Source organism: Janthinobacterium sp. TND4EL3 (assembly GCF_900156175.1).
In the GTDB taxonomy this organism is placed as follows: Bacteria; Pseudomonadota; Gammaproteobacteria; order Burkholderiales; family Burkholderiaceae_D; genus Janthinobacterium.
Genome location: NZ_FTMV01000021.1, coordinates 1 through 57,671, shown reverse-complemented (window position 1 = coordinate 57,671; position 57,671 = coordinate 1). Strand labels below are relative to the sequence as shown.

Here is a 57,671-nt window from a genome sequence, read left to right as displayed (position 1 = left end):
ATGGATGTGACGCCGGAGTTCATGGTGGCGGCCAGCCTGTTCCAGATCCGCAAGGGCCTGGAATTCAATCAGCCACTGGCTTCGGATCCAGAAGAGTATAACTTCGTGCGCAATGGCCAGGCCCAGCACCGCGGCCTGGAATTGTCGGCCCAGGGGAAAGCAACAGCCAACCTGAGCCTGGGCGCTTCCGTGACGGCCCTGAACAGCCAGCAGTCAGGCACGGGCAGTGCCGACCTCGACGGCAAGCGCGTGCCCAACGTGCCCGCCTTCAAGGCGGCCGTGCATGCGGACTATGCCGTGCAGCAAGTGGCGGGCCTGAGCGTCAATGGCAGCTGGGAATATGCGGGCAAGAAAGCGTTTGAGTACAACAACACGACCTTCGTGCCGTCCTACCACGTGTTCAACCTGGGCGCCGCTTACGCCACGCGCATCGCCGGCACGCGCGCCGTGCTGCGCGCCGCCGTCAACAACGTGGCCGACAAGTTCTACTGGCGCGACGTGACGCCGGAAGCGGGCGGCTACCTGTACCCGGGCGCCAGCCGCACCTTTAAAGTTTCCGCGCAGTTCGATTTTTAATTGAGGGAAATGGCAGGCGCAGCAGCAAGCGCCTGCTGCAGCAAGGGCGCCGCCTGTTCCAGGCGCGCGTCCAGGCTGTCGCGCAGCACGTGATAGGCGATGCCGCGCGCGTCGAGCTCGTCAAGCAGGTAGCGGTAGATCAGCTGGCGCACGGCTTCGGACTCGCGCTGCAGGCCATCGGCCACCCACGGGCTGTCGGGCGCCGTCACCAGCGTCAAGCCATAGTGATTGCCGGCGGCCAGCGCGGCCAGGCGGGCGTCCGCACCGGCAAAATAATGGCGGCTGTAGACGGCCGTCATCAAGGGCGTCGTGTCGCAAAACAGATAGTTGCGGGCTTGCGTGGCAGCGGCCGCTTCGCGCTCGACTTGCGTTCGCGCAATCCCAAACTGGTCGGCCGCTACGGGCACCCTGCCCTGCGTCTCGACGAATTCACGCAGGTATTCCGGCACCCAGACGGTGCCGTAGCGCTCGGCCAGGGCGGCCGCCAGGGTCGACTTGCCCGACGATTCCGCGCCCAGGATGGCCACGCGCACGCAGCGGGCCGTCACTTGAGGACCATCGCGTCAGGCGCGGCCGGCGCCGCTTTCTTCCAAGCCAGCAAGCCGATCGTGGCCATGACGACAAACACGGCATACAGGATGGCCGTCAGGGTCAGGTCCTTGTGCAGGTACAGCCACACGTACAGCACGTCGACGATGATCCAGACGATCCAGTTCTCCAGCTTCTTGCGCGATAACAAAAACTGCCCGACCAGGCTGCCTGCCGTCAGGAAACCGTCCGCATGGGGCACGTCCGTGTCGGTGGAGGTCAGCAGCCAGGCCAGCAGCACGAAGCCCGCCAGCCACGCCAGGGCGCTGCCCAGCCAGCCGCGCATGCCCAGCCGCGTCACGGGCAGGGTCGTGCCGCCGCTGGCCGGATGCAGCCACTGGTACCAGCCCCAGAACGAGACGCTGATGAACAGCAGCTGCAAGGCCATGTCGCCATACAGGCGCGACTCGAAAAACACGAAACCGTAGGCGGCCGAGGAAATGATGGCGAACAGCCACGCCCAGTGATTCTGGCGGATGTTCAGCGCAACGGTTGTCAGTGCCAGGACAAAGGAAATCAGTTCAAGCGGCGTGGTGGCAAAACCCAGCAGGAGAAGCGTATCGTTCATGGGAATCGTGATGAGGCTGGTGGTGCAGTATGCAATACCGGCCATGAATAAGCAAGATTGCCCTTGCCGTCCGCCGCCCTCCCCGCCTCAGGCGAAGCCTGCCCTGGCCGCGCGCGCCAGCGAATGGCGCACGATCAGCTTGTGAAACGGGCGGATCAGCATGATGTAGGCGCGCCCCACCCAGTTGTGGCAATGCACGACGCTGGAGACGGTGACGCTGCCATGCCGGCCCGCGTCGCGGTTGCGCAGCACGGACAGGCGGAAATCGAGGTGGCTGTCATCCTCGCCCAGGATGATCTCGTCGTCGCTGACGGCATAGATGCGGAAGATGCCGATGCGCTTGCCGGGCCGCGCTTCCATCTGTTTTGCCGTCCGGATGCCGAAACGCGCCACGATGGCGTCGCGCAGCACCATCAGCTTGCGCGCCCAGCCCGGCTGCTTGCCCAGCAGCTGGCGCGCCAGGATCTGCATGTCCATCTGGCGCGCCTGCGCCGTCGGCAAGTCGACGGCGTAGGCGTCGGCCAGGTTGCTGCCCGGATACAAGGGGGCGATGCTGGCGCCTGGCGGCAAGTCCACGGTGCGGACGGCAATGTTCATCTCATGCATGTGCTCTCCATGTTTTCAGTGATAACATGCCCATCATACACGACAATGTGAACAGCGATAACATCGAATGACAACAACGAGCACCTACCATCACGGCAACTTGCGCGACACCCTGGTCGCCACCGTCATCGCGCAACTGGCGCAGCAGCACGACGCCGCCCTGTCGCTGCGCGAACTGGCGCGCACGGTGGGCGTGTCGGTCGCCGCCGTGTACCGCCACTTCCCCAGCAAGGAAGCCCTGCTGGCCGAGGTGGCGGCGGCCGGCTTTGCCAGCCTGATCGCCAAATGGGAGACGCTGCTGCCGCCGCCGGGCAGCTTGCCGGCCGAACAGCGCTTTCAGCTGCTGGGCCAGCAATACATCGAATTCGCCCTGGCCGCGCCTGCCCACTACCGGCTGATGTTCGAGCACCAGGACGTGCGCCAGTTCCCCGCGCTGCAGGAAGCGGCGCAAGCGTGCTTTCAATATGTGCTGCAGACGGCGGGCGCGGCCGTGCGCGAAGCGGGCCTCGATCCCCGCTGGGACAAGGCCGCCGCCAGCGCCGGCTGGTCGCTGGGCCACGGCTACGTGATGCTGCTGCTCAGTGGCCGCCTGGCCATGGCGGACGGCGGCGACGCGCTGTCGCCGGCCATGGTGCCGCGCTTCTTCCAGTTGCCGGTGGAGGCGCTGCGCCAGGCTGCCTTGCCAGGCGGGACAAGCGCAATACCGTCAAATTGACTCGGCTACCGGCAGGCAGAAGTCAGGGCCTGGCAAGCCTTGATATAGCGCTCACGGCAGAAAGCCTTGGCGCACCTGGTCGAGCAGGCGCTCCTCTTCATCCGTATCGGCATCGATTTGCGTGACCACGGTCCAGAACGGCGCGCACGTCTTGATCTGCTCGAAAGCACGGCGCGTTTCCAGCCGCACCATGGTTTTCCTGAGGCTGTGCAGATAGCCTTCCTCGATGGCGCAGAGCAGCTCGTCATCGGCGGCGTCGATCAGCTCGCTTAAAGCACCTTCGATCCTTGCGTAGCCCTCCTCCCACAATTGCCCGATTTCCGGCACATCGGCTTCCATGCACTCGTTCGACCAGTCCGGAGGATAGTAATCGCGCGCCCTGTTACCGGGATCGGTGTCAAAACTCAGCGAAATGGACGGGAACGATACGGCATTGAAGGCAAAGGCTGAAAATGCCTGATCCTTGAAGGCGGACGCGCCCAGCAGCGCCAGCGAGGCGCTGGCCAGCCTGAACAAGGTTGCTTCGACGTCGTATGCAGTTTCAAAAGCGTGCCAATCCGGCGGCAAATCGGGAGTCTGGGGCATGGGAACCTGTCGAAAAAAAATAGCGGTGGATAGTGCGGGAAATTATACGTGGCACAGTCCATGCGGCAGGCCGTGGCGCGTGAACAGTGCGGGGCCATGCCGGGACCGCAAACCGGCGGGACGCTGCGCCTAGCCGGCGGCCAGGAAGTGCGGTTGTTGCAACAGCGCGGCGGCGCCTGGCTGCGGGGTGGCGGGCGGCGGACGGACACCCATGGCGGCGTCGAGCAGGCTCTTTCGTTGACCATCCCACGGCGGCAGATCGGCCGGTGGCAATGGCAGGATTTTATCGAGGTTGGGAAAGCGGCGATTGGGGTTGAAGCCGAGGGCATCTCCTAACACTCCATATCGTAAGGCTCGAGCCTTATCGATGTGCGGAGTAAACATATTGGATAAATCAAAGGGATGGTCAAATTCTATTTGCAATGCGTTAGCGCAATTTTCACAACCGAATTTGACACCCTCATGCAATACCTTTAGAGCGCGCGCTTTTGTTTCAGGGGTACTGTCCCCGTTTGCGGCCCCATCAGATGATCTTAAAACCACATACAAATAATGCAAATCAAATGCAGCTTGGCCATACCCTTGTGCAAGCGCGCACTCGAGCATTTTGGTTGCTACAGGGATGTTGCCCCACATATCAATACCTGGGTGATCCTCGCCAGCCGTTAATTTCTCGCCTAAAAAACCCAGCGCTTGCGGGTTACCCATCTGCGCCGCTTTTTGCCAAAAGGCATAAGCACGCGTGATGTCGCCGTTGACACCCGTGCCATTCGCATAATACGTTCCCATCCGGTCATACGCCGCCGGTATGCCCAGCCGCATCGCCTTTTCCACCAGTTGCACCGCTTCTTCCTCACCATATAAAGGATCGCGCCCTTCCACATACAGGCTGGCCAGATTGAGCATCGCCTTCCAGTGCAATCGCTCTGCCGCCTGACGCGTCAAATCGACGATTTTTTTGTAGTCGCGGTCTTCCACGGCAATTTCGGGATCTTCCAAGGCGCGCGCTTCGAGGAACCAGTCCTCGGCTTGCGCATCGATGGGCGGCACCTTGCTTGCCTCGATTTCGCAAATGAAGTCAGGAACATGCGGATTGAAGAGCGGCAGGCTCTGGTTACGTGGCAAGACTTTGTCGTTAGGCATTTTGCAGGCAAGCAGGCAGCACAAGACAATAAGCGACGCAAGGCGTCCTCTCGCGGCAGCCATGCTGGATTGATTGCTATCCATTGCCTTATCCAAGATCAGGAAGGGACGCATCCATCAAATGCCACGTCACCTCGTAGTCAGGCAAATCGAGCAGCCAGTCGCGGCGCGGTCGCGGGAACGGTGCGCCCTGGTTCAGCCACGCCTGGCGCCAGTACTGGTTGACGATGGCCTGCAGCGGATGGTCAGCAGCCACCCACGGTTGCCAGACGCCGCTGACCGGACAGACCTGGTCGCAAGCGCAGCTCAACAAAGGCTCGGGCCGCGCTACCTCGCGCAGCAAACCCTGCACCGCGCGCGGTTCCACGGCGCCATGGTTGTGCCGTATCGTCAGGCACTGCTCCCACGTCACGGGGCCATAACGACTGTTTCCATCAGCATCCAGCGTGCTGAAATGGCGGAACGCTTCGCCTTTGTGAAATAGTCGGGCCGGTTCCGTCAAGCCCTGCCCAGCGGCAGGTTGCCAGTATGCGGAAAACGGCGCAGTCGGCGCGTCGCTGTGCAAGCCGGTGGGGTGCAGCGCATAGTTAGCGGCCAGGAAATATGGTTTTTGCAACAGCGAGGCGGCGCTTGGCTGCGGGGTGGCGGGCGGTGGGCGGACGCCCATGGCGGCGTCAAGCAGGCTCTTTCGTTGACCATCCCAGGGCGGCAGATCGGCCGGTGGCAATGGCAGGATTTTATCGAGGTTGGGAAAGCGGCGATTGGGGTTGAAGCCGAGGGCACGATTAAGTACCGCATAACGTTCACCGCGAGCTTTGTCCACATATGGCGCCAGCATATCGGCAAGATCAAAAGGAGAACCAAATTCAATTGCCAGTGCGCTCGCACATTCTGCGCAGCCAAACTTGACACCCTCATGCAATACATTTAAAGCACGCTGTTTGGTTGTAGGAGTTCGATCGCCAATCTCATCGCCATTCGCAGCTCTTGGTATTGCATACAAATAGTGCAGGTTAAACGCAGCAGGCCCGTATCCCTGAGAAAGCGCACATGCCATCATTTTTATCGCTACAGGAATATTGGCCCAATATCCTGGAATCGCACCATCTGTTCCCGCTCTTAATTTCTCTCCTAAAAATGCCATCGCCTGAGGATTTCCCATGACAGCAGCCTTTTGCCAGAATGCATAGGCGCGAGTGATGTCGCCGTCAACGCCGGTGCTATTCGCATAATAAGTCCCCATCCGGTCATAGGCCGCCGGTATGCCCAGCCGCATCGCCTTTTCCACCAGTTGTATCGCCTCTTCATTACCGTATAACGGATCGCGCCCTTCCACATACAGGCTGGCCAGATTGAGCATCGCCTTCCAGTGCAATCGCTCTGCCGCCTGACGCGTCAGAGCGACGATTTTTTTGTAATCGCGGTCTTCCACGGCAATTTCGGGATCTTCCATGGCGCGCGCTTCGAGGAACCAATCCTCCGCTTGCGCATCGATGGGCGGCACCTTGCTTGCCTCGATTTCGCAAATGAAGTCAGGAACATGCGGATTGAAGAGGGGCAGGCTTTGGTTGCGTGGCAAGACTTTGTCGTCTGGCATTTTGCAGGCAAGCAGGCAGCACAAGAAAATAAGTGACGCGAAGCGTCCTCTCATGGCAGCCATGCTGGAGTGATTGCGATCCATTGCCTTATCCAAGATCAGGAAGGGAGGCATCCATCAAATGCCACGTCACGTCGCTATCTGGCAAGTCCAGTTGCCAGTCGCGGCGCGGTCGCGGGAACGGCGCGCCCTGGGTCAGCCAAGTCTGGCGCCAGTACTGGTTGACGATGGCCTGCAGCGGATGGTCGGCCGCCACCCACGGTTGCCAGACGCCGCTGACCGGACAGGCCTGGTCGCAAGCGCAGCTCAACAAAGGCTCGGGCCGCGCCACCTCGCGCAGCAAACCGCGCGCCGCGCGCGGTTCCACTGCCCCATGGTTGTGCCGTATCGTCAGGCACTGTTCCCACGTCACGGGGCCGTAACGGCCCTTGCCAGCGGTATCGAGCACGCTGAAATGGCGGAATGCTTCGCCTTCACTGAACAGCCGGGCCGCTTCCGTCAAACCCTGCCCAGCGGCCGGTTGCCAGTATGCGGAAAACGGCGCAGTCGGCGCGTCGCTGTGCAAACCGGCGGGACGCAGCGCATAGTCGGCGGCCAGGAAATATGGTGTTTGCAACAGCGCGGCGGCGCCTGGCTGCGGGGTGGCGGGCGGCGGACGGACACCCATGGCGGCGTCGAGCAGGCTTTTTCGTTGACCATCCCAGGGCGGCAGATCGGCCGGTGGCAATGGCAGGATTTTATCGAGGTTGGGAAAGCGGCGATTGGGGTTGAAGCCGAGGGCATTACTAAGCATACGATATCGCTCTCCACGAGCCTTGTCCACATATGGCGCCAGCATATCGGCAAGATTAAAAGGTGAACCAAATTCAATTGCCAATGCATTTGCACAATCCTCACAACCAAACTTAACACCTTCATGCAATACCTTTAATGCACGATTTTTTGTTTCAGCGTTACGCGAGCCATTTATTTTCCCATTGGCAGCCCGTGGAGACACATACAAATAATGCAAATCAAATGCTGCGGGACCATATCCTTGCCCGAATGCACATTCCAGCATTTTTGTCGCGATGGGAATATTGGACCAATAGCCCGCCCCTTCACTGGCGGGTCCAACATTTAATTTATCCGCCAAAAATGCCATCGCCTGAGGATTTCCCATGACAGCAGCCTTTTGCCAGAATGCATAGGCGCGAGTGATGTCGCCGTCAACGCCAGTGCTATTCGCATAATAAGTCCCCATCCGGTCATAGGCCGCCGGTATGCCCAGCCGCATCGCCTTTTCCACCAGTTGTACCGCCTCTTCATTACCGTATAACGGATCGCGCCCTTCCACATACAAGCTGGCCAGATTGAGCATCGCCTTCCAGTGCAATCGCTCTGCCGCCTGACGCGTCAGATCAACGATTTTTTTGTAATCGCGGTCTTCCACGAAAATTTCAGGATCTTCCAAAACGCGTGCTTCGAGAAACCAGTCCTCCGCTTGCGCATCGATCGGAGGCACCTTGCTCGCCTCGGTTTCACAGATAAAATCCGCGGCATGGGGATTGAAAAGCAGCAGGCTTTGGTTGCGCGGCAGGACTTCTTTCGTGTCATTTGACATTTTGCAGGCGCCTAAAGTGAGAATCAGGAAAACTGCCAAGATAAAAACAGGCAGGGGAAGGGGGAAATTTTTATACTTTTTCATGCTCACCCCAAGCGTATCGTGGAGCTGCGTTTATCTTCCAATGGCAGCAAAAAACCGGTCATTTTTTTATCTGCAGAATTTTCAGAATACGAATTTTTTTCCTACGATTATCTTTCATTAATTTCACCCAGTTCCCGAACGCCAATACAATCGCCTCCTTCGTCCCGCCCCCTCCATCGACCAATCCCCCGCTATGCATGCGCCACACCCGCTTGCGCAAATCGCGGGCCACGCGGTGGTCGTCGGTGGCGATATTGATCTCGCTGTCGACGGCCATGCTGCGCTGGTTCAGGTTGGCGCTGCCCAGCGTCATGAACACGTCGTCGACCAGCATCAATTTGGAATGGATGTAGATTTCACGGTAGCGCCAGCGGTCCTTGTCAAACGCACTGACATTGAGCATGGCCACCGATACCTTCAGCCCGAATTCGCTTTCGAGTGTCATCACGCCGGGTTTGTTGATGCCGTTGGCATGCTGCACCACGTCGGGCAACTTGACTTCCACCTCGTTGGTGATGCCGAATCCGCCTCTGACATGCCGGGTTTTCGGCTGCTTGTTGTAGTCATCGATCATCTTGTTTTGACCCGTCATGCCAGCGTGCTGCCCCAGCGCCGCCAGCGTATCGTGGGTGCGCGGCACCATCTGCGCGCGCTCCGGCACGGGGATGACGATGAATACGTGCATGACCGGCATGTCTTCAAGACTCTTGCCCGCCTTGACACTGCCGGCCTTCCACGCGGCGACCACCTTCTTGCGCTCGGCCAGCAAGTGCCGGGCCCATTCTTCATACTGGAAATACTGGTTTTCCACGTACAGGTAGCCGGCCGCCAGGCTGGCCTGGGTCACGGCGCGAAAGTAGGTTTCCTTGATCGTCTTGTCCTGCTCCTCTGGCTGCGTCAGGACGATCTGCACGGTGGAGTCATCCGGCCCGGCCTTGCGCAACAGCTGGGCCGGCGGGTTTTTACATGACGAATACCAACTCACGCATTCCCCGGCGGCCTGATGCGTGCGGTCGTCGATCGCGCGGTCCCATGCCTTCACGAAATTGTTGTACAGCTCGATCAATGCCTTGCCACCGTCGATGCGGCAGGCATAATCCTGGTACGGTTTCAGCGTGGAGAACCCGCCGTCCGCGGCCATTCCCTGCAAACACTCGCGCCGCTCGTTGACACCGCCCTGTTCGCGGCGCGTGTCGTCGAGCAGATGGGCCGTCGTGTCCCAATAATCGGTCACCGAGTTCAGGCCCATCACATAGCCGACGGCCTTGGATCCCTTTTCGTGGGAGAAATCGATCAGGACCGGCTTCTGGTGATGCGTGCCCAGGTATTGCATGCCGGGCTTTTCAATTTCTCCCATCGTCAAGCCGTGCGGCTGGTTTATTTCGGTAGAGATACTCTTGCTGATCGCGGTGCTGTCGCCGTGCCGCAAGCGAATCTCCAGGCCCTCCAACAAGCCATGGAACGCGGCCGCATACCAGCTGTGGCAATATTCTTCACGCGCCAGCATTGGGATATCCTCGGGCCGGACCCTATCCCCCCTGTAACCGCCGCTGAATTCCGGTTTCCTGGCGACCGCATCGTGCAACATCGCCAGACTGGCTTTTGCGCTGATGTCATCGGCGCGCTGTCCACCGGTTTTCCATGGCGAGGTATCGTGCGAATAGCCCGGCATAGTGCGCGCTATCGGCGAACCGATCCGGTCATACCAGACCAGCAGGCGCACCCTGACGTGACGCCGTGCGGCGGCGATCAGCAAGTCGCCAAACGTTTCGCCACGCGGCCAGGTGGCGCTGTTGCCGCGCACCAGTTCCATGCCCGGGTCGAAACCCCAGCAGCACAGGTCGATGGACTTTTTAGCCTTGGCAATCTCGCTGGCGATGTCGGCGAACCCTTCCTGTCCGCAAATGAACAGTGTCAGCTTGTTGTTATGCGTAATCGGATGAGTGGCCTTGCCCTTCAGGTTGCGGTTTTCCAGCAGCCACTGGAGCGAACTCGTCGCAGTCCGTCCGACTTCGTCGATGTGGGTGGTTTCGATGCGGCCGCTCGATTCAGGCATGGCGCTCTCCAGTCAGTGTCGTGAATCATTGAACCCCGCGGCCATCGGCCGTGTCGTCGAATGCGCGCAAACCGCGGTTCGACAGCGTCTGTTCGCCGTCCGGCGCCGCGTTCGGGTCGAAGCGCGCGCTCGCTTGCAATGAAAACTCTTCGCCATTGCCCAGGACGACACGGTAGCGCGGCGTGCCGTCCTGGTGCGCGATCAGGATGCGGCCAAATTCGTCGGTCAGGCCTTGCTCGACTTCGGCTTCCCCGTTGTACAGCGTGTACGGCACATTGGCGTACTGGCCCCCATCCGCATGGCCCTGTATCGTATGCTGCAACTGCCCCGCTGCCGGCGCGATGGGCGGCTCCAGCTCCGGTTGCGGCCGGTTCTTGGGCGCCAGCGTTTCCAGGTTTCCATGGAACAGCGTCGGCGACGTGGTAAAAAACTGTACCTTGTCGCTAATTTCAAGCATGCAATCGGCGCCATGCAGGCGCACGCCCTTACGGCCGCGAATATGCACCCAGTCGGCCTGACTGATCAATTCCAGCACCTTGTGGGCGACGATATCGACCGTATCGGTTTGCGCCGCGATCTGCACCGGGCCGGCTGCCGCGATCAGTTTCATGCCCGCCTTGTGGACGAACAGGCGCAGCGCCGCGCCGATGCTGGCGAACAGGCCGCCGCCGGCCGCCAGCGACAGGTCGTGCCCGGTCGTCAACGCCGTGTGCTCGGCGCTGGCGATGTGCGTCGATTGCGCGGTCGTCGTTTCGATACCGGCCGGACTGGCCAGCACCAGATGCGGCTTCGATAGTTCGGGAAATGCGTGTTCGCCACTGCCGGCACCGCCCTTGATCCCGGCATGCTGGGCTATCAGCACATCGGCGGCGGCCCCCTGCTGGGCGGCGCTTTCTTGCGCACCGTAATGCTGCGCCAGGGCGGCAAGCGCCTTGTGCCGTTCAGCAGCCTCGGCCAACCGGCGCAAGGTTTCATCCATGCTCTTGATATGCGAGGCGGCGCCAGGGCGTGCCTCGGTGGTCAGCAACATGCCGCGGCCCGCGCGCGCCACGCCCCAGGCGTCCGACGCCAGTTCCCAGCCTTCGCCACGCGCATCCTTGCGGCCGCGGGCATCCTCGATGCGGCTGATGCAGCCGAGCGACAATTGGCTGTGCTGATGATCGCTTTTCAGTTGCGCCTGGATGCGCTGGTGCGTGTCGTCGAGTACCAGCTGGTTGCCGCGCACGCCGTAGCCGCCGCCAGGCATCAGCTCGGCGCTGCGCCAGCCGCCCAGCACGCATTGCCCCGGCAAATTCCACGGCGGCGCATGGTTGCCGTTGTACACCGCGCCGACGATGACGGGACGGTCGATATTGCCGTCGAGAAATTGGATCAGCACTTCCTGGCCGATGCGCGGCAGCGCGATCTGGCCAAACGCCTGGCCCGCCCATGGCGTCATGACCCGGATCCAGGGCGAACTGCCCGCGTCGAACTTGCCCAGACGGTCCCAGTGGAATTGCACCTTCACCCGGCCCAGCCCATCGGTATGGATGGTTTCGCCTGCCGGACCGGTGACGATCGCCGTCTGCACGCCGGGCAACGCGCAAGGCGTGCTGTTGAACTGCCGCCCCGGATACCAGCGGATGCTCTTGCGGATGCAGCGAAAACGGTTCTCATAATGCGACTTCGCGCCCGTGCCTGCCTGGTAATTGTTGCTGGCGAGATGATCGACCGACAGGATCAGGTATTCGCGCGAGCCGATGTCCGGGCGCGCCTCCTCACCTCTGACCGGCATGGATGGCGTGCCGCTGAAGTGTCCGCCCAGCGTGAAACTGCGCCCGGCCTGGGCGCAGCGGTGATTGCCGCCAGCGTCGAAGTATTGCGCCTGGCAGTGATGCTCCTCCAGGCGGCGTTGCGCCAGCGCTTCGCCGTCACCCATGCCGGCATAGCCATAGCCGGTGTCTTGATACAGTTCATGGGCAAACACATCGCCCTGCTCGTGCAGCGCGTAGCCGCTGGCGCGGCTGGCATACGGATGCTTGTAGTTGAAGCTGGCCAGCGTGAGCGAGCCTGAAGCGATCTTGCGTATTGCCTGCCAATCGCGTATGCCGTCGCGCTCCAGCGAGCCGGCGCCGCTGCGAAACGCCATCTCGTCGGCTGCGCTGGCATGGTCGTCGCCTGGATCGATGCTGTCGCTCAGCCAGGTGTTGTCGCCCAGACACAGCGTATGGCCGTCGGCGCGATGTTCATACCAGTAATGGATCCCCTGGTCTTCCCAGCGCCGGTGCAGATGGTTGTAATCGGTTTCATTATGCTGGTTGGCGCAGCTTAATATCGCTTTTTCCTCATGCAGCCGGTTTTGCCAGTCGCGCTGCAAATAATGATCGAAGGTCGTTTCGCTGATGTCGATGACCGTGCGTTCGTGGAACGAGACGTTGTCCATGCGCAGCCTGGAAAACGCCAGCCAGGGTTGCAGCACCATCTGGTAGAACGCGAAACCGCCATCGCTGCGCAACAGGCGAAATTCGCCGACATAACCATTGAAATAGCGCAAGCTGCCGTCATCGCGCACCAGCGAAATCGTGACCATGCGCCCCATCATCGCCGTCAGGGGGACGTGGAGATTGTCCGACAGCACTTCGACGTCGAAGCGGAAGTCGCGTGACATTTCCTCGTGTGCGCGCAAGCTGTTGACCAGCAGCGCGGTATCGGGCGGACCGTCCTCGCGCGGAAAATCCATGCGCAGCAAGCGGCTGTCCTGGACTTGTCTGCCCGCCCCGAAAAGGCGCGCCAGATCGGCTGCCAGCTCGCCACCATCCATATTGCCTCCATCGCATAGTTTCCTTGGTTCATGCTAACCATGGCGGGCGCTGGCATATTGATGGAACTCAAAATAGTTGGCCATACGCAAAAAAGCCGCATCGGCCCTGGGGCGGATGCGGCTTTGCGCTGGGGCAAGCTGAAGTTAAAACTGAAGCTTACTTCTTGGCAGCTTTCGGATACTTGATCGTCATTTCCTGCAGCAGGTTATCCGCGTGGTCCACTTCCTTCATCACCCACAGCATGTAGCGGATGTCGAGGTGGATGGCGCGCGTGATGGCCGTGTCGAAGTACCAGTCCTTGGTGATCGATTCATACGTGGAATCGAAGTTCAGGCCGATCAGCTCGCCGCGCTTGTTCATCACGGCCGAGCCGGAATTGCCGCCCGTGGTGTCGGCGCTGGTGAGGAAGTTGACGGGAACCGTGCCCAGCGCCGGGTCGCGGAACTGGCCGTAGCGTTTTTGCTTGACGGCGTCGATCAAGCCTTGCGGCGCTTCGAACGGGGCCTTGCCCGTGACTTTCTCGACGATGCCTTCCACGGTTGTAAACGGTCCCTTGGTAATGCCGTCGCGCGGCGAGTACGGCGAGACCGTGCCGTAGGTGACGCGCAGGGTCGAGTTGGCGTCAGGATACACCGGCTTGCCTTGTGTTTTCTTCCAGGCAATCACGGCTTGCATGTATTGCGGAATCACGCGTTCCAGGTTGCCGTCGATTTCCTTGCGGCGCTCTTCCAGCGCCTGTTCCACCGGCTGCAGCTTGACGGCCAGTTGCATGAAGGCGTCGTCGGAGCGGGTCACGGCGGCCTGGTCCTTGTCCAGCCAGGCCAGGCGCTTGGCCGTGTCAGCCAGCTGCGTCTGCTGGTACAGGGCCGCCACGGCGCCTGGCGCCGGCAGCAGTGCGTCCAGTCCTTGCGGATGGCTCTTCGCCGCCAGCTGGGCGTAGCGCTTCAGGCCGGCTTCAAAACGCGCCTGGTCGACCTTGTTGACGTAGGACTGCTCCAGGCGAGCCAGGCGGGCCTTGATGAAGGCCAGGTCGCGCTGCTGGAAGCCCGATTCGCGCTCGGCATCGGCTTTCTGGCGCTCCAGCGACAAACGGTAGATGGTGCGCGCGCTTTTCAGCAGGTCGCTGTTGGTGGCCACCGACCAGGCGAACTCTTCTTCGCTCAAGGCCATGTCGCTGGCGATCGCCGCGTCCAGTTCGGCCAGCAGGGTCGCCGACACGTTCGGCTGCTTCGCGTACCAGGCACGGAATTCGGCGTCCTGCACGTCCTTGATGGCGGCGATGTCCTTGCGCGCGAAACCGTCGAGCAAGCCCTGGGTTTTCTTCAGCACGTTGTTGATGCTTTTCACCACGCTGGCATAGCGCACGGCGGAGGCGGCGTCGCCCTGCGTCGCGTCGGCCATCACGGCCAGGTCGGCTTGCAGTTCGGATACCTTCAGGGGGAAGGCCGTATCGCGCGCAAAGCGGATTTCCGCCGGCAGCTTGTAGCGGCTGGTGCGGCCGGGGTAGCCCGCCAGCAAGATGCCGTCGCCGGCCTTCAAGCCTTCGGCCGAGACCACCAGGAAGTCCTTCGACTTGTACGGCACGTTGTCGGGCGACGGGTCGGCCGGACGGCCATCCTTGCCCACGTAGGCGCGCAGGAACGAGTAATCGCCCGTGTGGCGCGGCCATTCATAGTTGTCGGTGTCGCCGCCGAAATTGCCGATCTTGTCCGACGGCGCGTACACGAGGCGCACGTCGCGTATCATCATCTGGCGGATGCGGTAGTACTCGAGGCCGCGGTGGAAGGCAGGCACGGAGCAGCGGTACATCTTGTCCGTCTCGCATTCGGCGATCAGGTCCTTGATGCGCTTTTCCACGGCTTCGTGGCGGGCGCGGCCGCTCATGTCGGCCGTCAAGCCCTTCAGCACGCGCTCGCTGACGTTCTCCACCTTGTCCGTCACGTACACGAGGCTGTTCGGACCGCCCGGAAGCTCGCTAGCGCGCGTCTTGGCCAGGAAGCCGTTGGTGATGTAATTGTGTTCCGGCGTGGAATTGCGCTGGATGGCGCCGTACGCGCAATGGTGGTTCGTCACCACCAGGCCCGCGTCGGAGACGAAGGCGGCCGAGCAACCGCCCAGCGACACGATGGCGCTCATCGGGTGCTTGCTCAGGTCGGCCAGTTTTTCAGCAGGAATATCGATGCCGACCCGTTTGAGTTCGGCTTTCAGCTGTGGCAGCTGGTGTGGTTGCCACTGCCCTTCGTCGGCGTGTGCGCCGGCGAACGCGCCCATCAAGGCGACTGGTAAAACGATTGTCTTGAACAAGATATGCTCCTCCATAAAAAGCAGGCGAAAGTATAGCCTGTCCAAGGGGGCCGGGTCGGCAAAAAATTAACGCATTGAAATTTCCGCATCGGGCGCCCGGCCGCCCCGCCCCTGCAGGGGAATGTGCAGGGCCAGCCGGCAACCGGCGCCAGACGCCGGCAAGCCCACCTCGAACTGCCCGCCCAGCGCCGTCACGCGTTCGGCGATGCCGATCAGGCCAAAACACTGTTTCTTGCGCTGTTGCTGCGGCGTAATGCCGACGCCGTCGTCGCTGATGGCCAGGTACACGGCGCAGGCGTCCGAACTGAGCTCGATCTCGACCTCGCTGGCCTGGGCGTGGCGCATGACATTGCTCAACGCTTCCTGCACGATGCGGAACAGCACGATCTCGACCTGGCTGGCGATGGCGGCAAACAGCGCCTCGTCGCGTATCAGCAGGCGGCAGGCGACGCCGCTGCGCTTGCGGAAGTCGCCCACCTGCCACTCGATGGCGGCCTGCAAGCCCAGGTCCAGCGCCATCGGACGCAATTCGTTCATGATGCCGCGCACGCTCTTGATGGTGGTGTCGACATTGCTGAGCACGGCACCGACCCGGCGGTGCAGGCGCGGATGCGAGCCTTCCGTGCGCGCGCTGAGCATGGAAATATCGATGCGCAGCGCCAGCAGGTTTTGCCCCAGCTCATCGTGGATATCGCGCGAAATGCGCTTGCGCTCGTCTTCCTTGGCCGTTTCCAGGTGCAGCGCCAGCTGGCGCAGCTGGGCGTGCGACTGGCGCAGCGCGCCGTCCATCAGCATGCGTTCCGTGATGTCCGTATGCGCCACCACCACGCGCAGCGGCCCTTCGCCGAGGAAGCGGCTGACCCGGGCCTGCGACCAGCGCGGGCCCGAGCGCGTGGCAAATTCGTATTCCAGCGCAAACGCATCGGCCCTGCCGGCAATGACGGCGCGGATGCCGGCGGCCAGCTCGCGTCCGGCGCCGCGCTGCCAGCGCGCGTCCGTTTCGCAAAATTCCAGGTACTGCAGCGGCTGCGCGATTTGCCCGACGAAGGCCAGGCAAGCCTGGTTGGCGTGCACGAGGCAGCCAGCCTGGTCCAGCACCAGCACCCGGTCCGTCAGCGAGTCGATGGTGGCGTGGAAGAAGCGCTCGGCGTCGCGCAGCGCTTCCTGCGCCCGCTCGCGCTGCTGCACTTCCAGCTGCAGGTGCTCGTTAGCCCGCAGCAATTCGGCCGTGCGGTCGATGACCCGCTGGTCCAGCTCGCGGTGCAGCTCGCGCAGGGCCGCCTCGGCCAGCTTGCGCTCCGTGATGTCGGAAAACACGCCGACAAAATGGCTGATGGCGCCATCCGGCGCCCGCATGGGCGTGATCGACAGCGATTCGACGAAGCGCTCGCCATTCTTGCGCCGGTTCACCAGCTCGCCATACCAGCTGCCGTCCTGGTGCAGGCTGCGCCACATGGCTTCATAAAACTGCGGCAAATGCGTGCCGCCGCCGAGGAAGGCAGGGTCGCGGCCGATGGCCTCTTCCGCCTGGTAGCCGGTGATGGCGGTAAAGGCGGGATTGACGGAAATGATGCGGTTGCCGCTGTCGGTCACCAGCACGCCTTCGCGGATGGTGTCGAGGATGACGAAGGCGCGCCGCAAGGCCGATTCGCGCGCCAGTTCGTCGCCCAGGTCCGTGACCAGCATGCGCGCCGTGGCGCTGTCCGCATCGTAGTTGGCCTCGATGCGCACCATGCCGCCCGTGCGGCCCGCCTCACCCTCGAACAGTTGCGCTTCGAGCACCTGGCGCGCGCCGCTGGCGAAGACGGCGTCGAGGAAGCGGCGGAAGCCGCCCTGCGCCTGGGGCGCGATGAACTGCTCGAAGCGCCGTCCCAGCAGGCGGCTCTTCTCGCGCCGCAGCAAGCCGCAGGCAGCCTCGTTGGCGCGCGTGATGACGCCTTCGCGCGCCAGCGAAAAATAGCTGACGGGCGCCTGTTCGTACAGCTGCGCATAACGGTCGCGGCTGCTTTCAAATTCATTTTTCAGCTGCTCCAGCTCGGCCAGCGCGGCGCTTTGCATCTCCAGCTCGATCTGGCTGACCTGCAGCTCATGCATCTGCCGCATCAGCTCTTCATTCGACAGCGGCGGCACCGGCTGACGCTGCTCCGCCGCCAATTGCTCGGCCTGCTCCCTCAGCCGGGCCGGCACGCCGCCGTCGAATGGCTCGTTCATGCCGCGCCGTCTCCGCTCGCCCCGTCATTCTGCATCTGCCGCAGCTGGGCTTCCAGCAGCTTCGACTCCGTGATGTTGATGAAGGTCACCACCACGCCGTCGATCACGTTTTCAATCGTGCGGTAGGGCATGATGCGCACGTTGTACCAGCGCCCGTTCTTGGTCGGCACCTGGCGCTCGCAAAACACGAGGCTGCGGATGACTTCCAGCGCATCGTCTTCCAGGCCCGGATAATCGAGGTCGTTGACGATGTCGCTGAGCGGGCGGCGCAAGTCCGTCTGGATCAGCTTGTAGATCTGCGTGGCCGGCGCCGTGAAGCGGCGGATGCGCAAGTCGCTGTCGAGGAAGATGGTGGCGATATCCGTACTATTGAGCAGATTCTTCATGTCGCTATTGACCAGCGACAAATCATCGACCTTCGATTGCAGCTCGGCATTGACCGTGTACAACTCTTCATTGAGCGACTGCATCTCTTCCTTCGACGTGGTCAGTTCCTCGTTCGTCGATTGCAGTTCTTCATTGGTCGACTGCAATTCTTCATTGGCCGATTTCAGTTCTTCGCGCGAGGTCTGCATCTCGTCGCGCACGGCCTGGATTTCATTGCGCGCCTGGGCCAGCTGCTGCTCCAGTTCCAGCACCTTGGGATTGGGCGAGCGGCCGCGCCGCGCCTCGGCCACCAGCGGCACGCTGGAAAACGTGACGAAGACCATGCCGCGCAGCGATTCCGGCTGGCTCAGTGCCTCGGCGCTCAAGTCCACGCCCAGCGACTGCCCCGTATGATCCTTGACCACCAGCCCCTTCAGCCGCACCACGCTTTCGCTCTGCAGCGCCTGCTTGATGAGGCCGGCCAGCTCGTAGCGCAAGCCTTCGCGCGCCATGGCGTGGATATTCCAGTTGGCCTTGCCGGCCGCCGGCTCCAGGAAGGCGCCCGTGCGGCCGTTGATATACAGGATGTCCCCATCCTGGTTCAGCAGCGCGGCGGCCGGTGAATATTTCTGGAGCAATAATTGCTCGACATGGGATTGAATCTTTCCGGTCATGCTGACTTCTCTCGTGTCGCTAGGTGTGGGGGGGGATGCCAACGAAACCTTGGTGGGAAAATACGTGGGCAGGCGCTGACGCGCCAGGTTGTCGAGGCGGCGGTACAGCCGGGTCGACGTCGTCAGCGGCGAAAACAGCTCGGAAAAGTGACCGGGCGTATCGGCGCTGCCCAGCAGTAAAATCCCATCGCGGTTCAAGGCGTAATGAAACAGGGGAATCAGGCGCTGCTGCAGCTTGGCATTGAGATAGATCAACAGGTTGCGGCAGCACAAGATGTCGAGCTTGGTAAACGGCGGGTCCGAAATGATGTTTTGCTGGGCGAAGATGATCGTGTTGCGGATCTCTTTCTTCACGTGATAGCCGTTCTTGTCATTGACAAAGAATCGCTCCAGCCGTTCGGCGGACACGTCGCTGATGATGCTGTGCGGAAAGCGCCCCTGGCGCGCGCGATCGATGGCGTCGGCCGACAGGTCGGTGGCGAAGATCTGCAGGCTGTACTTCTGCGGCGGGTTGATGCTGGCCACCACTTCATGGAACACCATGGCCAGCGAATACGCTTCCTCGCCCGTGGAGCAGGCCGGTATCCACGCCTTGAAGGCGCGCCCGTCCGGGTGGGCCGCCAGCATTTGCGGCAAGACCACCATCTTCAGGTATTCCCATACCTTCTGGTCGCGGAAAAAGCTCGTCACGCCGATCAGCAATTCCTTGAACAGCAAGTCGATTTCCGCCGGATTGTCGCGCAGGTAGGGAACGTACTCTTCCATCGACGTCATTTGGTACAAGCTCATGCGCCGCTCGATGCGGCGCAGCACCGTGTTGATCTTGTAATCGGTAAAACTGTTGCCCGTGTGCTCGGACAGCAAGGCGACGATTTCCTGCAGGGAATTGCGGCCGTTCGGTTCATGGCCCGGCAAGCTGAGGAAACTGCTGCGGAACAGATAGCTGATGATCTTGTCCGGCATCTTGTCGGGAAAATCGACGAGATCCACGACCTCGGCGGAAATCGCGCTTTGCGGCATCATGTCGAACTTGGCCGTATCCGGATGCTGGGCCAGGGTCAGCCCGCCCGCCTGCTTGATCGCCTGCAAGCCGCGCGTGCCGTCGCTGCCCATGCCGGAAAAGATCACGCCCACGGCCAGTTCGCCCAGCTCGTTCGCCAGGCTTTCGAAAAACATATTGATGGGCAGGCGGTGGCCACGCAGCTGTACCGGCTCGCTGAGCACGAAACGGCCCCTGGACAGGGTCAGGTCCGCATTCGACGGGATCACGTAGATATGGTTGGGGCGCAATTCCGCCTGGTGCGTGATTTCCGTCACGGGAATGCTGGTGGCGCGCTGCAGCAATTCCGGCAGCATGGCTTTTTGCGTGGGATCAAGGTGCTGGATCACCACAAAGGCGATGCCGCTTTCCTGCGGCACATTGGCGAGGAAGGCGACGATAGGGTCGAGTCCGCCGGCCGAGGCGCCGATGGCCACCACGGGAAAGACGATGGTGGCCACGTCGGGCACGGGCATTTTACTGTGTTTGTTGCGTGTCATCGTCTGCAAGAAAGCAGCCACGGCAAGACCGGCAGGCTGGCAATTGATAATCTTGCATTCTAGCACCCAAGATGCGCGGAAAAACGCGAATTTGAACTGCTCCGCGGGACGAAACAAGACTTGTCAAAATAGACAATAGAAATGAAAATGGCAAGCTTGATTATCTGACATACAAGGGAGTGCGGCATGCGTACGGAACAGTTACCCCTGGCGGCCGGCCGCGTGGCCGCACTGGCACTGCTGCTGTTCGGCCCGCTCGCACTGGCCGCCATGCTGGGCGCCATCGTGCCGGCAAAACCGGGCGACACGGGAGCCTTGGCCGCTGGCATTCTCGGTCTGTGCGCCATGCTGATGCTCGCCATCTTCGGCGCCATCGCCATGCGGCGCTCGGTCACGTTCGGCGACAGGGACGTCATCATCCGGCACAGCTTCTACACCATCCGCATCGATGCGCAAGCGTGGACCGGCGCAGCGCTCGACACGGTGGGGCAAAGCGGCATCACGTTCAGGAAAAACGGCATCGCCGCCTTCGGCTACTACTCGGGCTGGTTTGCCGGCGCGCGCGGCGACACCGTGTTCTGCGCCATCGGCGGCGGGACGCTGTACCGCATCGCCACGCCAGGCCATGCGCGCTGCAGCGCCATTCTCATCGGCTGCAGCGCGCCGCTGGCGCACACGCTGCGCCAGCCGGACTGTTAGCACCCCGTGCGCATGGCGGGGGAAGCTGTTCCCTACTGCCCCTGCGGCGCATGCCAGCCGCCGCCCAGCGACTGGATCAGCGCCACGGCCGTCGTCTGGCGGTCCGCCTGGGCCTGCACCAGCGAGCGGCGCGCCGACAGGGCCGTCACTTGCGCCGTCACCACGTCCGTATAGCCGACCTGGCCCGCGTTGTAGCGGTTCAGCATCTGCTGCTCGACCTGGTCGGCGGCGGCCGACGCCTGCTTGCGCAGCTCCAGCTGCTCGGCCAGCGCGCGCGTGGCCGACAGCTGGTCTTCCACGGCGCCGAAGGCACTCAGTACCGTCTGGCGGTAGCGCGCCACCGCCGCCTCATGCCCGGCTCTCGCCGCGTCCACGCTGGCCGTGGTGGCGCCCGCGTTGAACAGGGTTTGCGCGGCCGATACGCCCAGCGACCACAGGCTCGATGAGGCATTGAACAGGTCGCCCACCCTGCTGGCGCCGGAACCGTAGGAGCCCGTCAGGTTCAGGCTCGGGTAATACGCGGAGCGGGCGATGCCGATCTGCTCGTTGGCCACGGCCACCCTGCGCTCGGCGGCCGCGATGTCGGGACGGCGCTGCAGCAGCGTCGAGGGCACGCCCAGCGGCACCTCGGGCACGGTCAGGGTCCACGGCGCCACGGCCAGGCTGAAGTCGGACGGCGCCTTGCCCAGCAAAATCGCGATCGCGTGTTCGAGCTGGGCGCGCGCGCGCACCTGGCTCGACAGGTCGATCTGCGCATTGGCCAGCTGCGTCTGCGCCTGCAGCAGGTCGGACTTGGCGGCGATGCCGGAGTTGAAGCGGTTGCCGGTGATGTCGAGCACGCGCTTGTAGCCAGCTATGGTGGCGTTCAGCAGCGCGATCTGCGCATCGCTCTGGCGCAGCGAAAAGTAATTGGTGGCCAGCTCGCCCTGCGCCGACAGGCGGGCGGCGGCCAGGTCCGCCGCGCTGGCGGCTGCGCTGGCGTCCGCACCCGTCACGCCGGCGCGCAGCTTGCCCCACACGTCCGGCTCCCACGAGGCGCCGATGGCGGCCTTGAAATTGTTGTTCGTCTGCTGCTCGCCCCCGCCGCCCGAGCGGGCGCCGCTGCCCGTCAGGTTCACGGTGGGGAACAGCGAGGCGCGCTGTTCGCGCACCAGCGCGCGCGCCTGCTCGTAGGAAGCGATGGCGGCGGCCACGTTCTGGTTCGAGATGTCGATGCCTTCGGCCAGCTGGTTCAGCTGCGCGTCGCCGAACAGGGTCCACCAAGGGCCGCGTTCGAGGGTGTCGGCCGGTGCGGCCGGCTGCCAGCCGGCCGCCTCCTTGAACGCTTGCGGCGCGGCGGCAGACGGTACTTCATATGCGGGGCTGACGGCGCAACCGGCCAGCAGGACGGCAGCAGCCACGGCCAGCAGGCGGCGTGCGGGGACGGCGGAGGAAATAGGTTTTACTTGCTTCATGATTGTGTGCTCGGGTTATCTGGCCCAGGAATGCGGCTCAATTGCTGCTCGTCGGCGCTGCGCGTGCGCAGCTTGTCGAGCAGGATATAGACCACCGGGGTGGTCAGCAATGTGAGTAACTGGCTGGCAATCAGGCCGCCGATGATGGCGACCCCCAAGGGCTGGCGTAGCTCTGACCCCTCGCCGAAACCGATCGCCAGCGGCAAGGCGCCAAGCGCCGCCGCCAGGGTGGTCATCAGGATGGGGCGGAAACGCAGCAGACAAGCCTCGCGCACCGCTTCCACCGCTGTCAGGCCGCGCGAACGCTCGGCCTCCAGCGCGAAGTCGATGATCAATATAGCATTTTTCTTGACGATACCGATCAACAGGAACACGCCGATCAGGGCGATGATGGAAAACTCCATGCGGAACATCAGCAGGGCCAGCACGGCGCCCACCCCGGCCGAGGGCAGGGTCGACAGCACGGTGACGGGATGGACCAGGCTTTCGTACAGGATGCCCAGCACGATGTAGATCACGACGATGGCCGCCAGGATCAAGAGCGGCTGCTCCTTGTTGCTGTCCTGCGCGCTCTTCGCCGTGCCCTGGAAACTGCCGCGCACGTTGACGGGCATGCCGATTTCCGCTTCCGCCTGGGCCACGGCCGCCTGGCCGTCGCCCAGGGTGTAGCCGTCGGACAGGTTGAACGACACGGTCGTCGCCAGTTCGCCGCCCTGGTGGTTGATCGACGTGGCCGTCGCGCTTTCGGCAAAGCTGCTGAACGAGGACAGCGGCACCATCGTCGTCAGCGTGGTGGCCAGCGCATTGCCGCTGGACGGGTCGCGCGACGCCGTGATGTTGGCCACCGTGGCCGACGCCGTGGCGGCCGTGGCCGGCACGTACACGGAACGCAGCGCTTCCGGGCTTTGCGCGTAGCGGGGCGCCACTTCCATGATCACGTGGTACTGGTTCAGCTCATCGTAGATGGTCGCCACCTGGCGCTGGCCGAAGCTGTTGTACAGCGCATTGTCGATGTCGCGCACCTGCACGCCCAGCTGCGTGGCACGGTCCTTGTCGATGGAGACAAAGGTTTCCACGCCGTTTTCCGCCTGGTCCGTGTCCACGTCGATCAGGGCCGGCTGCGCCTTCATCTGCTCGGCCAGCCTGGCCGCCCACTTCTTCAGGTCGGCCTGGTTGTCGCTGATCAGGGTGTACTGGTAGGTGGAATTGCTGGAACGCCCGCCCATGCGCAGATCCTGCACGGGGTTGAGGAACAGCGAAATGCCCGTCACCTTGGCCAGTTGCGGGCGCAGGCGGGCGATCACGGCCTGGCCCTTGTCGGTGCGCTGCGAGGCGGGCTTCAAATCGATGAACATGAAGCCGCCCCCTGCCCTGCCGCCGCCGGTAAACCCCACGACGGTGGCGACGGCCGGATCGTCCTTGATGATGTTGACCAGCTGGCGCAGCTTGCCCTGCATGGCCTGGAACGAGATGCTCTGGTCGGCGCGCATGCCGCCGTTGATCTGGCCCGTGTCCTGCTGCGGGAAGAAGCCCTTGGGCGCGGCGGCGAACAGGTAGACGTTCAGGCCGACGACGAAGACGAGGATGGTCATCACGAGAGCGGCGCTGGACAGGGCCCAGTCCAGGCAATGCTCGTAGACCTTGAGCATGCGCTCGAATCCGCGTTCGAACCAGCGCGCCACCGCACCCGGCTTTTTATGCTGCTCGCCGCTTTTCAGCAGCCAGGCGCACATCATCGGCGTGGTGGTGAGCGAAATGACGAGCGAAATGAGCACGGCGGCCGACAGGGTCACGGCAAATTCGCGGAACAATCGCCCCACCTGCCCGCCCATGAACAGCAGCGGGATGAAGACGGCCACCAGCGACAGGCTGATCGACAGCACCGTAAAACCCACCTCGCGCGCGCCCAGCAGGGCCGCCTTGAAGCGGTCCATGCCGGCCTCGATGTGGCGCTGCGTGTTTTCCAGCACCACGATGGCATCATCGACGACAAAACCCGTGGCCACCGTGAGCGCCATCAAGGAAAGGTTATTCAGGGAAAAGCCCAGCATGTACATCACGCCGAAGGTGCCCAGCAGCGAGACGATGGTGGCCACGGCCGGGATGATGGTGGCGCGCACGCTGCGCAGGAAGGCGCTGACCACCAGCACGACGAGCACGATGGACAGGATCAGGGTGAATTCGATCTCGTGCAGCGAGGAGCGGATGGAATTGGTGCTGTCGGACGCCACCTGCAGCTTGATGTCGCCCGGCAGCTGCGCCTGCAGTTCCGGCAGCAGCGCGCGCACCCCGTCCACCGTGGCGATGACGTTGGCGCCGGGCTGGCGCGTGATCAGCACGATGACGGCCGGGTCGCCATTGAACAGGCCCAGGGTATTGTTGTTTTCCACGCCGTCGACCACTTCGGCCACGTCGTCGAGGCGGATGGCGGCGCCGTCGCGCCAGGCCACCACCAGGCTGCGGTAGTCGGCCGCGCTGCGCCCGCCCGACGCCGTGCTGGCGCCCGAATAGATCTGCAGGCTGCGCGCATCGCCGGAAATCGCCCCCTTGGGCCGGTTGGCGTTGGTCGCCTGGATGGCCGCGCGCACGTCGTCCATCGAGACGGCATAGTGATTGAGCTGGTAGGGCAGCAGTTCCACGCGCACGGCCGGCAGCGAGCCGCCGCCCAGTTCCACGTCGCCCACGCCCTTCACTTGCGCCACCTTCTGCTGCACCAGGTTCGACACGGCGTCGTAGATCTGGCCCGGCGAGCGCGTCTTCGACGTCAGCGCCAGGATGATGACGGGCGCGTCGGACGGATTGGCCTTGCGGTAGGTCGGGTTGCTGCGCAGAGTGGCCGGCAAGTCCACGCGCGCAGCGGCAATGGCGGCCTGCACTTCGCGCGCGGCCGAATCGATCTTGCGGTTCAGGTCGAACTGCAAATTGATGCGCGCCGAGCCCGTGCCCGACGACGACGTCATCTCGTTCACGCCCGAGATGACGCCCAGGCGCCGCTCCAGCGGCGTGGCCACCGAGGTGGCCATCGTTTCCGGGCTGGCGCCGGGCAGGCTGGCGCTGACGGAGATGGTCGGATAATCGACCTGCGGCAGCGGCGAGACGGGCAGCACGAAGAAGGCGCCTATGCCCGCCAGCGCGATGCCGATGGTCAGCAGCACGGTGGCGATGGGACGCTTGACGAACGGTTCGGACAGGTTCACGCGGCGCTCCCCGCGTTATCGGCCGGCTTGTCCAGGCTCACGCCCGGCGTCTTGCGCGCGAAGCGCTGGCCCAGGCGGTCGAAGCCCAGGTAAATGACGGGCGTGGTAAACAGGGTCAGCACCTGGCTGACAATCAGGCCGCCGAAGATGGCCAGGCCCAGAGGACGGCGCAGCTCGGCGCCCTCGCCCCAGCCCAGCATCAGCGGCACGGCCGCGAACAGGGCCGCCAGGGTCGTCATCAGGATCGGGCGGAAACGCAGCAGCGCCGCCTGGTGGATGGCTTCCTGCGGGCTTTTCCCTTCATCGCGCTCGGCCTCGATGGCAAAGTCGATCATCATGATGGCGTTCTTTTTCACGATGCCGATCAGCAGGATGATGCCGATGATGCCGATCACGCCCAGGTCCTGCCCGGACATCATCAGCGCCAGCAGGGCGCCCACGCCGGCCGACGGCAGGGTCGACAGGATCGTCAGCGGGTGGATATAGCTTTCGTACAGCACGCCGAGCACGATGTAGACGCAGACGACTGCGGCCAGGATCAGCCACAGCTGGTTCGACAGCGAATTTTCATACGCGCCGGCCGCGCCCAGGAACGTCAGGGTGACCGACGGCGGCAAGGCGATGTCCTTCGCCGCCTGGCGGATGGCGTCGACGGCGCTGCCCAGGGCCACGCCTTGCGTCGTATCAAAGCCGAGCGTCGTGGCCGGGTACTGCGCCACGTGCGTGATCTGCAGCGGCGCCTGCTTCTCGCTGACGCTGGCAAAGGCGGACAGCGGCGTCGACTTGCCGGAACCCGTGCGCACCTGCAGGTCCGACAGGTCGGACGGCGTGGTGACGATGCCCGGCTGCGCTTCGAGGATCACGCGGTACTGGTTGGTTTCCGTGAAAATCGTCGAAATGATGCGCTGGCCGAAAGCGTTGTACAGCGCGTCGTCGACCGTGGCCGTGGTGACCGACATGCGCGCGGCGCTGTCGCGGTCGATGGCCACCACGACGGCGGCGCCCGTGGCGCCCGCGTCCGTGACGACGTTGCGCAACTGCGATTTTTCGCGCATGCGGGCCGCCAGCTTGCCGGCCCACTCGGTGACGGTGGCCGTGTCCGCCCCTTCGAGCGAGACGCGGTACTGCGTCGGCCCCGATTCCGCGTCGATGGTCAGATCCTGCGTCGGCTGCAGGTACAGGGTCACGCCGGCCACCTGGGCCACGCGGCTGCGCAGGCGCTCCATGATCTCGTCCTGGCTGCCGCTGCGCGGACGCTTGAGATTGATCAGCATGCTACCCGTGTGCAGCATGGTATTGTTGGCTGCATCGACGCCCACGAGGGAACTGAGGGTATCGACGGCGGGGTCTTCCAGCAGCGCGCTGGCGGCGGCCTGCTGCAGGGTGGCCATGCGTTCGTACGAGACGGCTTGCGAGGTTTCGATGCGCGCCTGCAGCTGGCCCGTGTCCTGCGTGGGGAACAGGCCTTTCGGAATCGTGATGTACAAAATCACGGTCAGCAGCAAGGTGGCCAGGGCGACGAGCAGGGTCAGTCCCTGGCGTTTCAGGACCCACACGAGCGCAAGGTCGTACTGATGGATGACCTTGTCGAGGAAAGCCTGGATGCGCTGGCCCGTGGCGCTGATTTTTTCATCGGCGTGGCTTTTCAGCCAGCGCGCCGACATCATCGGCACCAGGGTCAGCGACACGACGGCGGAAATGAGGATGGTGATGGCCAGGGTCATGGCAAACTCGCGGAACAATCGGCCCACCACGTCGCCCATGAACAGCAGGGGGATGAGCACGGCGATCAGAGACACCGTCAGCGAGATGATGGTAAAGCCGATCTGCGAGGCGCCCTTCAGGGCGGCGGCCATCGGCGTTTCACCCTCCTCGATGTAGCGGGCGATGTTTTCGATCATGACGATGGCGTCATCGACGACGAAGCCCGTGGCAATCGTCAAGGCCATCAGCGACAGGTTGTTCAGGCTGTAGCCAAGCAAGTACATGACGCCGCAGGCGCCGATCAGCGAAATCGGCACGGACAGGCTGGCGATCACGGTGGCGCGCAGGCTGTGCAGGAAGGCGAAGATCACCAGCACCACCAGCAGCACCGACAGCAGCAGTTCCATTTCCACGTGCTCGACGGAGGCGCGGATGCCCGTCGTGCGGTCGCTCAGCACGTCGAGCTTCATGGCCGCCGGCAGGCTGGCCTGCAGGTCGGGCAGCAGGGCCTTGATGGCGTCCACCGTCTTGATGACGTTGGCGCCGGGCTGGCGCTGCACGTTCAAAATAATGGCCGGCTGCTTGCCCGACCAGGCGCCCAGGCGCGTATTTTCCGCGCTGTCGACGACCCTGGCCACGTCAGCCAGGCGCACGGGCGCGCCGTTTTTATACGTGATGATCAGGCGCTTGTAGTCTTCCGCCGTCACCAGCTGGTCGTTGGCGTTGATCGTGAACGAACGCGTGGGGCCGTCGAAACTGCCCTTGGCGCTGTTGACGTTGGCCGCCGCAATGGCCGTGCGCAGGCTGTCGAGGCCCAGGCCGTAGGACGCCAGCAATTTGGTGTCGCCCTGGATGCGCACGGCAGGCCGCTGGCCGCCCGACAGAGAGACCAGGCCCACGCCGTTGACCTGGCTGATCTTCAGCGCCAGGCGCGTGTTGACGATGTTCTGCACCTGCGTGAGCGGCATCGTGTCCGAGGTAATCGCCAGGGTCAGCACGGGCGCGTCGGCCGGGTTGATCTTCGCGTACACGGGCGGCGCCGGCAAGTCCGTGGGCAGCAAGGAACCGCCCGCGTTGATGGCCGCCTGCACTTCCTGCTCGGCCACGTCCAGCGTCTGCCCCAGCGTGAACTGGAGGGTGATGAGGGAGACGCCGGCCGCGCTGGTGGAACTCATGCGCTGCAAGCCCGACATCTGCCCGAACTGGCGCTCCAGCGGCGCCGTCACGGTCTGCCCCATCACTTCCGGACTGGCGCCCGGGTACAGGGTCTGCACCTGGATGGTGGGGAAATCCACCTGCGGCAAGGCGGCCAGCGGCAGGAACTTGAAGCCGACCAGCCCCGCCAGCACGATGGCCAGCATCAGCAGCGCCGTGGCGACGGGGCGCTGGATGAACGGCGTCGATGGACTCATTGCGCTGCGCCCTTCGCCGGAGCGGCCGCCGGCGCACTGGCTGGCGTGGAAGCCGATGCGCCGGGCGCGCCGCCACTGCCGTCCGCCTGCTGGCGGCGGTGGCGGCGTTCGCCGTTCGCCCCGGCAGCGCCGGCACCGCGCGCGCCAGCCGGCTTGTCACCGGCCAGCATGACTTTCGCGCCCTCCTTCAGGCGGTCGGCGCCTTCCGTGATGACCTGCTCGCCCGCTTCCAGGCCGGCGCGGATTTCCACCATGTCCGTGGTGGCCTGTCCCCGCGTGACCATGCGCACGGTGACGGTCTTGTCCGCCTTGAGCACATAGACGAAGTCGCCGTTATTGCTGTGGCGCAAGGCCGTCACGGGCACGAGCACGGCGCCCGTGATATTGCCCAGTTCCAGGCGCACGTTGACGAACTGGCTGGGGAACAGCGCCATCTTGTCGTTCGTGTAGCGGGCCTTGGCGCGCACGGTCCCCGTCTGCACGTCGACCTGGTTGTCCAGCGCCGTCAGGCTGCCCTTGTCCAGGGTATGCGTGCGCGTGCGGTCCAGCGCCAGCGCGGCCAGGGGCGTGCCGGAAGCGAGGCGCTCCTGGACGGTCTGCACCTTATCCTGCGGCACGGCAAACTCCACGTCGATGGGCGACAGCTGCGTCACCACCACCACGCCGCCCGTGTCGCTGGTGCTGACCAGGTTGCCGATATCGACCACTTTCAGGCCCGCGCGGCCGCTGATGGGCGACACCACCCTGGTGTAGCCCAGGTTCAGGCGCGCCGTGCCTTCGGCCGCGCGGTCCGTCATCACCGTGCCTTCCAGCTGCTTCACCAAGGCGGCCTGCGTGTCGACGTCCTGGCGCGCGATGGAATCCTGGCCCAGCAGGGTTTGATAGCGCTTCAGGGTCAGCCGCGCGTTTTCCAGCTGCGCCTCGTCGCGCTGGCGCTGGCCCGTGGCCTGCATCAGCGCCATTTCGAACTGGGCCGGGTCGATCTGCGCCACCACCTGGCCCGCCTTGACCATGCCGCCTTCCTTGAATTTCAGTTCTTTCAATATGCCCGATACTTGCGGGCGCACCGTCACGGTCGATGCGGCCGTTACCGTGCCCAGCGCGTCGAGCACCACGGGCAGGTCGGATTTCACTGCCGTGGCCACGCCGACGGTGGTCGAGGGCGGGCCGCGGCGTCCGCCAGGCCCGCCAGGGCCGGCGGGACCGCCTGCGCCCGCGCCGCCCTGCGCGCTGGCGCTGGAGTGGGTCAGATACCAGGCGCCGCCGCCCAGCGCGGCCATCACTGCCAGCGCGATGACCGTGCCGACGATTTTCGAACGGCGGCTGCGCCGCGGGGTATGGGGTGCTGTCTGCGAATCCATCGCTTATCCTTGTAGTGGCCGCTGGCACGGCGAGTCTGTGGCGCCGGCCGAGGTGGAACACGCTCAGGCCGGACGACCGTTTTTCGGGGTTGATCTGGCAAATCACGGGGAATCAAGAGCTGAAAATCAGCTGAAAAAACATCGTTCCCATCGTGAAACGACTCTAGCATAGTCATGTATCTGTTTCATTTCTACTTGAAACAATTACACACAGCCAGGCAGGCATGGACGGACCGGGCGCGCCGGCAGGCATGCCGCGCACCATGGCGGAGAAAGGAAAAATCAGGCTTGCGGGGCGGTATGCCCCGGCGCCGGCGTGGCGCGGGCGACTCGCAAGCAGATACAAACTCGCTACAAATCTCCCGCCAGCCCCCTTGACCCGACGGCGGGAGGCCGTGTTTCCATACCCGCCATTACAGCGCGGGCGCCAGCTCCAGGCCGAGAATCACATCCTGGTAGTCGGTGCGGCCCACGCGGAAGGTGCGCCGGCCCACCTGTGCAAAGCCGCAGCGCGCATAAAAGGCCAGCGCATCGTGGTTTTGCGCATATACGCCCAGCAGCACCCGCCCTGCCCCGCCGGCACGCGCTTGGCTCAGCGCCGCCTGCATCAGGCGCTGGCCCACGCGCAGGCCCTGGAAGCGGTGCAGCAGGTAGATGCGCTTGATTTCCAGATCATTCGGGCGCGGCTCGGTCACCGGCAGGCCGGCGGGGCCGAGCACCAGATAGCCGACGGGGGCGCCGCCCGGCGTGGCTTCGGCCAGCCACAGGCGCATGGCCGGCAGCGCCAGCCAGTCGCGGTACAGCTGCGCGTCGTGCTGGCGCTGGCAATGGGCGAGGATATCGGCGCCGTCGAGGATGCCGGCGAAGGCTTCCAGGAAAGTAGCCTGTCCCACCAGCGCCAGCGCCTGTTCATCGCCCTTGACGCAGGGGCGGATGGTGATACCCGTGGGTGCGCTGATGTCGCTTGCCATGCCTTGCTCCTGATATGAAACAAGCCGGGCGAAGCCGGCTTGCGTATGCTGTTGATGCGGGTGTTACTTGCCGCCCAGAGGCACTTCGCACAGGCAGTGCGTGAGTGCCATGAACGGCTTGTGTTCGCGCGTGATGCCCGACAGCCAGCTCAAGTCCTGCGCCATGCCCAGCGCCGCATCGGCCGGCAAGCCGGTCGTGGCCAGGCCCAGCTTCACGTGCTTGCCCAGACCCAGCGAGGCCATGGCCTTCGAGCCGAACATGCCCAGCAAACGGTCCACGTTCGACGTTTCCTGCTCCAGGTAGGTCACGCGGAAGTCGGCGCCCAGCTTGGCGCGCCTGGCGGCCGAGGCCAGCGCGTCGCCATAGCTGCCGATGCGGTCGACCAGGTTGCGCTCCTTGGCCTGCAAGCCCGTCCAGACGCGGCCCTGCGCCACGGCGTCGATCTTTTCCGGCGTCGTCTTGCGCGCCTTGGCCGCCAGGCCGATGAAGTCGCCATACACGTGGTTGATCGAGCCCTGGATCACTTGCGCGAAGCGGGGATCGAGCGGGCGCAGCGGGTTGCCCGCATCGGCCAGCCAGGTGGTGGGCGAACCGGCCGTGTGGATGCCCAGCTTTTCCACCACCTTGTCGGCCGTCGGCAGCAGCGCGAACACGCCGATGGAGCCGGTGATGGTGGCCGCGTCGGCGATCACCTCATCGGACGAAGTGCTGATCCAGTAGCCGCCCGAAGCGGCCACGTTGCCCATCGAGACGACCACGGGCTTGCCTGCGGCGCGCGTCAGTTCCAGTTCGCGGCGGATCAGTTCCGAGCCGAAGGCGCTGCCGCCCGGAGAATCGACGCGCAGCACGACGGCCTTGATCGAGCTGTCTTCGCGCGCCTGGCGGATCAGGCGCGAGGTGGACAGGCCGCCGATGGCGCCCGGCGCCTCGATGCCGTCGCTGATTTCGCCCGAGGCGATGACCACGCCGACGGCGTCGCCGATATGCACGGGGCGCAGGCGGGCCAGGTAATCGGTGTAGCTGACCTGGCGGAAGTTCGTCCCTTCCATGTTCTTCGCGCCGCGCGCCATCATGAACTGGCGCAGCTCATCGCGCGTCTTCAGGCCGTCGACCAGTTTTCCATTGAGCGACAGCTTGGCAATGTCGCCGCCGGCAGCCGTCATCAGCGCGGGAAGGTTGTCTATCGTTTGCATGATGGCGCCGGCCGGCAGCTTGCGCGCCTTTTCCACGTCGCCCGTGTAGGTGGCCCACAGGCCGCTGTTCAGGAAGCGGTCCGCCTCGGCCGCCGCCTCGGACGGGCCGTTGGCGATGAAAGGCTCGGCCGCGCTCTTGAAGGTGCCCACTTTCAGCAGGTTGACCGTCACGCCCACCTTGTCGAGCGCATCGCGGTAGTAGTTGCGGTAGCGGCCGAAGCCTTCGAGCATGACGCCGCCCATCGGGTGCAGGAAGACCTCGTCGGCCTTGGCCGCCACCAGGTACTGGCGCTGGTTGTAGCTGGAACCCCAGGCCGTCACCTTCTTGCCCGTGGCGCGGAAGCGCTCGACGCCGGCCGCCACTTCGCGCAGCGAGGCCAGGCCGCCGCCCTGCAATTCATCGAGCATGATGACCATGGAGCCGATGTTCTTGTCCTTGGAGGCCGTGTCGAGCACCGCCAGCACGTCGCGCAGCTGCACGCTTTTCTTGGTTTCGCCGCTGACATTGGCCAGCACCGCTTCGCGCACGCCGCCCGGCGTTTCCTCGACCAGCGGGCCTTGCAGGTTCAGCACCAGCGTGGTCTTTTCCTGCAGGGGCTTGACGCCGCCGCCGAAGATGGCGATCAGGATGGCGATGACGATCAGCAGGAAAAGCAGATTGAAGACGGCGCGGCGCGTGGCGTCCAGCGTGCGCCAGAAGACGCCAAAACCGCGGCGCAGCGGCGGGAACGGGTTGAGTGACATGAATGCTCCGTGAGGTTATATACCTAAAGGAAACCAATATAACTGAAAACGGTGCGAATCGTCTTATTTTGACAACTGTGCCGCGCCCGTGCCGCCCTGCCGTGGCGGCGTGGAAATAAGGAACAGCCCGGCCAGCACGAGGGCGCCATTCAGGATCAGCAATTCCAGGCCGATGCGGTAGTGTTCGAACAGCCGCGCCTGCTCCTGCTCGACCAGCGCGCACAGCAGCGGCCCCGCCACGGCCACCAGCGGCACCCAGCGGTCGCGCACGTCCCGCCGGCTCAGCAGACCGAAGGCAAACAGGCCCAGCAGCGGGCCATAGGTATAGCTGGCCAGCTTCAGGATCACGCCTATCATGCTGGGGTCGTCAAGCCATTTGAAGACCATGATCAAGATCAGGAACAGTGCGGAAAAGCCCAGGTGGACACGGCGGCGCCAGCGCATCTGCGCCGCCGCGCTCAGATCCGCGCGCCGCTGCAGGCCCAGGATGTCGATGCAGAAGGTGGACGTGAGCGCCGTCAATGCCCCGTCCACGCTGGGAAACAGGGCGGAAACGAGGGCGATGAAAAAGATCAGCTGCACCACGGCAGGAAAGTGCCCCAGCACGACGGCGGGGAACAGTTTATCCCCAGTCGCCGTCACGCCGGCCAGCGGCGCGTACAGGTGCAGCAGGCCGCCCAGGAACAGGAACAGCAGCAGCACGCCCGTCAGCACCACGGTCAGGCTCAGCATGTTCTTTTGCGAGTCGCGCAAGGTCCGCACGGAAATGTTCTTTTGCATCATTTCCTGGTCCATGCCCGTCATGGCGATCGTGATGAACATGCCGGCAAGAACATGCTTCCACACGTAGGCGGGGCTGTCCGGGTCGACGGTGAAGATGCGCGTGAGGCCTTGCGCGCGCATGCGCTCCAGGCTGTCGATCACGGACAGGTCCATCGCGCGCAGCAAGAACACGCTGCAGATGACGAGGCCGGCCAGCATGCACGCCGTTTGCAGGGTATCGGTCCAGACGATGGTCTTCACGCCGCCTTCATAGGTGTAGAGCAGGATCAGCAGCAGCACGACGCACGACGTCAGCCAGAACGGCACGCCCAGGCTGTCGAGGATGGTGGCTTGCAGGATATTGACCACCAGATACAGCCGCGCCGTGGCGCCCAGCAGGCGCGAGACGATGAAAAACGCCGCCCCGCTCTGGTAGGAGCGGCGGCCCAGGCGCAGTTCCAGGTAGCGGTAAATGGAAGTGAGCTGCAGCCGGTAGTACAGCGGCAGCAAGATGAACGTGATGGCCAGGTAGCCGAGCACATAGCCGAGCATCAGCTGGATGTAGCCGAAACCGTTGCTGCCCACGGCGCCCGGCACGCTGATGAAGGTCACGCCCGTCAAGGTCGTCCCGACCATGCCGAAGGCCACCAGCATCCAGTTGCTGTCCTTGTTGCCGATGAAAAAACTGTCATTGGTCGCATGGCGCGAGGTGCGCCATGCCACGCCCAGCAGGATCAAAAAATACGCGAGGACGACGGCAAACAGGGTGACTGGGGACATGGGCGATACGCTGGCGGCAAGGTGAACAGGGGCAGAAATATACAGCAAAGCCCCTGTTGACGCCGGCCTCAGCAGCCAGTCGGTTTGACTTTTTCCACTTCCAGGCCGAACCACGGACGCAAGCGCGTGCCGATGACGTTGCCCAGGAAAGCGCAGACCAGCCACAGCCAGCCGTGCAAACTGCCCGAGATGATACCGCTGAAATAGGCGCCGATGTTGCAGCCGTAGGCCAGGCGCGCGCCGTAGCCGAGCAGCAAGCCGCCGACGACGGCGGCGATGACCGAGCGGCGCGGGATCCGCCACACGGGCGCGTAGCGGCCTGCCAGGGCCGCCGCCAGCATGGCGCCCAGCACGATGCCGATATCCATCACGGAAGTCTTGTCCTGCGTCAAAGGCGCGGCCAGCGCGGCCGCGTTGGCCTTGGTCGACCAGTAAGCCCAGCTGGCCGTGTCGATGCCGACCGCGGACGCGGCCTTGGCGCCCCACAGGGCGAACGCGGACGTCACGCCCCACGGCTTGCCCGACAGCGCCAGGGTGATGAAATTGAGCACGACGAGCGCGACGGCGCCCGCCACCAGCGGCCACGGGCCGTGCAGCCAGGGCGACGCCTGCGACGGGCGCAGGGGCGTGGCGACGAGCTTGCCATGGCGGCGCTTTTCCACCAGCACCGTGATGCCGGCGATCAGCGCGAAGACAAGCCAGTTCAGCGCCAGCGCGGGCGCCAGGCCCAGGCTTGTGACGAGGGAAATGGGTTTCAATTGGGGCAATGCCGTCCAGAACGGCATATGCGCCGTGCCGATCACGGAGCCGACGATGAAGGCGGCCAGGGTGATAAGCATGCGCGTGCTGCCCCCGCCCACCGTGTACAGCGTGCCGGAGGCGCAGCCGCCGCCCAGCTGCATGCCGATGCCGAAGATGAAGGCGCCGAAGATGACGGAAGTGCCGGCGGGAGACACCAGGCCAGCGACGGGCGTGCCGAACAGGGTACCGGCCGACAATGCCGGGAAAAACAGCGCCACGCCCACGGCCAGCATCAGCATTTGCGCGCGCAAGCCGTCGCCACGGCCATCGGCGATGAAGACGCGCCAGGCCGATGTAAAGCCGAAGGCCGCGTGATACAGGGTGATGCCGAGCAAGGCGCCCACCACGTACAGCGCGGCCTGCTTGATGCCGACGCTCTGCGCCAGATACCAGGCGCCCAGCACGATGAGCAACAGGGCGACGCCCAGCGGTTTCGGATTGATGGCGGCGCGCAGGCGCAGCGGTGACATTGCGGTATCGGACATGGGGAGTATGGGCGAGAGAAAGGTAAGCGCCATTGTAAACCTTGCTCTCGTCCATGCCAGCAACTTGCCTGTAGATTAATGCCCCACCGCATGCATCGATTTTTCGCCGCCGCTGCGCACGGCGATGGGATGCAAGCGGTCCATCCGGCCGCTCAGGGCCGTCAAGCCAAACGCCCCCAGCACGACGAGCGCGCCGATCCAGCCCGTGTGCACGAGGCCCAGCCGCTCCACGATCAGGCCGCCGCCCCAGGCACCGCCGGCGATGCCAAGATTGAACGCGGCGATATTCAGGCCGGAAGCGACGTCCACGGCGCGGGGCGTGAAGTGCTCCGCTTGCTGCACGACATACACTTGCAAGCCAGCAACATTACCGAAGGCCACGGCGCCCCACAGCAGCACGGTGATGACGACGAGCACCGGGTGCGGCGCCGTGAAGGTCAGCAGCAGCAAAACAAACGCCAGCAGCAAGAAGATCAGTTTCAGGGCGCGCACTGGCCCCTTCTTGTCGGCCAGCTTGCCGCCCCAGATATTGCCGAAGGCCACGGACACGCCATACACGAGCATCACCGCGCCCACGGCGCCGGCGCTGAAACCCGACACTTGCTGCAAAATCGGTGCCAGATAAGTAAAAGCGATGAAGGAGCCGCCATAGCCGACGGCCGTCATGGCGTACACCAGCAGCAGCCGCGGCTGGCCCAGCACCTGCACCTGCTGCAGCAGCGAGGCGGGCTTGCCGTGCTTGATGGTCGACGGTACGTACAGCAGGCTGCCGATGAACGCCACCAGGCCCAGCGCCGAGACGGCGAGGAAGGTTTCGCGCCAGCCAAAGTGCTGGCCGATGAAGGTGCCCAGCGGCACGCCCGTCACCAGGGCGACGGTCAAGCCCGTAAACATGATGGCAATCGCGCTGGCCGCCTTGTCCTTGGGCACCAATGACGTGGCGATGGTCGAGCCGATCGAGAAGAACACGCCATGCGCCAGCCCCGTCAGGATGCGGGCGACAACGAGGGTTGCATAGCCGGGTGATTTCCAGGCGAGCAAATTGCCCAGGGTGAACAAGACCATCAGCGACAGCAGCAGGCTCTTGCGCGGCATCTTGCCCGTCAGGGCAGTCAGGACAGGCGCGCCGACGGCGACGCCCAGCGCATACAGGCTGACGAGCAGGCCGGCCGACGGCAGGTTGACGCCCAGGTCGGCGGCGATGGTGGGCAGCAGCCCCACGATGACAAACTCGGTGGTTCCGATGGCAAATGCGCTGAGGGTCAGCGCGAGCAAGGCTATGGGCATGGCAAACTCCGATCAATGAGGTTGGCATGCAGTATCGGGGTTTTCTTTATTCCGAAAAATACCTGATCGGGCAGAAGATAATTGCGCTCGAATCAACAATGTAATGGTCTGCTACACTGGCCGCATCAACACGGGGTCACCACCATGAATTCAGAAAAACTGGCGCTGCTGGTCACGCGCGAAATGCCATACGGGAAATATCAGGGACGCTTGCTGGCCGACTTGCCGGGACACTACCTGGGCTGGTTCGCGCGCGAGGGCTTTCCCTTGGGCGAACTGGGCAGTTTAATCGCGCTGATGTATGAGCTCGACCACAACGATTTACGCAGCTTGCTCGACCCCTTGCGCACGCGCAAGTCACCGTGGCGGCCGGGCGAGTAAGGAACAGGTCAGAACTGGCGCACCTTCTTCGCCAGCATGGCACTGAACTCGCCATTTTCCACGAGTTTTTGCAGCTCGCTGGCGCCACCGATGAGCACGCCATTGACGAAAATCATGGGAAACGTGGGCCAGCCCGTCCACATTTTCAGGGCATTGCGCCGGTGCCACTGGTTCAGATAGCTGCCGTATTGCAGGTACTGATAAGGCGTACCCAGCACGTCGAGGATCTTGCGCGCCTTGCGCGGAAACGGATTGAGCGCCATGCCAACGACGACGACCTGGTGCGCGGCGATGGCGGCCTGCACCTCGCGCACGATGTCCGTATGCTTGCTGCCGATCAAGGGCCGGGCGGCGGGATGGATCTGGGCTTCGTCAAGGATGGCGCGGGTCATGATAGTCCTGGGGTCAATGGCACGGGGCGTGCGGATCACGCATTGTGCCACGCATTTGTGCCGCGCACTTGTGCCACCCGCCATGGCTGGCGTGGGCTACACTGCGCCTCTTCTCCCCTTTACCTGAAATATATGCAAGCAATCACGTCCATGTCTGCATGCCGCCACCGCCGACTGCTCGGCGCCCTTCTGCTCGCCGCCAGCTGCGCCAGCGCCAACGCCGCCGCCGATCCCGCGCTTGAAAGCGATCTGATCCAGGCGCTGCACGTGAAGAAGGGCACGACGCAGCGAGTGGGCACCTCGGGCAAGGCCATTGCCGCCTACGTGCGCGAAGGCTACGTCGGCAAGCGCCCCGACCAGCGCTTCGACTACACCGATTACTACCTGCTGAAGAAGCCGGCCAGCTTCATGGGGCATGCACTGGTGCTGATCGAGGAAGAATACATCACGCAATACATAGGCTGCTGCGTCAGCCCCGGCGCGGGCGTCACGGTCAGGGTGCAGGGCAGCACGCAGAATCTGCAGGCGTTCGCCCGCGCCCAGCGCTGCACCTTGAACGACCCCGTCGATATCGGCCATGCACTGAAAGATGTTGCCATCAAGAATAGGCTGCCCAAGGGCCATTACGCATCCTTGAGCTGCCGCGAACGCGATGCGGAGCGCGAAGAGCCGTGACGGCCGGCGGCGCTCAAAACAGCTCGTCGAGCAGCAAATGCCATTGCAGCTTGCCTTGATCGATATCAAGGAGCCCATATTGCTCAGCAAACCTTTGCGGTAGCGCGGCGTCCAACTCACCGAGAGCACGCCAGACGATGGCCAGGTCCTGGTAGCGGTCGGCAATACCGGCCCGGCCCGCGTCGAGGCAGCCGACGACGGCGCCGTCCTGCATCAGGATATTTTCCAGCGAGAAGTCGCCATGCGTGACGACGAGGTCGGGCGTGAGCGGCTGGCAATCCTGCAGCGCCGCCCACACCTGCTGCGCCGTCCAGCCTTGCCGCTCGGCATCGAAATCGTCGGCGTCAACGAGGCCCGCATCAATGCGCCGGCGCGCCTGGGCCAGCCGCACGGCAGGGCCGGCGTCGAACGGACAGGCGGCCACCGGCAGCGCATGCAGGCGGCGCAGGAAGGTCGCCAGCCCGTGGGCCACGGCGGGGCCAAGCGCGGGATTCGCGTCCAGCAACGCGGACGCCGTCTTGCCCTGCAGCGCCGCCATCAGCAGCCATGCCTGGTCCGGCGCGGCCACGCGGGCGAACTGGACCACCGCCGGCACGGGCAGCTGGGGCGCCAGCCAGCGCAGGCGCGCCGCTTCATCGGCAAGGTCGGCGGCGGCAGGCCCCCTGCCGTGCTTCAGGTACAGGTCCGGCGCACCGTTCCTGCCCTGCAGGCGGTAGACGGCGGCATCCGACGCGCCGATGCTGTCGCGCGCCCATCGATAGCCGGCCACGGCGGCGCGCAGGCTGGCGGGCATGGCCGCCGTCACGGAGGTTGGCATGCTGTCGGAGGGTCTCATCGCTCTAGCCCAGCGGCACGTGCAAGCCCATCTTGAGGCAGGTCAATGCCACGGACGTGCGGTAGCGCCGGATATTGTCGTCGCCGCCAAACAGGCGCTCCGTCAGCGCTTCGTACTCGGCCATGCTGCTGGCCGTGATGACCAGCAAATAATCGGCCTCGCCGGTAATCCCATAGCATTGCTGGATGGCAGGCTCGGCCATGATGCGCGCGCGCATGCCGGCCGTGCGCAGCGGGTGCTCGTCGTGCAGATGCACTTCCACCGTCAGGGTCAAGGGACGGCCCAGGCGGCTCGCGTCAAGCACGGCCACCTCGCTGCGGATGACGCCGCTCTCGCGCAGGCGGCGGATGCGCCGCTGCACGGCCGGCGCCGACAAATGCACGGCCTGGGCGATTTCGCGCTGCGAGGTCGTGTTATCGCGCTGCAAGATATCGAGGATGGCCAGGTCGAAGGCGTCGAGGACGGCGGGAGGAGTGAGCGAAAGTTGCGTCATGATGGCCAAAATGGAGTGCAAATACCGGAGCAGACACAATAAACTTTCGCTATTCCGATATCAAGCCTTTTATCACCATGCCATTACGCCGCTATGCATCCCTGATTCCCCTGCTGGCCATCCTCGGCTCCGTCACCTGCCTGGGACTGGGCACCTCGTGGGCCAAGCACAGCCTGTTCCCGCTCGTGGGCGCGCAAGGCACGACGGCCGTGCGCGTGGGCTTTTCCGCCCTCTTGCTGCTGCTGTTCTGGCGCCCGTGGCGCTGGCAGCTGAGCCGCGCCGACCTGCGCACGGTGGCCCTGTACGGCGCGGCGCTGGGCTTGACCAACCTGTGCTTCTACATGGCCCTGCGCACGATCCCCTTCGGCATCGCCGTGGCCATCGAATTTTCCGGCCCGCTGGCCGTGGCCCTGCTGGCCTCGCGCCGTCCGCTCGACTTCGTCTGGGTGGCGCTGGCCGTGGCGGGACTGGCGCTGCTGCTGCCGCTGGGCCACGACGTCAGCAATCTCGACCCCACGGGCGTGCTGTTCGCCCTGGGCGCGGCCGTCTGCTGGGCCTCGTACATCGTCTTCGGCAAGCGCGCCAGCCATTTGCACGCGGGCCATTCCGTCGCCCTGGGCCTGACCATGGCCGCGCTGGTGGTGGTGCCCGTGGGCGTGGCGCACAGCGGCGCCGCCCTGCTCTCGCCCGTCGTGCTGGGCGTGGGATTAGGGGTCGCGCTCATTTCCAGCGCCATCCCGATCTCGCTGGAAATGGTGGCCCTGAAACGGCTGACGCCGCAAGCCTTCGGCATCATGAGCAGCATGGAACCGGCCGTGGCCGCCATGCTGGCGTACATTTTGCTGGACGAACGCCTGGGCGCCGGGCAGTGGCTGGCGATTGCCATGATCATGGCCGCCTCCATGGGCAGTTCCTACATGGCGCAGCGCCAGAAGCGCGATGCGCCGGCGCTCATGGCCGAATGCAGATAGTGAAGCGGGCGCCGCCCAGCGGCGAATCGTCGATGGCGATGGCGCCGCCGTGCAGCGCGACGGCCCTGGCGGCGATGGCCAGTCCCAGGCCGTGGCCCGCGGCCGCATGGTCCTGCTCGCGCTCCAGGCGGTAGAACGGGGCGAACACCCGTTCGCGCTGCCCGGCGGGAATGCCGGGACCGTCATCGTCGATGACGATGCGCAGCACCTCGCCGTCGCGCACGGCCGACAGCGCCACGCGCGCGACAGCATATTTGGCCGCATTGCCCAGCAGGTTGCCGACGGCGCGCGCCAGCAGGCGGGGGTCGCCGCGCAGCTCGCCCAGGTCGGCGGCGATGCAGGCTTCCACCTGGCGCGGCAAGGCAGCCGCCAGGCAGGCGTGCAGCAGGGGCGCCAGCGCGAAGGACTGGCGCGGCAGCGCCTGCGCATGATCGAGCTGCATCAGGCCCAGCAGCTCATTGACGAGGGTTTTCAATTCCTCCACGTCGGCGCCCATGGCGTCGACGCGCCGCTGCAGGTCGGGCTGGCCTTCCGCATGCCGCGCGGCCAGCAGTTCCAGGCCGAATTCCAGCCGCGCGATCGGCGTGCGCAGCTCGTGCGAGACCGACAGCAGCAAATGCTTGCGCGCCTCCAGCAGGGAGCCGATGCGCCCGGCCATGTCGTTGATGCGGCCCGCCAGCGGCGCGATGCTGGAGCCGGGCCGGACCCGCGCCCGCGCGGCCAGGTCGCCCTGTCCGAAATCGTCGGCCATGCGCGACAGCGCCGCCAGGCTGCGCCCGTGCGCGCGCGTCCACCAGCCCAGGGGCAGCAGCAGGCACAGGGCGATGACGGCGAAGCGGATCGCTTCCATGCGCAGCGCCTGGCCCACGTCGATGGGCAGCTTCTGCGCGTGGAGCACGTCGTCGTCGCTGCCGGCATAGCGCGCGCCCGTGACGTCGACGCGGCGGTAAAAGCCCTTGCCGCCCACGTCCATCACGACGGCGCCCTGCAGCAGCGGCGCGCGCTGCGTCGCCGGCAGCGCCGCCAGCACGGCGGCGAGCGGCTGCAGCTCCAGCGTGACGTCCGACACTTCGCGCACCTTGTTCAGGCGCGGCAGCCATTCGTCGGCGGGCGCCTGGTCGATGTACTGCTCCAGCAGGAAGATCTGGCCGGCCGCCTGGTCGCGCGCGATATGTTCGAGCGGGTCGCCGAACAGGCCGCTGAAGGTGAAGTAAATGACGCCGCTGCCCAGCGCGATGGCCAGCAGCACCAGCAGCGCGAACCGCCAGAACAGGCGGTTCATTCCCAGGCCGAGGGCGTGAGCAGGTAGCCTTCGCCCCACACCGTCTTGATGCGCTCGGCGGCGGTATCGTCGAACTTGCGGCGCAGGCGCGAGATGCAGTTGTCGATGCTGCGGTCGAGGCCATCGAATTCGATGCCGCGCATCTTGACGAGGATGTCATTGCGCGACATGACCTTGCCCGCGGCGTCGGCCAGGATGGCGAACAACTTGAATTCGGCGCTGTTCATGGCGATTGCCTGCCCGCGCCAGTGCACGGCGCGGTTCTCGCGCGACACGCGCAGCTGGCCGATGACGATATCGCTGCCGGCCGCCGCGCTGCCGCGCCGCTGCAGCGCGCGCAAACGGGCCAGCAGCACGCGCGGCTGGATCGGCTTGTTCACGTAGTCGTCGGCGCCCTGCTCCAGGCCCGAGACTTCGTCGAAGGTGTCTTCGCGCGCCGTCAGTATCAGGATGGGCACGGCGCTGAGCTGGCGCAGCTGGCGGCACACCACCAGGCCGTCGACGCCGGGCAGGGTCAGGTCGAGTATCACCAGCTCGGGCCGGGTATCGCGAAAGCGCGCCAGGGCCTGGTCGCCGCGCGTGACGACGTCCACCGCATAGTCATATTGCTCCAGGTATTCCTTGACCAGCGCGGCCAGCCGCGCATCGTCTTCCACCAGCATGACACCTTGCATCGCTCCTCCGCGCCGCCATTTTTGTGGCGTATTGTAGTGGAGCGCGGCGCGCCTGTGGCAAATTCGACAATCCGGTACACATTGCTACACTTTCTATACAAATGCGGCCTACAAATTGAGGACAATTCAAGGACAAACACGGGCGGATTCCGGGACGATGTTTGCCTAAGATTCATGGCTCCTACCTCAACCGGAATCCGAACATGAAAAAATTTGCATGCAGCACCCTGCTCGCCGTCGCCGCCACCTCGCTCGTCCACGCCGAAGGCCTGTACGTGGGCGCCAACGTCAGCCCGTCCAGCGACGGCAAGATCCAGTATGCGGCCGGCGGCGCGACGAGCCAGCGCGACGCCAGCGGCAAGGCGCTGCCTTTCGGCGTCTTCGCCGGCCATGCACTGACGCCGGCCTGGGCGCTGGAGGGCGGCTACCGCGCCAGCGGCGGCGCGACCAGCTTCGACCTCGACCCCGGCTACCGGCTCAGGGTGCGCGCCAGCGCCGCCTACCTGGCGGCGCGCGGCACTTGGCGCCTGGACGAGGACTGGTCGCTGTTCGCCAAGGCCGGCATGGCGCGCAGCCGCGTCAAATTCTCCATCGACGGCAAGAATGCGCCGCCCGGTGAATCGGCCGGCAAGACGGGCCTGTACGCGAGCGTGGGAGCGGCTTACCAGATCAACAAGGACGTGGCGCTGCAGCTCGAATGGGAGCACGCCCCGACAGTCAGATACGAAGGACTCGACAGCACGATGAACCGCCTCGCGCTCGGTGTCCGTTTCGGTTTTTAAAGGATGGCATGCACAAGTTCGCTCCCCGTTTTTCTCCCCGTTTTTCTGGCCGGCTGTTGCTGCCGGCGCTGCTGCTGGCCGGCGGCGCCGGCGCGCAGATGATGCCCGACGGGAGCCGGGACATGTACGTGGGCGCGGCCGTCACGGGCAGCTCCGCGACGGATGACGGCGCGCCGCGCGCCGCCGTCCTGCGACCGCTGCTGCAGGTACAGTGGAGCAACGGCGTGTTCGTCTCGGCCAGCGGCGTGGCGGGCATGCACCTGTCGGCCACGCCGGGCGTGGAATACGGCCCGCTGCTGGCCGCCAGCAACGCGCGCGATCCGGAAGATGGCTGGCGCCTGCGCGGCACGCGGCGCATCAAGGGCACGCCCGACGTGGGCGGCTTCTATGGCTATTACCTGGGCGAGCAGACGCGCGTCACGTCGAACCTGGCGTACGACACGAGCGCGCACGGCTGGCGCGCCCAGCTTGCCGTGCAAAAGACCCTGCCGTCGCTGGCGGCCCATCATGCGGTGACGCTGTCGGCCGGCGTGTCGCTGGCCAGCGGCGCCGTGATGGAGGAGCGCTACGCCGTCAGCGCTGCTGCCGGCGGCGCGCGCGACTACCGCCCGGCCGGCGGCGTCACCGCCATCGAGGCGGGCGTCAACTGGAACTGGGCCCTGAGCAGCAAGTGGCTGCTCAACAGCGCCGTCACGGGCACGCGGCTGGGCAGCGGGCCGGCCGGCAGTCCCGTCATCGGGCGGCGCAACGTCATCACCTGGTCCAGCGGCCTGGGCTACCGGTTTTAGCGCCATGCGCAAGCCCCTGCTACTCGCCCTGGCACTGCTGCCCCTGTTCGCCGGCGCACAGGAAGGCGGCGACTGGACCGCGTATCGCGACGCCTACCGCCACATGATCTGGTTCGAGAAGTACGGCAAGCCCAAGCAATTGCTGCAGCAGCATCTGCGCCTGCGCGCGCGCGACGCCGGCGTGTCCACGGACGGCTTGCGCCTGAGCTTGCACGGCAAGGACGCGCAGCTGGCGCTGCCGCTCGATGCGCTGGGCCGCGCCGTTTTCCCGTTTTCCAAGGCCGCCTATGACGACAACGCGGAGCTGACCTGGAACCGCAAGCCGGGGCAGATCGCCTGGGGAGCGTGGGTCTCCATCGTCACGCGGCCCGACGGCGTGTATGCGGCGGCCGACCTGCGCGCCGCCTGCGAACAGTTCCTCGCCTATACGCGCTACGCCGGCAGCGCTGGCGGCAAGCGCTGCGCCGGCGTGCAGTTTGCGTATGCGAGGACGGATGCGGCGCAGGTGCGCTACCAGGGCGGCGATGGCGCGGCGACACCGCTGGCGGCGCAGGACGGTCCAGCCTTTCCCGGCGACGCCGCCAGCGGCTTTCGCGTCTACGCCTTCCGTTTCCATGCGCATCCGGACGGGGGCCAGGTCCTCACCGGCGGCACGCCGCTGGCGATCGCCGCCCTGCTGGAATAAGGCAGGCCGCGCTCAATGCGCGGCCGCCCCCGCCACGTGGGCGGCCAGCTTGCGGCGCGCCAGCCAGGCCAGCGGCAGCAGGGCCAGCAGCGCTGCGGCCACGCCGGCCCACGGCGACGACGCCATCAGCTGGCGCGAGACCATCAGCGCACCGAGCATGGAGCCGAAGGAAATGCCGAGGTTGAACGCGGAAATATTCAAGCCCGAGGCGAAATCGACGGCTTGCGGCGTGTAGCGCTCGGCCGTGGCCAGCATGCCCGCCTGCAGGGCGGGCGACAGGCCGAAGGCGAACACGCCCCAGACGAACAGCATCACCGTCATCAGCCACTGGGACGTGACGGCCAGCGCCACGCCCACTTGCGTCACGGCCAGCAACAGCAGCATCGATCGCAGGGCTTTTTGCCAGCCCAGGTGGCTGGTCAGGTAGCCGCCCGCCAGGTTGCCGGCAAAGGTGGCGATGCCGAACACGATCAGCAAGGCGCTGGCCATGGCGGCGGAAAAACCCGTCACATCCGTCAGGATGGGCGTAATGAACGTGAAGGCGGCAAAGCTGCTGCCGAAGCCGAACGTGGTGACGGCCATCATCGTCAGGATGGGGCCGCTGCCGAGGGCCGCCAGCTGCGTCATGGCCTTGCCGCCCTGGCCTTGCGATAAACCGGCCGGCAGCCAGCGCGCCATCGCGGCCAGGCCCAGCGCGGCCAGCACCACGACGGCAAAGAAGGGCAGGCGCCAGCCCATCAGGTTGCCAAGAAAACTGCCGAACGGAACGCCGATCACCATGGCCAGCGTCAGGCCCGCAAACATCACGGAAATCGCCCTGCCCGCCTGCGCCTTGTCCACCAGGCTGGCGGCCACGGTGGCGCCGATGGCAAAGAAGGTGCCGTGCGCCACGGCCGTGATGACCCGCCCCGCCAGCAACAATTCGAATGTGTGGGAAAACGCGGCCAGCAGGTTACCGGCCAGGAAAACGCTCATCAGCCCCAGCAGGGCCGCCTTGCGCGGCAGGCGCGACATCAGCAGCACCAGCAGCGGCGTGCCGACGGCCAGCGCCAGCGCGTACAGGCTCACCAGCGAGCCGGCCGATTCGATGGAAATGTGCAAATCCTTCGCAATCGCGGGCAGGATGCCGACGACGATGAATTCGGTGACGCCGATGGCGAAGGCGCCGACGGCCAGCGCCAGCACGCCGGGCGGCATGCTGCTGGCTGGGGGGGAAACACGGTGTGCGGTGGTCATGATGGCTCCAGCAATGATTCAAGCCGGCCAGTGTATCGGGAGAACTACTTTTGATATAGACTCCCATAATGGAAACACCTGTGAAATGGATTCAATAATGGCCAGGCAAGACATCAACCGCGCCTTCGAGATGAGCGTCTTCGTGGCCGTGGTGGAAACGGGCGCCTTTTCCGCCGCCGCGCGCCGCCTGGCCCTGACGCCATCGGCCGTCAGCAAGCTCGTCAATCGGCTGGAAGCGCGGCTCGGCGCGCGGCTGCTGCAGCGCAGCACGCGCCAGCTGCACACGACGCCCGAGGGCGACGCCTTTTTTGTCCAGTGCAAGCGCATCCTCGACGATATCGACGGCGCCGAGCGCGAAGCATCGCAGGGCGCGGCGCCGCGCGGGCGCCTGCGCATCAACTGTTTCGTGCCCTTCGGCGTGCACCAGCTGCTGCCCATCCTGCCCGAGTTCGCCCGTCGCTATCCCGACATCGTGCTCGACGTCGTCGTCAGCGACGCTGTCGTCGACCTGCTGGAAGACCGCACCGACATCGCCATCCGCACGGGCCAGTTGAAGGCATCGAACCTGGTGGCGCGCAAACTGGGCGAAGACGCGATGGTCGTCGTCGCCGCGCCCGCCTACGTGGCGCGCCACGGCCTGCCGCGCACGCCGCAGGAATTATCCGAACATAATTTATTGGCCTTCAACTTCCGCTGCCAGAACGAAACCTGGCCCTTCCGCGACGGGAGCGGAGGAACGTTGCACGTGGCGCCGCAGGGCAATACCTGCGTCAGCGATGGCGAAAGCATGCGCCAGCTGGCGCTGGCGGGCATGGGACTGGGACGCTTTTCGCGCCAGCACGTGCAGCGCGACATTGCGCAAGGTCAATTGGTGGAGGTGCTGCAGGACCACAATCCGGGCGACAAGGAAGTCGTGCACGCCGTCTTCGTGGGACCGGGCCTGCAGGTGCCGGCCCGCGTGCGCGTGATGCTCGATTACCTGCTGGAAAAGGTCAAGCTGGGCCAGCCTTAGACGACGGCCTCGCCCAGACGCAGCTGGCGGCCCTCGCCCAGCATCAGTTCGAACTCGGCCGCCGGCACGGCCGGGCTGAACAGATAGCCTTGCAGCTGGTCGCAGCCCAGTTCGCGCAGGAAACGCATCTGTTCTGCCGTTTCCACGCCTTCGGCGACGATTTCCTGGCGCAGCTGCTGCGCCATGGTGACGATGGCGCGGGCGATGGCGCAGTCGTTTTCCTCGAAGGGCAAGCCGACGACGAAGGAGCGGTCGATTTTCAATGTGCTGATGGGAAACTTCTTCAGGTAGGCAAGGCTGGAATAGCCGGTGCCGAAGTCGTCCAGCGCCAGCGCCAGGCCCATGGCCACCAGCTGGTTCATGATGTCGATGACCTTGTCGGCACCCCGCATCAGCAGGCTTTCCGTGATTTCCAGCATGATCTGCTCGGGCCGCACGCCGTAGCGTTCGAGCACGGCCGCTATGCGCGCCGGCAACTGCTCGTCGAACTGGCGCGCCGACAGGTTGACGGCGATGGCCGGCATGTGCAGGCCCCGGTCTTCCCAGCTGCGGATCTGGCGGCACGCCTCGTCCAGCACCCAGGTGCCCAGTTCCAGGATCAGACTGGTTTCCTCGGCGACGGGGATGAAGACGCCGGGCGAGACCATGCCGCGCATCGGATGCTTCCAGCGCAGCAAGGCTTCCGCGCCCACGATGCGGCCGCTGGCCAGGCTCACTTTCGGCTGGTAATGCAATTCCAGCTCCTTGTCGCCCAGGGCCAATCGCATTTCGCTTTCCAGGCGCAAATGTTCCTTGGCCCGCCGGTTCATGTCCTCGCGGTAGAACAGGAAGGTCGATTCGATGGTCTGGCCCGCCTTGGCCACGGCCACGTCGGCAAAGCGGAACAGGGCCGGCGCTTCCAGGCCGTCTTCCGGATACACGGTGATGCCGATGCTGGCGCCCACGTGCAGCGCGTGCGCGTCGATATTGATCGGTGCTTCGAGCAGGTTGAGCAGTTTTTGCGCCACGTTGGCCGCGTGTTCGCGCTTTTCGATGTGCAGCAGGGCCACGACGAACTTGTTGTTGTCGACCCGCGCCAGGATGTCGGCGTCGCGCAGGGCGCCGCGGAACAGCTGGCCGATGGCGATCACCAGCTGGTCGCCCACTTCATGGCCCAGGGTGTCGCTGATGGAACCGATGCGGCTGATGTCGATGACCATCAGCGCGCCATGCGTGCCTTGCCGCTTCGCTTCGGCCAGGCCCTGGTCGACCAGCTGGTTCAGCAGGCAGCGGTTCGGCAAGCCCGTCAGGCTGTCGTAGTTGGCCATGCGCTGCATGCGCGCCTCGGCATCCTTGTGCACGGAGATATCGGAAAACAGGGAAAACACATGGCTGATCTCGCCGTACTCGTCGCGCACGACGCTGATGGTGACGTCTTGCGGGAACAGTTCGCCATTCTTGCGCTTGCCGATGATCTCGCCGCGCCAGGAGCCGTGGCCGCGCATGGCGGCGCGCACCTTGGCGCGGAAATCGGGGTCGTGCACGCCCGAGCGCAGCAAGTCCGGCGTGCGGCCGATGGCTTCGGCCGGCGAATAGCCGGTGATGCGGGAAAACGAACTGTTGATCGACACGATGCGCTCTTCCGCATCCGTGATCAGCACGCCCTGCTCGCTGTCTTCGATGATGCGCGCATGCAACTTTACCTTGTCCACGTCGGACAGCGGTTCGCTCAGCGCAGACAGGCGCACGGCCATGCCGCACGCCTTGCCGGCCTGGTCGTGGATCACGTGGCGGTGCATGCGCAGCCATGTCACCATGCCCGACTTCTTGCGCCGGCGCACATCGGTGGCCACGTCGCCCTGCACGAAATGGAGCTCCAGCACGCTCGCTTCGGCATCGTCTTCCGGGTACAGGAACAGGATGTGCTGGCCCAGCGCCTCGATTTCGGAATAGCCGAACATCTGTTCGGCGCCATGGTTCCAGCCGATCAAAAAGCCGTCGGGATCGATTTCCAGCAGGGCGTCGGCCGGCGCCACGCGCACCACGGGCCGGCTGACGCCGCGCAGCCGCTCCAGCTCGTCCTGCAGGCGCGCCAGGGTGGCGGCCTGCTGCGGCCCCGCCTGTTCGCGGGCCTCCTGGGCCAGGCGCAGGCATAGCGCCACTTTCGCCTCAAGCACGGCAACCCCGCGCAGGAAACGGGGGCAGGAAGAATATCGGGAGCGCTGCGGTCTGTGTAATCATCAAAATCCCACCAGGGGGCATGGAGGTCGGGCCAGAAATGCGATGGAAATACTGTGAATATGGTAACCTGAAAATGTTGGCCTATGTCAACATTTTAAGGCCTACGCCGAATGGCGGGCGCTGCGTCAGGCACGCCCCGGCAGGTGCAGCGCCAGCCGCGCGAACACGTCGGGATCGCGCATGCGCGCCAGCCACCAGCGCAGCGCGGCGCCATCCTCGCCCACGCGCCACGCCAGGTAGAACGTTTCCGATGGTTTCGGCTCTTCCACGGCCTTTTCCACCAGCAGGCCGCGCGCGATGGCGGCGCGCGCGCAAGGCCCCGGCAGGAAGCCGAAACCCAGGCCCAGCACCTGGTAGTCGAACTTGACCTGCATGTTCGGCACCGTCAGCGCATCCTGCCCCAGCAGCAGCCCCACCGTGCGCGGCGCCAGCTGGCGCGCCGAATCGGCCACCACCACGGCGCGGTATTGCTGCAGGTCGCCGCGCGACAGCGGGCCGGGCAGCAGCGCCAGCGGGTGCGTGGGCGCCACGGTGAAGACAAAGTCCAGCATGCCGATCGGCTGTGCAATATAGCCGCCGCCGGCAGGCCCGTCGCCGGGCGCGCCGACCAGCAAGTCGACCCTGCGGTCCAGCAGCGCTTCCCACGTGCCCGACAGGGTGTCCTGCCCCAGGCGCAGCCGCGTCTGCTGCGCCACCTCATAGAAGGCGCGCACGTCGCCGGCCAGGGCCACGGCGGAAAACATGGAGTCGATGCCGATGGCCAGTTCCGTTTCCCAGCCCGACGCCACCCTGCGCACGCGGTGTTCGAGGTCCTGCGCCGCCTTCAGCAGGTAGCGCCCTTCCTTCAGCAATTCCTGCCCCGCCGCCGTCAGCACGACTTTCGGGCCGTTGCGCTGGAAGACCTGCACGCCCAGGTCGTCTTCCAGCTTGGCCACCGTATAGGAAATGGTGGACGGCACTTTATGCAGCTCCTTGCCGGCCGACGAGAACGATCCGCGGCGGTCGATGGCGTCGACGATTTGCAGGGCTTCCAGGCTTAGTCTTAACATTCGATTTTTTCGATGATAGTACGGTAGATTTTCCGTTTTTCTTTCCCGGCTTGGCGGCCTATACTTTCTCCATCGTACAGCGAGGGGCAGAAAAGACGCCAAGGCAGATGCCAAGCAACGGTCCTTCGAAATTATCGCACATTAATTTTACAGAAACGGAGCACACCATGTTACAGATTCGTCACAGCGAAGAACGCGGCGCCGCCAACCACGGCTGGCTCAATTCCCACCACAGCTTTTCCTTCGGCAGCTATCACGATGCCAATCACATGGGTTTTGGCCCCTTGCTGGTGATCAATGAAGACCGCGTCACGCCCGGCCAGGGCTTCGGCACGCACGGCCACCGCGACATGGAAATCATTTCGTATGTGCTCGACGGCGCGCTCGAGCACAAGGACAGCATGGGCACCGGTTCCGTGCTGCACTACGGCGATGTGCAGCGCATGAGCGCCGGCAGCGGCGTGCGCCACAGCGAGTTCAACCACTCGAACACGGAGGGCTTGCACTTCCTGCAGATCTGGATACAGCCGAACGTGACGGGCATCGCCCCCAGCTATGAAGAGAAACATTTCTCACCAGAAAGCAAACGGGGCAAGCTGCGCCTGATCGCCTCGTCCGACGGCCGCCACGGTTCCGTGCTGATCCACCAGGACGCGGCCCTCTACGCCAGCATCCTGCAGGAAGGCGAACAGGCCGAGCATGCACTCGACGAGGGCCGCCTTGCCTATGTGCACCTGATCCGCGGCAGCCTGGTGGTGAACGGCACGCCGCTGAAGGCGGGCGATGCGCTGAAACTGACGCAGGAAGCGGCCGTGATCATTACCCAGCCGGAAGACGCGGAATTTCTGCTGTTCGATCTGCCTCGTTGATGGCAGCTGCCCCTCTTCGGCGCGGTTTTCGCCAGGCCAGTTAAGGCCAAGGCGGCCTGACCGGACGGACCCGTCACGCACGGGGCCCGTCCGGCCGGCCGCCTGTCACCGTTTGGTCATGGAACTGACATGCGGCCGTCACATACGCTCACTATCATGCGCTTGCCTTTAAATCACGCAACCACAGGACATCGCAGCCCATGAACAAGCCCAACGATCTGGCCATCCGCGCCACCGATCCGAACGACATCGACAGCAACGCGTCCCACGACAACCATTTCAACAGCATCCTGAACGCCCGCCTGAGCCGCCGCAACTGGCTGCGCGGCAGCGCCGTCACGGCCGCCACCGCCGTCATGGGGTCGATGGGCCTGTCCGCCTGTGGCGGCGACAGCGATGCGGCGGCCGTCACGCCGACGCCGACGCCGACGCCTGAAAAACTGCTGGCCTTCACGGCCGTGCCGAAAAGCCTGGCCGATGTCGTGTCCGTGCCGGCCGGCTACACGGCCACCGCCCTGTATGCGCTGGGCGACTCGCTGCGCGCGGCCACGCCCGCCTACAAGAACGACGGCAGCGATACGGATTTCGACAACCGCGCCGGCGACCACCACGACGGCATGGAATACTACGGCCTGTCCGCCGCCGGCGCGCCGCTGGCGTCCGGCGCCGAACGGGGCTTGCTGGCGATGAACCACGAAGCGACCACGGACGAAAAACTGTCCTCGCACTTCCTGCACGTCAATGGCGGCACCACCACGCTGCCGCGCCCCGCCGCCGAAGTCGACAAGGAAGTGGCCGTCCACGGCCTGAGCGTGGTGGAAGTCAAGAAGACGGGCAGCGCCTGGGCCACCGTCAACGATTCCGCCTTCAACCGCCGCGTCACGCCGCTGACGGACGTCGAGCTTGCCGGCCCCGTGCGCGGCAACGCCCTCGTGGTGACCAAGTACTCGCCGACCGGCACCAAGACGCGCGGCACCATCAACAACTGCGGCACGGGCAAGTCGCCCTGGGGCAGCTACCTGTCCGGCGAAGAAAACTGGGCCGGCTACTTCACGCGCTCGGCCGCCGACAACGCGGCGCGCGGCGACAAGTCCGTGGTGTCGCTGAACCGCTATGGCCGCAGCCAGGGCGCCGCCTCGCGCCACGGCTGGGAAACGGGCGGCAGCGACGACAAGTACGCGCGCTGGAACCTGAGCAAGATCGGCGCATCGGCCGACGGCAGCGACGACTACCGCAATGAACTCAACGGCATGGGCTACATCGTCGAGATGGACCCGTACGACAAGACCCGCGCCATCCGCAAGCGCACGGCGCTGGGCCGCTACGCGCACGAAAGCGCCGCCTTCAGCGTGCCGACCGTGGGCCAGCAGCTGGCCGTCTACATGGGCGACGATTCGCGCAATGAATACATCTACAAATTCGTCACGACGGCCGTCTGGGCCGCGGCGGACGCCAACCCGGCAGACCGCATCGCCACCGGCGACAAATACCTCGATTCGGGCAAGCTGTACGTGGCCAAGCTGGCCGCCGACGGCACGGGCCAGTGGATCGAGCTGTCCCTGTCGAACGCGCTGATCCAGGCCTACGGTGCCTACAAGTTCGCCGACCTGGCCGACGTGCTGGTCAATGCCCGCCTGGCGGCCGACGCCGTGGGCGCAACGAAGATGGACCGCCCGGAATGGTGCTCGGTCAACCCGGCCAATGGCGAGATCTATTACACGCTGACCAACAACTCGAACCGCACCGTCAATCCGAGCGGTTCGTCGCAGCTGGCGCCCGACAGCGCCAACCCGCGCGCCTACACGGACATGAAGGGCAGCAGCGCGCAGAACGGCAATCCGAACGGCCATATCATCCGCTTCAAGGAAGGCACGGGCGCGGCGGCGGCCACCAGCTTTACGTGGGATGTCTACCTGTTTGGCGCAGAGAGCGGCGCCGACGCCAGCAAGATCAACCTGTCGAACCTGACGGCCGACCAGGACTTCTCCAGCCCGGACGGCCTGGCCTTCAGCCCCTACACGGGCATCTGCTGGATCCAGACGGACGATGGCGCGTACACGGACGTGACCAACTGCATGATGCTCGCGGCCATCCCCGGCAAGGTGGGCGACGGCGCCAAGTCCACCCTGAACTACGCGACGGCGGCCGGCGGCAACCTGGCCGTCGACACCTTCATCGGCAAGAAACCCACGGCCGACACGCTCAAGCGCTTCCTGGTGGGGCCGGTCGGCTCGGAAATCACGGGCATCAGCGAAACGCCCGACGGCAAGACCATGTTCATCAATATCCAGCATCCGGGCGAAAACACCGCGCTGGCCAATATCGGCGATCCGTCCAAGTACACGAGCCAATGGCCGGCCAACGCCGGCTATGGCGCCGGCAAGCGCCCCCGCTCGGCCACCATCGTGATCACCAAGAACGACGGCGGCCGCATCGGCAGCTGATGATCCCGTGCCTGGCGGCGGCATCCGCCAGGCAAAGCCAGCCATCCACCTTGTAAATGGAGGAAGTGCCCCTAAGTAAGGTTCATCACCAGACATTGCAACGACCGAAAGGCAGCCGGGGAAAAACGTTTCCCTGCTTTTTGGTATGATGGCAAGGCGCGCCGGCACCGGAGTGGTGTCGCGCGCCTTTTATTTTTGATAATTACTTATATGAGCACAACCATGCAAAGCGGCGCAGACCTCCTGGCGACAGGCGAATTGGATTACACGACTTCCTGCGCACTGCCGACGCCGTGGGCCCAGTTCACCCTGCATGCCTTTGTCGAGCACGCCACGGGCAAGGAACACCTGGCCATGGTGCTGGGCGACGTCGGCAACGGCGAACCGGTGCTTGCGCGCGTGCATTCCGAGTGCCTGACGGGCGACGTGCTGTTTTCCCAGCGCTGCGATTGCGGCGCCCAGCTCGAAGGCGCGCTGAAACGCATTGCCGAGGAAGGCCGCGGCGTGCTGCTGTATTTGCGCCAGGAAGGACGCGGCATCGGCCTGATCAACAAGATCCGCGCCTACCGCCTGCAGGAAGCGGGCGCCGACACGGTGCAGGCGAACGAGCAGCTGGGCTTCAAGGCCGATGCGCGCAACTACGCCTTGTGCAAGCCCATGTTTGCGCAGTTCGGCATCGACAGCCTGCGTTTGATGACGAACAACCCGCGCAAGATCGCCGCCATGGAAGCGCTGGGCATCACGGTGGCCGAGCGGGTGCCGCTGCTGGTCAACCGCAACGCCTTCAACCAGCATTACCTCAATACCAAGCAAAGCAAGCTCGGTCACATGATGACGCCGGTGACGGCGCCGGCGCTCGAAGACGGCGCCCTGTAATTGCCGCACTGGCGCGCAGGCGGCGCCATCGTGCACAGGTGCTCCCGCTCACGCATAAAGGATGCATGAAATTATCTAACTTCGCCCTCCTGCTGGCCGGCCTGTGCGGCACCGCTGGCGCGCAGGCGGCGCCGGTCGCCACGCCTGCCACCTCCGCCGCTGCGGCCTCCGCCGCATCGGTTCCTCCCGTCAAGCCGCCGCCGGCCACCGCCGCGCCGGCCGCCACCGAACACGCGGCCCTGCCGCCGCCCTCGTCGGCCGCGCAAAAGCTGTACACGGCCGCGCGCGCCGACATCCTGCAAGTGCGCGTGCTGCTGAAGAACGGCCGCACGCAGTCGTCCGTGGGGTCCGGCTTTTTGATCGGCACGGGCGACCTGGTAGTGAGCAACTATCACGTCGTGTCGCAATTCGCGCTCGACCCCGATACCTATGTGGGCGAATGGGTCGACACCAGCGGCCAGCGCGGCAACGTGGAATTGCTGGCCGTCGATGTGCTGCACGACCTGGCCGTGCTGCGCGTAAACCGCCATGGCACGGGCTTTTTCAAGATGCCCGAGCAGCTGGCGCCGCTGACGCAGGGCCAGTACCTGTATTCGATGGGCAATCCGCTGGACCTGGGCTTCGCCATTTCGGAAGGGTCGTACAACGGCGTCGTCACGCGCAGTTTCTACGACCAGCTGATGTTTACGGGGCCGATCAATTCCGGCATGAGCGGCGGCCCCAGCGTCACGGCGAATGGCGACGTCGCGGGCATCAATGTCTCGAAACGCCTCGACGGGGAACTCGTCAGTTTCCTCGTGCCGGCCCGCTATGCCCAGCAATTGCTGGCCAAGGTGGCGCAGCAAGGCAAGCCGCCGAAGGACTTCAAGCCGCTGGTGACGGCGCAGCTGCTGGCGCACCAGGAAGTGATGCTGGCGCGCCTGCTCGGCACGCCCCTGAGCCTGAAAGCCATGGGACCGTACCGCGTGCCCGTGCGCGAATCGGACCAGATGCGCTGCTGGGGCCGCTCCAACGTGAAGGCCGACAAGCCCTATACGATAGACAATACCAGCTGCGCCATGGAATCGGCCATCTTCATTTCCGGCGCCCTGCAGACGGGGCAGGTGTCGATGCGCCACGAATTCTTGCGCAGCAGCGAACTGGGGCCGCTGCGCTTTTCCGAACTGGCCAGCGCCTCGTTCAAGAATGAAAATTTCGGCAACTACAAGAGCGCGCACCTGACGGGCCCCCATTGCACTGAACAGTTCGTCAAGAATGCCACCCTGCCCCTGCGCGCCGTCCTGTGCGTGCGCGCCTACCGCAAATTTTCCGGCCTGTATGATTTCGCCCTGCTGGCCGCCAGCACCGATGAGCCACTAATGAGCTTGCAAAGCCGCATCGACGCGCGCGGCGTGTCCTACGCCAACGGCATGCGCGTCACCCGCACCTTCCTCGAAGCGCTGTCGCGCGCCCCTTCCGCCAGCGGCGCGCGCAAGCCATGAAAGCGCCCTACTACATCGAAATCCTCGCCGCGAATGGCGACGTGGAACGGCGCCAGCGGATCGATGCCTTGCCGATCCGCATAGGCCGCGGCTACGACAATGACTTCATCCTCGACGATGCGCACACGGCGCCCGCCCACGCCATCGTCGAGGATGATGGCACAGGCGGCCTGCTGCTGCGCGACCTGGGCAGCCAGAATGGCGTGATCCACCTCGGCCAGCGCCAGGCGCAGGTAGCCCTGGGCGGCAACAGCATCGTGCGCCTGGGCCACACGCGACTGCGCGTGCGCGCCAGCGACCATCCGGTGGCGCCCGAACTGAGCGACACGACCATGCACAACTGGGAAGGCTTGCGCCCCGCCATGACCGGCCTGGCCATGATCGGTGCCTCGGCCGCCTTCAGCAACTGGCTCGGCGATGCGGAAGCCTTCGATCCGATTTCGTACCTGATGGTCATCGCCTCCGCGCTGGGCGCCGGCCTCGTGTGGGCCGCCATCTGGGCCGTGGCGAACCGCCTGTTCGGCCATACGGCGCGCTTCGGCCGCCACCTGTTCATCATCGGCTGCGGCTTGCTGGCCATGGAAGCGTGGGAACTGGGCAGCAATGTGGCCGCGTATGCGTTCTCGCTGGAAGTGCTGACGCGCTACGGACGCCATATGTTCATCGTCATTGTATGCGCCATGATCTACTACCATTTGTGCACGATCAAACCACAGCATCCGCGCCGCTTCGGGCTCGTCAGCGTGGTGCTGGCCATCATCGGCTCGACCTTGATACTGCTGAGCAATTTGCAGATCAGCGGCCGCCTGGCGGACGAACTGTACATGTCCGCGATCTACCCGCCTGCCCTGCGCCTGAGCCCCGATCACGCAACGGACGCCTTCTTCCGCGATGCGGCCGCCCTGCAGCGCGGCGCCGATGCCGAGCGCGGCAAGTCCTCCAGGGGCGAGGCGGACGACGACGGCGACGAATAAGCGAGGCCGCCCCCGCATGTAAAAGGCTCTGTCCCCGACAAATAGGGGAACCCAGGGAATCTTCCCCAGCCCCGGCTGTCTGACTGTACATATCGGACAAACGGGAGCCTGCCATGCAGCCAGCCGAATGGAAAACCTTCATCGCCCAGTTCGCCGCACTGAGCCGTCGCCAGCGTCTGGCCAGCGCCACCCTGCTGCGCGGGGCAGGATCGCAGAACGCCGCCGTGGCACTGGTCGAAAGCGTGGCCCGGCAGCGGCTACACTGTCCCGCCTGCAACAGCAGCCATGCGCACCGGCACGGCCATGCGCACGGACTGCAGCGCTACCGCTGCGTGCCGTGCGGGCGCACCTTCAATGCGCTCACCGGCACGCCGCTGGCGCGCTTGCGCCATAAATCGCTGTGGCTAGCCTACGCCGATTGCCTGCTGGCATCGGCTTCCGTGCGCCAGGCAGCAAGCCAGCTGGGCGTGCACCGCAACACCGCCTTCCGCTGGCGCCACCGGTTTTTGACGCTCGCCAGGACGGACCGGCCGCTGTGCCTGCACGGCATCGCCGAGGCCGACGAGCTGTATCTGCTGGAATCGGAAAAGGGATCCAGGCATCTGACGCGTCCGGCACGCCGCCGGGGCGGCCACGCCCGCCAGCGCGGCATTTCCAGTGAACAGGTCTGCATCGTGGTGGCGCG

At 64.8% G+C, this 57,671-nt stretch carries 45 protein-coding genes (1 of these 45 running past the window's edge); 16 read left to right on the top strand and 29 right to left on the bottom strand.

Translation table 11 applies throughout. The features are described 5' to 3' along the window. Positions 1–576 carry the end of a TonB-dependent siderophore receptor gene (locus BXA07_RS25300; RefSeq protein ID WP_076572023.1) on the top strand. 1,590 nt of this gene lie to the left of the window's left edge, so the window shows 576 of its 2,166 coding nt (coding positions 1,591–2,166); the start codon falls outside the window, past its left edge; its stop codon occupies positions 574–576. Here BXA07_RS25300 and BXA07_RS25295 read toward each other — a convergent pair. The 3 genes from BXA07_RS25295 to BXA07_RS25285 all read right to left on the bottom strand — a co-directional run bounded on the left by BXA07_RS25295 (position 573) and on the right by BXA07_RS25285 (position 2,338). Continuing rightward, positions 573–1,124 (bottom strand): AAA family ATPase, encoded by a 552-nt coding sequence (locus BXA07_RS25295; protein ID WP_083708528.1) that lies wholly within the window; start codon positions 1,122–1,124, stop codon positions 573–575. The genes BXA07_RS25300 and BXA07_RS25295 overlap by 4 nt on opposite strands. After that, positions 1,121–1,732: a nicotinamide riboside transporter PnuC gene (pnuC, locus tag BXA07_RS25290; RefSeq protein ID WP_076572100.1), complete on the bottom strand. Its 612-nt coding sequence runs from the start codon at positions 1,730–1,732 to the stop codon at positions 1,121–1,123. The genes BXA07_RS25295 and pnuC overlap by 4 nt, the downstream gene beginning before the upstream one ends. A gap of 87 nt (positions 1,733–1,819) precedes the next feature. Continuing rightward, entirely contained in the window at positions 1,820–2,338 is a 519-nt protein-coding gene (locus BXA07_RS25285) for a DUF2867 domain-containing protein (RefSeq protein ID WP_076572021.1), read from the bottom strand. A gap of 67 nt (positions 2,339–2,405) precedes the next feature. Between BXA07_RS25285 and BXA07_RS25280 the strand changes: the two genes are divergently transcribed. Then, the gene (locus tag BXA07_RS25280) at positions 2,406–3,053 is read left to right on the top strand and encodes a TetR/AcrR family transcriptional regulator (protein ID WP_083708527.1); all 648 of its coding nucleotides are present in this window, start codon (positions 2,406–2,408) and stop codon (positions 3,051–3,053) included. Positions 3,054–3,104: 51 nt separating this feature from the next. Here BXA07_RS25280 and BXA07_RS25275 read toward each other — a convergent pair whose 3' ends face one another. The 9 genes from BXA07_RS25275 to BXA07_RS25225 all read right to left on the bottom strand — a co-directional run bounded on the left by BXA07_RS25275 (position 3,105) and on the right by BXA07_RS25225 (position 20,016). Further along, the gene (locus BXA07_RS25275) at positions 3,105–3,638 is read right to left on the bottom strand and encodes a hypothetical protein (RefSeq protein WP_076572018.1); all 534 of its coding nucleotides are present in this window, start codon (positions 3,636–3,638) and stop codon (positions 3,105–3,107) included. A 129-nt stretch (positions 3,639–3,767) separates the two neighbouring features. Continuing rightward, positions 3,768–4,865 (bottom strand): tetratricopeptide repeat protein, encoded by a 1,098-nt coding sequence (locus BXA07_RS25270; RefSeq protein ID WP_076572016.1) that lies wholly within the window; start codon positions 4,863–4,865, stop codon positions 3,768–3,770. A 4-nt stretch (positions 4,866–4,869) separates the two neighbouring features. Beyond that, on the bottom strand, positions 4,870–6,462 hold the full coding sequence (locus tag BXA07_RS30415) for a tetratricopeptide repeat protein (RefSeq protein ID WP_139335747.1): 1,593 nt from the start codon (positions 6,460–6,462) through the stop codon (positions 4,870–4,872). A 4-nt stretch (positions 6,463–6,466) separates the two neighbouring features. Then, positions 6,467–8,065: a tetratricopeptide repeat protein gene (locus BXA07_RS30410; RefSeq protein WP_139335746.1), complete on the bottom strand. Its 1,599-nt coding sequence runs from the start codon at positions 8,063–8,065 to the stop codon at positions 6,467–6,469. A 58-nt stretch (positions 8,066–8,123) separates the two neighbouring features. Further along, entirely contained in the window at positions 8,124–10,121 is a 1,998-nt protein-coding gene (locus tag BXA07_RS25245) for a phospholipase D-like domain-containing protein (protein ID WP_244556404.1), read from the bottom strand. A 25-nt stretch (positions 10,122–10,146) separates the two neighbouring features. Beyond that, positions 10,147–12,921 carry a type VI secretion system Vgr family protein gene (tssI, locus tag BXA07_RS25240; RefSeq protein ID WP_076572010.1) on the bottom strand — a complete coding sequence of 925 codons (2,775 nt, stop codon included), beginning with the start codon at positions 12,919–12,921 and terminating at the stop codon, positions 10,147–10,149. A 157-nt stretch (positions 12,922–13,078) separates the two neighbouring features. Further along, positions 13,079–15,226 carry a S46 family peptidase gene (locus tag BXA07_RS25235; protein WP_348532972.1) on the bottom strand — a complete coding sequence of 716 codons (2,148 nt, stop codon included), beginning with the start codon at positions 15,224–15,226 and terminating at the stop codon, positions 13,079–13,081. A gap of 66 nt (positions 15,227–15,292) precedes the next feature. Beyond that, positions 15,293–17,437, bottom strand: a complete 2,145-nt coding sequence (locus BXA07_RS25230) for a PAS domain-containing sensor histidine kinase (RefSeq protein ID WP_244556403.1) — start codon at positions 17,435–17,437, stop codon at positions 15,293–15,295. Next, positions 17,434–20,016 (bottom strand): chemotaxis protein CheB, encoded by a 2,583-nt coding sequence (locus BXA07_RS25225; RefSeq protein WP_076572094.1) that lies wholly within the window; start codon positions 20,014–20,016, stop codon positions 17,434–17,436. The genes BXA07_RS25230 and BXA07_RS25225 overlap by 4 nt, the downstream gene beginning before the upstream one ends. Positions 20,017–20,202: 186 nt before the next feature. Between BXA07_RS25225 and BXA07_RS25220 the strand changes: the two genes are divergently transcribed. Next, positions 20,203–20,715 (top strand): hypothetical protein, encoded by a 513-nt coding sequence (locus BXA07_RS25220; RefSeq protein WP_076572006.1) that lies wholly within the window; start codon positions 20,203–20,205, stop codon positions 20,713–20,715. Between the two features lie 32 nt (positions 20,716–20,747). Here the strand turns inward: BXA07_RS25220 and BXA07_RS25215 are convergent, their stop codons facing one another. The 9 genes from BXA07_RS25215 to BXA07_RS25175 form a co-directional block, all read right to left on the bottom strand. Then, positions 20,748–22,169 carry an efflux transporter outer membrane subunit gene (locus tag BXA07_RS25215; protein ID WP_076572004.1) on the bottom strand — a complete coding sequence of 474 codons (1,422 nt, stop codon included), beginning with the start codon at positions 22,167–22,169 and terminating at the stop codon, positions 20,748–20,750. Beyond that, positions 22,166–25,366, bottom strand: coding sequence for an efflux RND transporter permease subunit (locus BXA07_RS25210; RefSeq protein ID WP_076572002.1), 3,201 nt, complete (start codon positions 25,364–25,366; stop codon positions 22,166–22,168). The genes BXA07_RS25215 and BXA07_RS25210 overlap by 4 nt, the downstream gene beginning before the upstream one ends. After that, positions 25,363–28,482 (bottom strand): efflux RND transporter permease subunit, encoded by a 3,120-nt coding sequence (locus tag BXA07_RS25205; protein ID WP_076572000.1) that lies wholly within the window; start codon positions 28,480–28,482, stop codon positions 25,363–25,365. The genes BXA07_RS25210 and BXA07_RS25205 overlap by 4 nt, the downstream gene beginning before the upstream one ends. After that, on the bottom strand, positions 28,479–29,843 hold the full coding sequence (locus tag BXA07_RS25200) for an efflux RND transporter periplasmic adaptor subunit (protein ID WP_076571998.1): 1,365 nt from the start codon (positions 29,841–29,843) through the stop codon (positions 28,479–28,481). Before BXA07_RS25200 ends, BXA07_RS25205 begins: the two co-directional genes overlap by 4 nt. A 413-nt stretch (positions 29,844–30,256) precedes the next feature. Beyond that, entirely contained in the window at positions 30,257–30,814 is a 558-nt protein-coding gene (locus tag BXA07_RS25195) for a GNAT family N-acetyltransferase (protein WP_076571997.1), read from the bottom strand. 63 nt (positions 30,815–30,877) lie between these two features. After that, entirely contained in the window at positions 30,878–32,752 is a 1,875-nt protein-coding gene (gene sppA, locus BXA07_RS25190; protein ID WP_076571995.1) for a signal peptide peptidase SppA, read from the bottom strand. Between the two features lie 63 nt (positions 32,753–32,815). After that, positions 32,816–34,294, bottom strand: coding sequence for a sodium:solute symporter (locus BXA07_RS25185; protein WP_076571994.1), 1,479 nt, complete (start codon positions 34,292–34,294; stop codon positions 32,816–32,818). Between the two features lie 68 nt (positions 34,295–34,362). After that, positions 34,363–35,580, bottom strand: a complete 1,218-nt coding sequence (locus BXA07_RS25180; RefSeq protein ID WP_076571992.1) for a YeeE/YedE family protein — start codon at positions 35,578–35,580, stop codon at positions 34,363–34,365. 75 nt (positions 35,581–35,655) lie between these two features. Then, the gene (locus BXA07_RS25175; RefSeq protein WP_076571990.1) at positions 35,656–36,867 is read right to left on the bottom strand and encodes an MFS transporter; all 1,212 of its coding nucleotides are present in this window, start codon (positions 36,865–36,867) and stop codon (positions 35,656–35,658) included. A 144-nt stretch (positions 36,868–37,011) separates the two neighbouring features. Here BXA07_RS25175 and BXA07_RS25170 point away from each other — a divergent pair, with 144 nt between their 5' ends. Next, on the top strand, positions 37,012–37,248 hold the full coding sequence (locus BXA07_RS25170; RefSeq protein ID WP_076571988.1) for a DUF3820 family protein: 237 nt from the start codon (positions 37,012–37,014) through the stop codon (positions 37,246–37,248). Between the two features lie 8 nt (positions 37,249–37,256). On the opposite strand, the gene BXA07_RS25165 is transcribed toward BXA07_RS25170, so the two are convergent. Further along, positions 37,257–37,640, bottom strand: coding sequence for a glutaredoxin (locus tag BXA07_RS25165; protein WP_076571986.1), 384 nt, complete (start codon positions 37,638–37,640; stop codon positions 37,257–37,259). Positions 37,641–37,790: 150 nt separating this feature from the next. On the opposite strand from BXA07_RS25165, the gene BXA07_RS25160 reads away from it, so the two are divergent. Beyond that, positions 37,791–38,315 carry a hypothetical protein gene (locus BXA07_RS25160; protein WP_139335745.1) on the top strand — a complete coding sequence of 175 codons (525 nt, stop codon included), beginning with the start codon at positions 37,791–37,793 and terminating at the stop codon, positions 38,313–38,315. 13 nt (positions 38,316–38,328) lie between these two features. On the opposite strand, the gene BXA07_RS25155 is transcribed toward BXA07_RS25160, so the two are convergent. Then, positions 38,329–39,132 carry an APH(3') family aminoglycoside O-phosphotransferase gene (locus BXA07_RS25155; RefSeq protein WP_244556402.1) on the bottom strand — a complete coding sequence of 268 codons (804 nt, stop codon included), beginning with the start codon at positions 39,130–39,132 and terminating at the stop codon, positions 38,329–38,331. Between the two features lie 22 nt (positions 39,133–39,154). Next, entirely contained in the window at positions 39,155–39,643 is a 489-nt protein-coding gene (locus BXA07_RS25150; RefSeq protein WP_076572092.1) for an Lrp/AsnC family transcriptional regulator, read from the bottom strand. 77 nt (positions 39,644–39,720) lie between these two features. Between BXA07_RS25150 and BXA07_RS25145 the strand changes: the two genes are divergently transcribed. After that, a complete protein-coding gene (locus BXA07_RS25145; protein ID WP_076571982.1) occupies positions 39,721–40,614 on the top strand; it encodes an EamA family transporter in 894 nt (297 codons plus the stop codon). Here the strand turns inward: BXA07_RS25145 and BXA07_RS25140 are convergent. Both BXA07_RS25140 and BXA07_RS25135 read right to left on the bottom strand, forming a co-directional pair. After that, positions 40,595–41,896 (bottom strand): ATP-binding protein, encoded by a 1,302-nt coding sequence (locus BXA07_RS25140; RefSeq protein WP_076571980.1) that lies wholly within the window; start codon positions 41,894–41,896, stop codon positions 40,595–40,597. The genes BXA07_RS25145 and BXA07_RS25140 overlap by 20 nt on opposite strands. Continuing rightward, positions 41,893–42,570, bottom strand: coding sequence for a response regulator (locus BXA07_RS25135; RefSeq protein WP_076571978.1), 678 nt, complete (start codon positions 42,568–42,570; stop codon positions 41,893–41,895). The genes BXA07_RS25140 and BXA07_RS25135 overlap by 4 nt, the downstream gene beginning before the upstream one ends. Positions 42,571–42,773: 203 nt before the next feature. Here BXA07_RS25135 and BXA07_RS25130 point away from each other — a divergent pair, with 203 nt between their 5' ends. Genes BXA07_RS25130 through BXA07_RS25120 form a run of 3 tightly spaced genes read left to right on the top strand, consistent with a single transcriptional unit; the run spans position 42,774 to position 44,825 of the window. Next, complete coding sequence (locus BXA07_RS25130; protein WP_076571977.1) at positions 42,774–43,352, top strand: porin family protein; 579 nt, start codon at positions 42,774–42,776, stop codon at positions 43,350–43,352. An 8-nt stretch (positions 43,353–43,360) separates the two neighbouring features. Beyond that, entirely contained in the window at positions 43,361–44,140 is a 780-nt protein-coding gene (locus BXA07_RS25125; RefSeq protein ID WP_244556401.1) for a MipA/OmpV family protein, read from the top strand. A 4-nt stretch (positions 44,141–44,144) separates the two neighbouring features. Then, on the top strand, positions 44,145–44,825 hold the full coding sequence (locus BXA07_RS25120; RefSeq protein ID WP_076571975.1) for a hypothetical protein: 681 nt from the start codon (positions 44,145–44,147) through the stop codon (positions 44,823–44,825). Between the two features lie 12 nt (positions 44,826–44,837). On the opposite strand, the gene BXA07_RS25115 is transcribed toward BXA07_RS25120, so the two are convergent. Next, positions 44,838–46,061: an MFS transporter gene (locus BXA07_RS25115; protein WP_076571974.1), complete on the bottom strand. Its 1,224-nt coding sequence runs from the start codon at positions 46,059–46,061 to the stop codon at positions 44,838–44,840. Between the two features lie 97 nt (positions 46,062–46,158). Here BXA07_RS25115 and BXA07_RS25110 point away from each other — a divergent pair, with 97 nt between their 5' ends. Beyond that, positions 46,159–47,073, top strand: a complete 915-nt coding sequence (locus BXA07_RS25110; protein ID WP_076571972.1) for a LysR family transcriptional regulator — start codon at positions 46,159–46,161, stop codon at positions 47,071–47,073. On the opposite strand, the gene BXA07_RS25105 is transcribed toward BXA07_RS25110, so the two are convergent. Next, positions 47,070–49,229, bottom strand: coding sequence for a putative bifunctional diguanylate cyclase/phosphodiesterase (locus tag BXA07_RS25105; RefSeq protein WP_076571970.1), 2,160 nt, complete (start codon positions 49,227–49,229; stop codon positions 47,070–47,072). The genes BXA07_RS25110 and BXA07_RS25105 overlap by 4 nt on opposite strands. 189 nt (positions 49,230–49,418) lie before the next feature. Further along, a complete protein-coding gene (locus tag BXA07_RS25100; protein ID WP_076571969.1) occupies positions 49,419–50,342 on the bottom strand; it encodes a LysR substrate-binding domain-containing protein in 924 nt (307 codons plus the stop codon). A gap of 167 nt (positions 50,343–50,509) precedes the next feature. Between BXA07_RS25100 and BXA07_RS25095 the strand changes: the two genes are divergently transcribed. The 6 genes from BXA07_RS25095 to BXA07_RS25070 all read left to right on the top strand — a co-directional run. Then, positions 50,510–51,211, top strand: a complete 702-nt coding sequence (locus BXA07_RS25095; RefSeq protein WP_076571967.1) for a pirin family protein — start codon at positions 50,510–50,512, stop codon at positions 51,209–51,211. A 200-nt stretch (positions 51,212–51,411) separates the two neighbouring features. Further along, positions 51,412–53,655 carry a PhoX family protein gene (locus BXA07_RS25090; protein ID WP_076571965.1) on the top strand — a complete coding sequence of 748 codons (2,244 nt, stop codon included), beginning with the start codon at positions 51,412–51,414 and terminating at the stop codon, positions 53,653–53,655. 222 nt (positions 53,656–53,877) lie between these two features. After that, complete coding sequence (ribA, locus tag BXA07_RS25085) at positions 53,878–54,531, top strand: GTP cyclohydrolase II (protein WP_076571963.1); 654 nt, start codon at positions 53,878–53,880, stop codon at positions 54,529–54,531. Between the two features lie 65 nt (positions 54,532–54,596). Then, on the top strand, positions 54,597–56,012 hold the full coding sequence (locus BXA07_RS25080) for a S1 family peptidase (protein ID WP_076571961.1): 1,416 nt from the start codon (positions 54,597–54,599) through the stop codon (positions 56,010–56,012). Continuing rightward, positions 56,009–56,986: an FHA domain-containing protein gene (locus tag BXA07_RS25075; protein ID WP_076571959.1), complete on the top strand. Its 978-nt coding sequence runs from the start codon at positions 56,009–56,011 to the stop codon at positions 56,984–56,986. The genes BXA07_RS25080 and BXA07_RS25075 overlap by 4 nt, the downstream gene beginning before the upstream one ends. Positions 56,987–57,099: 113 nt before the next feature. After that, positions 57,100–57,671: IS1595 family transposase (locus BXA07_RS25070; protein WP_139335744.1), on the top strand; the 572-nt coding region annotated here is incomplete at its 3' end.

Bases quoted from the DNA above. Each gene is read 5' to 3' on its own strand.
- BXA07_RS25080 (WP_076571961.1), top strand. From the start codon at position 54,597: ATGAAATTATCTAACTTCGCCCTCCTGCTGGCCGGCCTGTGCGGCACC.
- BXA07_RS25225 (WP_076572094.1), bottom strand. From the start codon at position 20,016: ATGACACGCAACAAACACAGTAAAATGCCCGTGCCCGACGTGGCCACC.
- BXA07_RS25145 (WP_076571982.1), top strand. From the start codon at position 39,721: ATGCCATTACGCCGCTATGCATCCCTGATTCCCCTGCTGGCCATCCTC.
- BXA07_RS25135 (WP_076571978.1), bottom strand. From the start codon at position 42,570: ATGCAAGGTGTCATGCTGGTGGAAGACGATGCGCGGCTGGCCGCGCTG.
- BXA07_RS25230 (WP_244556403.1), bottom strand. From the start codon at position 17,437: ATGAACGAGCCATTCGACGGCGGCGTGCCGGCCCGGCTGAGGGAGCAG.
- BXA07_RS25130 (WP_076571977.1), top strand. From the start codon at position 42,774: ATGAAAAAATTTGCATGCAGCACCCTGCTCGCCGTCGCCGCCACCTCG.
- BXA07_RS25205 (WP_076572000.1), bottom strand. From the start codon at position 28,482: ATGAGTCCATCGACGCCGTTCATCCAGCGCCCCGTCGCCACGGCGCTG.
- BXA07_RS25090 (WP_076571965.1), top strand. From the start codon at position 51,412: ATGAACAAGCCCAACGATCTGGCCATCCGCGCCACCGATCCGAACGAC.
- BXA07_RS25180 (WP_076571992.1), bottom strand. From the start codon at position 35,580: ATGTCCGATACCGCAATGTCACCGCTGCGCCTGCGCGCCGCCATCAAT.
- BXA07_RS25165 (WP_076571986.1), bottom strand. From the start codon at position 37,640: ATGACCCGCGCCATCCTTGACGAAGCCCAGATCCATCCCGCCGCCCGG.
- BXA07_RS25245 (WP_244556404.1), bottom strand. From the start codon at position 10,121: ATGCCTGAATCGAGCGGCCGCATCGAAACCACCCACATCGACGAAGTC.
- BXA07_RS25120 (WP_076571975.1), top strand. From the start codon at position 44,145: ATGCGCAAGCCCCTGCTACTCGCCCTGGCACTGCTGCCCCTGTTCGCC.
- BXA07_RS25125 (WP_244556401.1), top strand. From the start codon at position 43,361: ATGCACAAGTTCGCTCCCCGTTTTTCTCCCCGTTTTTCTGGCCGGCTG.
- BXA07_RS25170 (WP_076571988.1), top strand. From the start codon at position 37,012: ATGAATTCAGAAAAACTGGCGCTGCTGGTCACGCGCGAAATGCCATAC.
- BXA07_RS25115 (WP_076571974.1), bottom strand. From the start codon at position 46,061: ATGACCACCGCACACCGTGTTTCCCCCCCAGCCAGCAGCATGCCGCCC.
- BXA07_RS25185 (WP_076571994.1), bottom strand. From the start codon at position 34,294: ATGTCCCCAGTCACCCTGTTTGCCGTCGTCCTCGCGTATTTTTTGATC.
- BXA07_RS25280 (WP_083708527.1), top strand. From the start codon at position 2,406: ATGACAACAACGAGCACCTACCATCACGGCAACTTGCGCGACACCCTG.
- BXA07_RS25140 (WP_076571980.1), bottom strand. From the start codon at position 41,896: ATGAACCGCCTGTTCTGGCGGTTCGCGCTGCTGGTGCTGCTGGCCATC.
- BXA07_RS25160 (WP_139335745.1), top strand. From the start codon at position 37,791: ATGTCTGCATGCCGCCACCGCCGACTGCTCGGCGCCCTTCTGCTCGCC.
- BXA07_RS25200 (WP_076571998.1), bottom strand. From the start codon at position 29,843: ATGGATTCGCAGACAGCACCCCATACCCCGCGGCGCAGCCGCCGTTCG.
- BXA07_RS25150 (WP_076572092.1), bottom strand. From the start codon at position 39,643: ATGACGCAACTTTCGCTCACTCCTCCCGCCGTCCTCGACGCCTTCGAC.
- BXA07_RS25220 (WP_076572006.1), top strand. From the start codon at position 20,203: ATGCGTACGGAACAGTTACCCCTGGCGGCCGGCCGCGTGGCCGCACTG.
- BXA07_RS25095 (WP_076571967.1), top strand. From the start codon at position 50,510: ATGTTACAGATTCGTCACAGCGAAGAACGCGGCGCCGCCAACCACGGC.
- BXA07_RS25100 (WP_076571969.1), bottom strand. From the start codon at position 50,342: ATGTTAAGACTAAGCCTGGAAGCCCTGCAAATCGTCGACGCCATCGAC.
- BXA07_RS25075 (WP_076571959.1), top strand. From the start codon at position 56,009: ATGAAAGCGCCCTACTACATCGAAATCCTCGCCGCGAATGGCGACGTG.
- BXA07_RS25270 (WP_076572016.1), bottom strand. From the start codon at position 4,865: ATGGATAGCAATCAATCCAGCATGGCTGCCGCGAGAGGACGCCTTGCG.
- BXA07_RS25285 (WP_076572021.1), bottom strand. From the start codon at position 2,338: ATGCATGAGATGAACATTGCCGTCCGCACCGTGGACTTGCCGCCAGGC.
- ribA (WP_076571963.1), top strand. From the start codon at position 53,878: ATGCAAAGCGGCGCAGACCTCCTGGCGACAGGCGAATTGGATTACACG.
- BXA07_RS30410 (WP_139335746.1), bottom strand. From the start codon at position 8,065: ATGAAAAAGTATAAAAATTTCCCCCTTCCCCTGCCTGTTTTTATCTTG.
- BXA07_RS25175 (WP_076571990.1), bottom strand. From the start codon at position 36,867: ATGCCCATAGCCTTGCTCGCGCTGACCCTCAGCGCATTTGCCATCGGA.
- tssI (WP_076572010.1), bottom strand. From the start codon at position 12,921: ATGGATGGTGGCGAGCTGGCAGCCGATCTGGCGCGCCTTTTCGGGGCG.
- sppA (WP_076571995.1), bottom strand. From the start codon at position 32,752: ATGTCACTCAACCCGTTCCCGCCGCTGCGCCGCGGTTTTGGCGTCTTC.
- pnuC (WP_076572100.1), bottom strand. From the start codon at position 1,732: ATGAACGATACGCTTCTCCTGCTGGGTTTTGCCACCACGCCGCTTGAA.
- BXA07_RS25275 (WP_076572018.1), bottom strand. From the start codon at position 3,638: ATGCCCCAGACTCCCGATTTGCCGCCGGATTGGCACGCTTTTGAAACT.
- BXA07_RS25110 (WP_076571972.1), top strand. From the start codon at position 46,159: ATGGCCAGGCAAGACATCAACCGCGCCTTCGAGATGAGCGTCTTCGTG.
- BXA07_RS30415 (WP_139335747.1), bottom strand. From the start codon at position 6,462: ATGGATCGCAATCACTCCAGCATGGCTGCCATGAGAGGACGCTTCGCG.
- BXA07_RS25155 (WP_244556402.1), bottom strand. From the start codon at position 39,132: ATGCCAACCTCCGTGACGGCGGCCATGCCCGCCAGCCTGCGCGCCGCC.
- BXA07_RS25215 (WP_076572004.1), bottom strand. From the start codon at position 22,169: ATGAAGCAAGTAAAACCTATTTCCTCCGCCGTCCCCGCACGCCGCCTG.
- BXA07_RS25195 (WP_076571997.1), bottom strand. From the start codon at position 30,814: ATGGCAAGCGACATCAGCGCACCCACGGGTATCACCATCCGCCCCTGC.